Below are 55591 nucleotides of genomic sequence, written 5' to 3' on the forward strand. Positions count from 1 at the left end.
AAGGCAATTCGATGCCCGAGACCACGATGACCCGCACCCCCCGAGCGCCGGACGACGCCGTACGCCTGCGCCTGGACCCGGTACCGTCCCGAACCACCGTCCTCGACGGCGCCTGGTGGCCGCGGTCGACCGACGTCGTCGCCGAACTTCCAGCGCTGGTGGAAGCACTCGCCGATCTGCGCGGCGAGATCACCCACGTGCTGTTGAACGCCGGTGAATGGGATCTTCCGCACCCGCGCCGGGCCGCCTCCGGCCACCGGACGATACGGCTCGGCTGGTACACCTCCCAGCCAGCCGGATTGATCACCGTCATGAGCGACTTCGGACGGGACCGTTTCGATCTGCTGGTCGTGCCGCCGGACGCCAGCCCGGCATCGGCAGACGGCGCACTGACCGCCGCGGCCGACCCGATCGACCGCCGCCGCACGCCGGAACTTCTCTCCGGAATCGATCACGTCAGCTGAGCGACGCCCGTACCCCCACCCCGATTTCCTTTGATGTCGAAACGGAGGCTGGGCGGTGAGCGTCGAGGCGTACGTGGTCTTTGTCCTCGCCGCCGTCGCCGTGGTCGTTTCGGTGCGGTGGGTCGCCAACCGGACCGGTCTGCCCGCCGCCGCGCTGTTGCCGCTCCTCGGGATCGGCTACGCACTACTGCCCGGCCCCAACATCTCGCTCGACCCGGACGTCGTCCTGACGCTCGTGCTGCCGCCGTTGCTGTACAGCGCCGCCCTGAATTCGTCACTGCTCGCGATCCGGCGCAACCTGCGCACGATCATCAGCCTGTCGGTGACTCTCGTTCTAATCACCGCGCTGACGATCGGCGTGGGCTTCTCGTTGTTCGTCACCGGCGCGACCTTGGCCGCCGGTATCGCGGTCGGCGCGGCCGTCGCACCGCCCGACCCGGTGGCTGCGCTGGCGGTCGGGCGCAAGATCGGGTTACCTCCGCGCATCCTCACGCTGATTCAGGGTGAGGGGCTGCTCAACGACGCCACCGCCCTCACGATCCTGGGCGTCGCCGTAGCCGCGGCTACCGGGGACGGTTTCTCGGCGCCGTCCGCACTTGGCCGATTCCTGGCCGTCGCGGCCGGTGGCGCCGCCGCCGGATGGCTGGTCAGCTACGCCGTCCGCCTTCTCTCCCGGCCGTTGGCCGGCGATCCGCTGATGGCGAACGCCGTTTCGCTCGCCACGCCGTTCGCCGCCTATCTGCTCGCGGAACGGTTGCATGTCTCCGGCGTGCTGGCGGTGGTCGTCGCCGGGCTGATCGTCGGCCATCACACCCCTCGCTCGGCCTCGGGGGCGGGTCGGCTGCAAACGAGCGCGGTCTGGCGGCTGGTCGACTTCCTGCTCGAAGGCTTCGTGTTCCTGCTGATCGGTCAGCAACTTCCCGCAGTCGTCCGCGGCCTCGCCCAGTACGACACCGCCACCATAGTCATCGCCGTCGCGATCACCGTTGGTGCCGTGTTGCTGCTGCGGCCCCTGTGGCTGGTGCTGACCCAGTCACTGCCCCGCTCGCTGCACACCTGGCTAGGCAGAGACGACCGGGGAGTCGAACGGCTGACCGGCCGAGAGGTCGCCGCGCTGAGCTGGTCGGGCACCCGAGGCGTGATCAGCCTCGCCGCGATCTTCACTCTCCCGCTGGTCACCGGCAGCGGCGCGCCGTTCCCGGGCCGCGATCTGCTGCTGTTCTGCACGTTCGTCGTCGTGCTCGTCACTCTGGTCGGGCAGGGCCTCACCTTCGCACCGATGGTCCGGATGCTCGGCCTGCACGCTGACGAGAACGACCGCGCCCGCCTGCGCAACGAGGCGCGCTCGGCGTCGGTCGAGGCGGCCCTCGCCGCGATCGAGGAACTGCACGCCGAGGAGCACCACGACATTCCCCGCCCGGTCATCGAAACTATGAGCGGGCAACTACGCGCCCGGCTGGCGCGTTATCAGGGACGGCTCGAGATGCTCCGGGAAAGCGATTCGCTGGACCCGCCGGTCTCTCCGCGATACGAGGCCGCCCTGCACGTGCGCCGGGTGGCGATCGGTGCTCAACGGGAGGAACTACTGCGCTGGCGGGACGCCGGCCGGCTGCCCGACGATGGTCTTCGCGTACTGGAACGCGAGCTCGATCACGAGGAGCGTTTGCTCCCCGATCGACCGGCACGCCGAAGCCCAAATGCCTGAACGCTGCCGGACGATCTCGACGAACTACGTCGCACCATCACCGACGCCCTGACCGCCCAGGGTTGGCCGGAACCGATGTGGCTCGGGACCACCGTCGACGACCCCGGCTCCGGCCAGGCCAATCAGGCCGTCCGCGACGGCGCCGAACTCGTCTTCGCGTGCAGTGGCGACGGCACCGTGATGGCCTGCGTGACCGCCCTCGCCGGCACCGACGTCGCCCTGGCCGTGCTGCCCGCCAGCACCGGCAACCTGCTGGCCGCCAACCTCGGGCTCTCCGACGACCTCGCATGGCCGGCATGGGCTTCGACGCCCACATGCTCGACGCCACCAACGAAACCGCCAAGAAGCACGTCGGCTGGTTGGCCTACGCCGCCGGCGCCGCTCAGCACTTGCGCGACCGCCCCATGCAATTGCGGATCACCCTAGACGACAAGCCTGCCGAGCATGGAAACCTGCCGGGCCGCCGGGCGCGCCCACCGCAACGTGGGGTCTGGCTAGAACGAGCTGAAGCTGTCCACTTCGATCAGGCTGAGCACCTCGGTGCGCACGGCCGGGCATTCCGCCTCGGTTGCGGCGTCCAGTGCGGCGCCGTTCTCCGGCTTGCCGTGTGACTCGAAGAAGGTGGCCAGCTTGCCGGCCAGGTTGGCGTGCCGCCCGACCGGGCTGCCGATCTCTTTCAGCGCTGGGATCTCGCCCTTCAGGTAGGTGCAGACGTCCGTCGCTGAATATGAGCCGCCCGCCGCCGCAGGTGGCTTGCCGCTCGCCCGGGTGGCTCCGTCACCGCCCGAAGTGGGTGCCTCGGTGGACGGCGGCTCGGTATCGGCCGATGTGCAGCCGGACAGCACGGCGATGCTGACGATCAGAGTGAGGAAGGCTGCGGGGCGCCGGTGAGAGGTCATGGTGTGCTGGTCCCGTCCGAGCGAGCGGTGATCAACCAAAGTCCGGTCGGCAGCCGGTAACCGGCGCCGGCGGTGCGGAACCGTTCGAGCAGGCGGGCCACCCCGGCCCGGGCCTGCCCCTGCGTGGTGGGTTCGGCGTCCCGGTAGGCCGCGCCGGCGGGGCCGATCTCGATGAGCCATTCGGTGACCACTTCCGGGTCGTCCGGGGCGTCGAGAGTGACGTCGTACGGGTGGATGCCGACGTCGGTGAAGCCGGCGGCGGTGAGGAGGCGGGTCACGCGGGCCGGATCGGCGAAGGCGAAGGGGCCCGGCTCGTCGCCGATCGGCAGCGGCGGCATCGGTCCCAAGTGTGCCGCCGCACCGAGCAGCGCCGCCGGCAGCCACGGGTTCACGCGGCCGTCGCGGAACACCGTTGCGGCCAACCGGGCGCCGGCACGCATCGACCGCCGGACTGTAGTCAGGCCGGCGACCGGATCGGCGAGCAGCATCAACGTCATCCGGGAGTAGACGGCGTCGAACGGCGCCCCGGGCACGGCATCGAGCGTCTCGACGTCACCGGCGACGAACCGCAGTCCCGCGCCGTCCGGCGCGGTGAACCGGTTCCGGGCCGTCGCCACCATCGCCTCCGCGAGGTCGAGACCGACTGCGCTGCCCAGCGGAGCGACGACCCGCGCGATCTCGGCGGTCGTGCCGCCACACCCGCAGCCGACGTCCAGCACCCGTTCACCGGCCTGGGGTCGCAGCCAGTCGAGCGCCACGGCGCCCAACGGCCGACCGATCTCGTCGTGCCGGTCGGTCTGATGGACCCACCCCGGCGCCGTCCGGGCCCAGAAGTCGAAGTTGCGGGCCCGCAGCGTGGCGGTGTCGTCCATCAGAACGGCATCTCGGCGCCGTCGACACTCGCCGACCGGAAGGCGGCGGCCTTCGCCGGATCGAAGCCCTCCTCCTGGGCGGCCAGCCCGGCGGCACGGACCAGGCGTTCCGACTGGAACCTGCGAAACGCCGCCTCGTCGGCCCAGATGTTGATGATCCGCCAGCCCTCCTCGGACGGGCCGGCCACGTGGGCCAGCAGGCCCGGCGGCCGGTCCGGACCGAGGTGCTTCTCCACATGCCGGTACTCCTGCTCGCTGACTCCGGGCATGTCTTGCACAACGCCGTACGGCATAGCTGTCCCCTGATGTCGATAGAGTGAAGCTCTATCGAATAGTGGACTACGGTGCAGGCGTGACTGTCAACCGGCGTTACGTCTCGCCCCGACGCCAGGAACAAGCCCGGCAGACCCGGCGAGCGATCCTCGACGCGGCCGCCAAACTGTTCGTGGACCCGGGCTACGCCGCGACGCCGCTGACTGCCGTCGCCGCCGAGGCCGGCGTCGCCGTGCAGACCTTGTACGCGGTGTTCGGCAACAAGCGCCAACTGCTCTCCGACCTTGTCGATGTCACCCTGGTCGGCGACGACGAGCGGATCACGATGGCGGAACGGTCGTTCGTCGCCGACATCCGAGCGCTGACCGGCCTGCGGGCGAAGCTCACCCGGTACGCCCGGCATCTCACCGAGACCCACGCCCGGCAAGTGCACGTGATGTTGGCACTGGCCGGTGCGGCGACCGCCGACGCCGACGCCGCGGCGATCTGGCGCAAGAACCTCGAGGACCGCCGCCGTGGCATGGCGATGTTCGCCGTCGATCTGGCGGCCACCGGCGAGGTTCGGGTGAGTCAGGAGCGAGCCGCCGATGTGCTGTGGCTCGCCCAGGACATCCGCAACTACGACTGGCTGGTACGCGAGCGCGGGTGGCCGGTCGAACGGTTCGAGCGATGGTTCGTCGACAGCGTCGCCGCCGTGCTCAGCGCGCCCGACTGATATCTCCGCGTCCCGACCCGGATTGCGCAGAACCACGCCCAGCAGCGCTGCCATGTCCGAGCGTGGCGCCCACGCCGACAGTTCGCTTGGCGGAGGGCCGGCAGAAAAGTCCGGCTTTCGATTGCGGATCGGATCAATAGAGAACGCCGATGGGTAGGCAAACACGACTCGGCCTGTCGACCATCCGCATCAGCCGCTGATCGAGCGGTTCTCTGAGTTCGGCCTCCCGCCGTCGACCGGCACGGCCTCGACCTCGGATGTGTCGTCCGGGCCGGCGAATGGCTACAGCGCCCACCCCGGGTTGTAGCCACGCCGGCCGGCATAGGCCGAGGCCAGCGCGCGCAGCGTGTCGCACGGCGTCTCTACCGGGGCCCGGTCGTGGTCGTCGAGGGTCATCGCGCCGCAGGAGGTGCACCAGCCGAGCCCGTCGTCGCGGTGCATCTCCAGGATCGCGCGGTGCGCGGCTGCAACGGTGCCAGGTTCCTGGTCGCCGTCGAGCTGGGCGCGTAGCCAGGTGACCAGGTCGGTCATGATGCCTCCTGCATGGTCGGGCCGCGACAGACGTTACGTGCGGCGCGCTGCGCGTCGGTGAGCGGGTACCAACGCGTGCCGATGGCGAGCCGGATGCCGGGGCAGATCGCAGAAGTCGCGCTTCCCCCTCGGCCCGCCATCCTCATCTGGCCGCGAACCGGTCGCTACATAGGGTATGGAGTCCCCGAGGTCGGCATCATGCCTGCGCGATCCAGGGATGGATGCGCCAGGACGGCGCGATGTGAGGCGGCGGCTCGTCGTGGGCGAGGACCATTCGCCGCCGAGCGAGCCGCTGCCGTGGTGCCCCACCGTCTCGGCAGACCACTGTTCCCCGAAATCCGGAAGGGCAGCACCTGTCACACCACCGCAGACCTTGTCGGCTCGGCACGGGTTGCGGGTTGATCGCAACGGTGGACCCCACGCCGAGCGGATGCCTCGTACGGATTGGAGAGAGGAGCGCTCCGCGCCGGCCCCGGTTTCGGATGGCTCAGCAAGGACGGTGTCCAGCCGTAAGGACAGGTGGGAAGGTGTGTCGAGAGACAGTCGAGGTCGCGGTGCGTCGGAGTTCGAGCAGACTCCTGCCGGTGGGTGCCGGCGGGCGGCGCCGCGGCGTGTTCGCGGAGCTTGCGGGAGCCATGGCGCTTCTGGGAGTCACGATCGGCACCCTGTTTCCCTTCTTCGCCGTCTTTCTGGGAGTACCTGCCGTACATACGCTCAGGCCGGTCTTCTTCCTCGCCTGCTTGGCCGCCGGTCTGCTGTTGGCTGCCGGTAACTGGTGGGTGGCGCAGCGCGTTGTCGGGTATCGGCTTCGTCGGCTCTGCGAAGGTTTGAACACCGTCGCCGCGGACATCCGGCATGCCTCGCTCAGCGGTCAATGGTCCGCTCGATCGACGGAACGATTCACCTCGGAGGCCGATGGCAGCGACGATCTGGCGCGGACGGCGTCCGCGTTCAACGACCTGCTCGACACGCTGGAGGAAGAGCACCGCTTCCGGTCCGTGATGCAGGCCGGTGCCGACATGACCTGTCTGGTCGATCCGGCGGGCCTGGTCACCTTCATCTCTTCGTCGGTCACCGATGTGCTCGGATGGTCACCGGAAGCGGCACTGGGCCGGCCTCTGCGGGGTCTGATCCATCCCGACGACATCGACCTGTTCGAGTCCGGCGCCACCGGGCCGCTGGTCGTGCGGGTCATCGCCGCCGACGGGGGCTGGCGCCACCTCGAGGTTACCCTCAGCAACCACACCGGTGATTCTCAGCTCAGGACTCTCGCTGTCACCGCTCGTGACGTTTCCGAACGCCATGCCCTGCAGGAACGCCTGGCACATCAGGCCCTGCACGACCAGCTCACCGGGCTGCCCAACCGCTCAGCGCTGATGGCCGCGGGCGCGGGGCGGCTCGACGGCTCCGACGATCTGCCATCCGCTGTGCTGATGCTGGACCTCGACCGGTTCAAAGAGATCAACGACACTCTCGGCCACTCCTACGGCGACCGGTTGCTGGAACAGGTCGGCCCGCGGCTACGCGCCCACCTGCGCGACGAAGACGTCCTCGCCCGGCTCGGCGGGGACGAGTTCGCCGCCATCCTGCCGGGTCTTCGCCAAACCGCCGCCGTGGCAGCCGCGGCACGGCTGCTCGAGGCACTGCGCGAGCCGTTCATCGTCGACGGGCTCGAACTCGACGTCGACGCCAGCATCGGCGTCGCGCTCGGCGACCGTCACTCGAACGGGATGGAAGACCTGCTCCGCCAAGCGGACATCGCCATGTACACGGCGAAGCAGATGCAGTCCGGCGTGGAGGTCTACACCGAGCTCGCCGACCATCACGACCGCAGCCGCCTGCTCCTGCTGACCCAGGTTCGCCGCGCTATCGCGGACCGGCAGTTCGTCCTGCACTATCAACCGAAGGTGTCGCTCACCGACGGCGTCGTCCGCGAGGTCGAAGCGCTCGTGCGGTGGCAGCATCCCACCCGCGGGCTGCTCGGCCCCGCAGAGTTCATTCCGGTCGTCGAGCGCACCGGGCTCATTCACCAGCTCACCCTCGCCATCCTCGACCTCGCCCTGACCCAGGCCCAGGCCTGGCTTTCCGACGGCATCGCCGTGCAGATCGCGGTCAACCTGTCGGCGCGCAGCCTTCACCACCTCACGCTGCCGGGTGAGGTGGCCGATGCCCTCGCCCGGCACGGCGTACCGGCCCAGTACCTGCGCCTCGAGGTGACCGAGAGCGCGCTCATGGCCGACCCCGACAAAGCCAGGAACATTCTCACCCGCCTGAACGAGCTCGGCGTGAGCCTGTCACTTGACGACTTCGGCACCGGCTACTCGTCGATGAGCTACCTCAAGCATCTGCCGGTCGACGAACTCAAGGTCGACCGCAGCTTCATCAACGAACTACTGCGCAACGCCGAGGACACCGCGATAGTCCGCGCGGCGATCGAGCTCGGACACAATCTCGGCATGACCGTCGTAGCCGAAGGCGTCGAGGCGCCGGAGGCTCAGCACGCCCTGCTCGCCATGGGCTGCGACACCGCCCAGGGCTACCTTTTCGCCCCACCCCTGCCGCCGCACGACATCGTGCCGTACCTGACGGTGCACGCCGGCCAGCCGCGGACGGACCTCTGCCCGCGACGCCCTTCCCACCAGACGTGAGGACGAGCAGAGACCACGCCCCGGCCGGACCGCGCTCGACGGCACGGGCCGGATCGGGGTCCATCTGCCGTGCTGCCGGGGCGGCGGCGGATCCGAGGCTGGCTAGATTTCAATGATGAAGGACTGGGGACCTGACGGGTGGTCCCGCTGCGGTTGGCTACGGACGGAAGGACGGCCAGGTGAAATTGCGGCATGCTGCGGCCGGCGTCGTCCTTTTCTTCGCGGTCATGGCCATGGGCCCGGCCGAAGCCGACAGTTTCGGCAGCTGCGGCGCCGAGCAAGACCCGCGGCGGCAACACCTACCCGAGATTCGCTTCGGTGGCCCATCCGTTTCGTGGGAGGAAGCTACCCGAGGCGGTGACCGGCAGCTCACTGAGGCGGAGTGGGAGGCAGCAGTCGCAGACACCAAACGGAATTCCTCGATGCCTCAAGGTGTGTGTGTGTGAGAGAGAGAGAGAGCAAGGTTGAGCGGTTGGCTCTTGTCCTGCAGTACGTCACCGATACCGCCGAGATAGTTGGTCGCGCGTCTCCAGCGGGACGGCCCGAAGGCGCCCGAACAATCACCTCAAGGCCAATGTCATCCCTCACCACGGTCGAGTTGACCAGCTGTGATGCGGCCGCAGCCGCCTCCAGTAACGCTCGAACTCGGTCACGTTGTTTGTGGCTGGCCAACAACAACGACAGCGCCTCGTTCTTGATCGGCGGCGCCCCTGCCACCTCAAACGCAATCTCGGCCGGATCCCTCATGCTCGTCGGCTCAGTCGGAGTAGATCTCTGGAGCCGCCGGCGTCACCAACTTCGCCGCCGCCAACCGGCATCACGCCCGCGACAGCACCTGCCCGCTCGCACTACTCGGCATCATCTGACGACTTTGCCGGGGGCCTGAGGAACCAGCACCTTGCACTCCTGAAATCGCCCCAGTGGCTTGCTTGAGCCGTGTGCCGCAACGAGTTGCACGCACGGTTCTGAGGGGGCCCCGGCGCAGCAATGCGTCGGGGATACCCGACCAAGCCCGTGACGTCCAAGCATAAAGGCATCGCGGTACGAGATCGCGACGGTGAGGATGTCTCGAGACTTTGGTGGCGGTTGCCGAAGAGGCCATGATCAACAATAGTCGCATGCAGGTGATCACGGCCGTCCCGTTGGCTGCGCTGCGCTCCAAGAATACGAAGTCGTTTGACGCTAAGCCCTCCACTTAGTAGGTTGCGCATGCACCCAGCGGGAGACCTCTATTGGAGCACTTGTGAAACCAGAAAGTGGCAAACTGCCGTGGGACAATCACCCCAGTAAGCCATGGGAAGATCTTCCCGGACGTGTGAGCCAAGCGAAGCTCGAGGACGCCATTGAGCGGTCGGGCTACCCGTTCCAGGCCCTAGTATCCGACCAAATCAGGCAGATTCTCGGATCTAGCGCCAGAATACAGGAAGAGTGGCCGTTCGTTGATCGCGAGTCCGGACAGGTTCGGTCCACAGACATATTTGCGCAGATCCCCCTTGCCGCAGAGCAGTTGCGCAATAGTGCCCTGATGGACAAAAAGGTTAGGCCGGTTCTGAACCTGCTGGTGGAATGCAAAAAGAGTGAGTTGCCGTACGTCTTCTTCATGCGAAAGACGGCGCCCAGCAGCGCATACACTTTTCCCGAAGTTGCGGGTCTGCCGAGTACTGACATCATCTTTGATTCCGTCGACGAATCGGGGAAGCCAATACGGGATGACGTCGATTGTGCCATTAGCCTTCATGACTCATTAGGGTTTTATCAATTCCCGTTCTTCGGCATGCCGCATGGATTCGTTTCCGTCTCCCTGGCGAAGGCCACAGAGAAGGGCGGAAAAGTCGAACTGAGCGGCGAAGACGTATACCGCTCCCTGGCACTTCCGCTCTTCAAAGCTGCGGACTTTGTTAAGGAGAGTGTGACGCCGACGCGTGACCAGGCGGTCTTCGACTGTCACTTCGTCGTCTGCCTTGCTGTCGTTCGCGCCCCAATGTTCGGCGCCCTGGCGCATGATGGTGACTTCGGGGTCACTTCGGCGCCTTGGTTTCGGGCCTGTCGGATCGAACCGAAAATTGATCTAGGAGGCGTCGAGGAAGGTCACGTTCGCTACTTCGATGTCGTGCATGACAGTTTCCTTGAGCAATACTTGTCGGAACTGCGGCACAGCTTCGAGAGCGCAGCCAGCAGGGTCCTACGGCATAACGAAATTATCGCATCGGGCAAAGGGATTTGGCGCCACAGCGAGGATCCAGCTACTGCGAAAGACCTTCACGAATGCATCTTCCCCTATACGGAAGGACCCGAACGCAGCGAGGATCGAAAGGAACCACAATACCGCGTTCGTATATCGCATTCAATGCCGCGATACACCTACACGACGTCTAAGTTGGAAACTCAAGATCCGTAACCATTGTCCATTCTTGATTTGCCACTGGACTCGCTATTCTGCCGCGAGTCGCGCGCTACGCAGCGTCACGGTGAGCTCCGTAGCGGACGCGCGGTCATAGCCGATGAGCGTGTATTGGGTGCTGGTTCCAGGCCCCGGCCGGCCCGGGATGGGTGGCGCTATTCTCCGGCGTGCTCGCCGCCGCGGGTCATGTCGTCTCGTGGGTTGTCCGGTAGAGGTCGCGTAGCGTGCCGATCTCGCCGCCGTGGTGCATGACTTCGCGGTGATGTGCAGGATCAGGGCGATCATTGGTTCGTTGGCGAAGAAGGCGCCTTTCGGGCCGAGCGGGCGTTCGAGGTCGGTCTGATCGAGGGCTGTGATGGCGGTGTGCCAGTCGTGGTAGGAGTCGGCGAGGAGTCGTCGCGCGCCGTCGGCCGTGCCTGGTAGTTCGGCGGGCTGGTGGTCCGGGTGGAACATGTGCTTGTCGGTTTCGGGCCCGAAGAACGTGCTGGTCCGCGTTGACATCACGGTGGCGACGTGGATGATGCGCCAGGCGAGCGTGGTGAGCGGCGGTGGTTTGGGTTCCGGCTGGACCATGTCGAGGACGAACTTGCCGTTCTCGTCGCTGCGCAGAGTCCAGCAGCCGTCCGCCGGTTCCCAGAAATACTCGTCATCGGTGAGCCCGGTCAAGCGCGGCCAGAGGTTGGTGTCCCAGTAGAACTCGAGCTGCGAAACAATGAGGCGCGCATAGTCGATCATGAACCATCTCCTCGATCGCCACATCTTTCCGGCGGGGTCGCCGCGTTTGCAACCCGCGGCCGGCATTGCCGGGGTGCTCGTCCACGGCCGGCTCGACCTCGGCAGCCGCGTCGACATCCCTGCCGGCTGTCGAAACACTGGCCTGACGCACGGCTGGCGCTGATCGACGACGCCGGCCACGGTGCCGGGTGCGGCATCGGCGACGCCGTCATCGACGCCCTGGACCGCTTCGGCGCCTCTACCACGGCTTGGGAGATCGATGAAGTGGTGCTCGCGGCGGAGCAAGCGAGCATCCATCCGCTCATAGCCGTACCAGCCGACCGGCCCTGCCGCGATATCGGACCCGGCCCAGGCGCAGCGCTCCACCGGAATCCAACGTTTGGCCAGCTCAAAGCATGTATCGCGAAGGCGGTTCGGGTACCGCCCAAACGAATTCACGTTTCCCCAGGTCACATGCTGTTGGTGGGCCGGACGTTGCACCATGCGAACCGCTTAACCGCCGTCCCTGGAAACGTGATGCGCGTACGTTTCGCCAGTTCACGCAGCAGGTTGGAGAGCGCCGAAGGTTGTTGATCGGGCGTCTGCGCTAGCATTGCTATCAACCCCGAACGCGGAGGAGAAGGCGATGGCGGCCCTGAGCATCCGAGATCTGGACGACTCCGTCAAAGAGAAGCTACGTCTGCGGGCCGCCCGGCACGGCCGTTCCATGGAGGCCGAGATCCGCCTCATCCTCACTGCCGCCGCCACTGAGGAAGAGCGCCTACCCAACGACTTGTTCACCGCGCTGACCGAGCGGTTCACGCAGCTCGGCGGCGTTGACCTCGACGTACCGGCCCGGACCACCGCACCCCGAGCGGCGGACTTCGGCGAGTGATGATCGTCCTGGACACCAACGTCGTTGCCGAACTCATGCGCGCCGCTCCCGCCCCGGCCGTACTCGCCTGGCTCCAGCAGACGTCCAGCACCGGCCTGTTCACCACGTCGGTCACTGTCGCCGAGATCCGGTACGGCATCGCCCGTCTACCGGACGGCCGCCGCAGACAGGACCTGCACCAGGCGGCCAACGAGATCTTCGCGGCCTTCCCGCGACAGGTCCTGCCGTTTGACCTCGCCGCTGCCACCGCCTACGCGGACGTGGTCGCCGGCCGCGAACGAGACGGCAACCCGATCAGCGGATTCGACGGCCAGATCGCCGCCATCTGCCGTTCTCAAGCCGCAACCCTGGCCACCCGCAACACCAAGGACTTCATCAACACCGGAGTCACGCTGATCGACCCGTGGCAGGACACGACCGACGGCAAGCCGTGAGCAGGCCACTCAGCGCACTCACCGTAACGTGGGGTCTGGGGGTCGCCCCCAGGTAAGTACCGTGGACCGGATGTGGCACAACCGCCGGGTCGCCCCGGGCATTTCAGCCCGAGGCTCCCGCAGATCCGTACGTAAACCTCTCGGTTTATACGGCTCCTGTCACTCTGTTCAGCCGTGAGAAGTGCAGTTTCCCCGTCTCTCATCCGCTGCTACCCACCCTTGCCGGGGCGCCTTATTTTTCGGATAGCGCTAGCCTTTGACTGCCGAGCAAGGCGGCTCACCGGGTGCCAGCGGTGGGCGCCGTGTTCCTTCTCCCGCGCACTATCGCGTTGGTAGCTGTACAGCCTGTGGCACCGCTACCTGGCCGGTTGTCGGTGCCGTGGACGGAACTGCCGCAGCGGTGAGCGTTTCCAGAGACAGCGCCGGCTTCGTCAGGTGACGCGCAGGTCCGGCGGGTGCGCGGGCGAGAACTGTGTCTCCGCTGCTTGGTGCGCCGGAAACGTTGGGGGCGTACTGTCGTCGGTGCGGCCGGTCACCGGCTGCCGCCTCGGACCCCGGCGTACGTCGCTGCGCCTCAAAAGGGGTAGGCCATGACAACGTATTTGACGTCCGGCTGCGCCGTCGTGGTGGTGGCGCATCAGCGGCAGGTCGAGGTCCGTGTCGCTGGGGATCTTGATGCGGATGCGGAGCCGGCGCTGAGCGACGCCGTCGCCGGAATCGCGGCCAGGTCGCCTGAAGCTGTTTTCGTGGATCTCGCCGAGGTTGCCTTCGCGGGCGCTACGCTTGCCAACTTCCTCGCGCGGCTTATCGATGTCCTGCCGCAGGCGATGTCAGTGACGGTGTGCCGGCCTGGGCCGATGCACCGTTGGGTCCTGGAGGTGACCGGCGTGGCGCAGCACTTGATGATCAGCGCCGTGCCGGCCGCGCCGATGTCAGCTCGTGAGGACAGCCGTGCGCTCCGGTGATGTGCTGGGTGACACGAGCGCGGATCGTTCCCGGCGAGCAGAAGGCGGCGACCGCCCGCATACCGGGATGGATCGGCTGGGGAACCGGCTAGAATTGGGCCTGGACCACCTCAGCGCGGTGATCAAACCCCGGCTTCGGGGTTGGCTGCATGCTGTCGCCTTCCCGGTCGCCGTGGCGGTCGGGGCAATGTTGACCGTGCTGTCCCCGGATGCCGGTTCCCGGCTGGCGTTGACGCTGTTCACGCTGTCGGCGGCGCTGCTGTTCGGTATCAGCGCGCTGTATCACCGCGGTCACTGGACCCGGCGAACCCACGGCGTGCTGAAGCGGTTCGACCACGCCAATATCTTCCTGATCATCGCCGGCACCTATACGCCGTTCTGTGTGCTCGCGCTGCCGGCCGGGCAGGCCCGGACCCTGCTGTGGATCGTGTGGTGCGGCGCGCTGGCCGGTGTCGCCTTCCGGGTCCTGTGGGTTGGCGCGCCGCGCTGGCTGTACGTGCCGGTGTACATCGCCCTGGGGTGGGTCGCCGTGATCTACCTACCCGGATTTTGGCGGGCAGGCGGCGCACCCGTCGTCACGTTCCTCGTTCTCGGCGGCGCGCTCTACACCCTCGGCGCTGTCGTCTACGGCCTGAAACGGCCCGACCCCAGCCCGCGCTGGTTCGGCTTCCACGAAGTCTTCCACGCCCTGACCGTTACCGCCTTCACCGCCCACTGCGTCGGCATCTCCTTCGCCCTGCACACCTCCCCCGCTTGACGGGCGCTCCCACCGGGGCCGGCTGAGCGAGAACCCACGTAGTGCTGTGCGTGCCGGGCGACTACGCTTACCGGCAACGGCCAGCCTGGTCGTTGCCCACTGCCCCAGACCCGGCGGTTCTCATGCTCGGAGGGTGCAGTCATGCGCGTATATCGGGGTCGTGCCCGAGTACGACCACTCGCGCCGCCGTCAACACCGGACCGGCGGGGATAGACCGGCATGAACCCCGAGCGCGGCAACGACGGATCGGCGCTGCCATCAGTGTCGGGTGGCGCGGTGAGCCGACTGCGGACGCTGTGCGCGGACGCGACCCGGGCCCTGTCCGCCGCAGGCGTCGGCGTGAGTGTGATGGCCCGCGACGGCGCGTACGGCCTGGCCGCCGCATCGGATCCGGCTACCGAACGCATCGAAGAGCTGCAGCTCACCTTCGGCGAGGGCCCCTGCGTCGACGCGTTCACCACCGGCCGCCCGATCCTCATCGCCGACCTCGACGACGAAGCGGCACAGCGATGGCCGGTCTACACCCCAGCCGTGCACCAGGCCGGGATCCGGGCCGTGTTCGCATTCCCGCTGCAGGTCGGCGCGGCCCGTCTCGGCGTCCTCGACGTGTTCCGCACCCGGGCCGGGGCGTTGTCCCGAGATGAGCTCGGCCAGGCGTTCACGCTCAGCGACCTCGCGGTGACGACCCTGCTGGACGGTCAGGACGGGGCCCACCCCGAGCACGACGTGGACGAGGCGATCGAGCAGGGCGCGTCGCTGTGGCAGGCCCAGGGCATGGTGATGGTGATGCTGGGCGTCACCCTCGCCGAGGCGCTGGTCCGGCTACGCGCCCACGCCTACTCCACCGACCGCCGGCTGTCCGAGCTGGCAGCGGACGTCGTCGCCGGGCGGCTGCACTTCGATCGTGATCATTCGTGAACGCCCGTCACCAGGGCAGTCAGGCCGGGAGGCAGCCATGACCACCGTATCCGCTGAGCGCCTCGCGCAGGTCTTCGTCGAGGTCGCCGACACCCTCGTCGACGAGTTCGACCTGATCGAGTTCCTGCAGGTGCTCGCCGACCGCACCGCCGGGCTGACCGGCGACGCCACCGCGGGGATCCTGCTCGCCGACCCGAAAGGGCGCCTGCATTTCATGGCGGCCTCCGACGAGACCACCAAGTTCCTCGAGTTGTTCCAACTGCGTGAGCAGGACGGACCATGCATCGACGCGTTTCACAGCGGCGAACCGGTCATCAACACCGACCTCGCCGCTGGTGATGCCTCGGTGCGGTGGCCGCGGTTCGCGCCGCACGCTGCGGCGGCGGGGTTCCGGTCGGTACACGCGTTCCCCCTGCGGCTGCGTCAGGAGGTGATCGGCGTGATGGGCCTGTTCGGTGACACCGTCGGCGACCTCGACGACAGCGACGCCCAGGTCGTGCAGGCCTTGGCCGACGTCGCCGCGATCAGTCTGCTGCAAGAGCGCACCATCCGGCGCTCCGAGGTCCTCACCGAACAGCTACAGGGCGCGTTGAACAGCCGCATCATCATCGAACAGGCCAAAGGCGCCATCGCCCAAACCCACGGTGTCAGCGTCGATGCGGCGTTCGAGCTGATCCGCGGCTACTCCCGCAACACCAACCGCCGCCTCAGCGACATCGCTTACACCGTGGTCACCGACCTGGCCAGCCTGCCCGAACTCGCTCATCCCGGCTCCCGCTGACCGCTCGGGACGCGGCCGGTTCTCTACGACGAGCCGGTACGGTCTGGGCCTCAGCAGCTCTGCCCGGCTCGACCCACAACTCGAGCAGCGAATAGCGGCTCAAATTTCTTCAACGGCTCACAAGAAGTCTCTAATGGACTGGAATGGCGCGCCCGCCAAGCGACCCGAATATCAAAGCACCCTCGGGCGTCGCCGGGATGCCGAGCAGGTCGAGCGTTCTCGCTCCACCGGCTGGCCCGCACGTCGAGCAGCTGGGTGGGGTAACGGGCGTTGCCGACTTTGATCTGGTGGCTGCCGGTCAGGGCGAACAGCAGTCAGGAGTCGGACGACGGCGTCGGGCGTGCGGTCGAGCAGCCACCCGGGTCTTGGCGGCGCTGAACATCGGGTCGAGCGGGAGGCCGCTGATGGCCCGTCCCTGGTCGGCGGTCTCCGCAGGCCTTCGCAGGCGCTCACGTTCGTTGTCCTGCCGGCCAGCACCAGGTCGGGCCGGCAGGCCGTGGGGGTCCCGGCCGGTCGCCGACTCGCGCTGGGTGTTGGTTCCGGTCACCCCTTACCGCGCTGCGCGGCACGCCGTTGAGGCAGCGCGTGGCGGTGGTCAGGACGCTGTCGAGGATCTCGCCGGCGTCCTGCTCGGCGCAGCCGGGCGGCGGATAGCGGATCGGCACCGGCTCGTTCTCCTCCCGCACAACCATGCCGGCCGGGTCGACCAGCAGGCACTTGGTGGAGCTGGTGCACTGATCGATTGCGAGGACGAGGTCGTCAGACATGGGCGAGTTCCACGGCGGCGGCCCGGATGTCGGCGGCGGTGAGACCGAAGTGCTCGAGAAGGAAGGCGGTGCTGCCGGTCGGCGCGAACTCGCGGTCGATGCCGAGCATCCGCATCGGCACTGGTTGGTGTGACGTCACGACCAGGGAGGCGACCGCGGCGCCCAGCCCGCCGGTCGTGGTGGCCTCCTCGGCGGTCACGATGGCGCGGGTCTCGCGCATCGCCGTCCGGATCGTCTCCTCGTCGAGGGGCGCGATCGTCGACATGTTGAGCACCCGGAGGGAGACGCCCTGCTCGGCGGCCTGCTCGGCGGCTTGCAGCGCGCGCGAGACCATCGTGCCGGTGGCCACCACGGTGACGTCGCTGCCATCATGCAGGGTGGTCGCCGCGCCGAAGGTGAACGCAGTGTCGCCGGTCACCGGCGGCACCTTGAAGCGGCTCACCCGCAGGAATACCGGGGTGCCCGCGGCCGCCGCCCAGCGCACCGCGGAGCGGGTCTCGTTGGGGTCGGCGGGCACGACGATGCCGAGTCCGGCGATCGCGCGCAGCCAGGAGAGGTCCTCGATCGAGTGGTGGGTTGGGCCGAGTTCGCCGTAGGCCATGCCCGGGCTCATCCCGCACAAGACGACCGGGGACTGGCTGTACGCGACGTCGGCCTTGATCTGTTCGAGCGCGCGTCCGGTGAGGAACGGAGCGGCGGCGCAGACGAACGGGACGTACCCGCTGAGGGCGAGGCCGGCGGCGACGCCGACCATGTCCTGCTCGGCGATGCCGACGTTGATGAGCCGGTCGGGGAATTCCTTCGCGAAATCGACGAGGTTGCTGGAGCCGACCGAGTCGTTGCAGACCGCCACGATCCGCTCGTCCTCGCGGGCCAGTGTGATGAGCTCGTCGGCGAACGCGACCCGGCAGTCGAAGATCTCTTGGGCGGGTGCGCTCATCGGGCCAGCTCCGCAGCGGCCGCCTCGATCTGCAGGGCACTGGGAACCTTGTGGTGCCACTCGACGCGGTCTTCCATGAAGGAGACGCCTCTTCCTTTGATGGTGTTGGCGATGATGCAGGTCGGACGTTCGCCTCGTGGCGCCGTGAATGCGTCGAGCATCGCCAGGTGGTCGTGCCCGTCCAGCTCGAGGGCGTCCCAGCCGAAGGCGCGGAACTTGTCGTCGAGCGGGTCGAGCGCGCTGGTGTCCTCGGTGCGGGCGCCCTGCTGGAGGCGGTTGCGGTCGACGATCTCGGTGAGGTTGGCCAGGCGGCGGTGCCCGGCGGTCATCGCGGCCTCCCAGTTGCTGCCTTCCTGCAGTTCGCCGTCGCCGAGTACCACGTACACGTGGCGGGATGAGGCGGCGAGCCTGCCGGCGACTGCCATGCCGACGGCGATGGGCAGGCCGTGGCCGAGCGGGCCGGTGTTGGTCTCGACGCCGGGCACTTTGATCCGGTTGGGGTGGCCGTTGAGCGGCGAGAGCGGGCCGGCGAAGGTGTCCAGTTCGGCTTTCGGGAAGAAGCCGATTGCGGCCAGGGTGGTGTAAAGGGCGCCGGCGGTGCGTTTCTTCGACGAGACCGGCGGACACATCGAATCCGCCTTCGACGACCGCGTGCTGGGCATCAGCCCCACCACGCTACGGGCGATCCCACGCCGCGTCGCCGTCGCCGGCGGGATACGCAAGACCACCGCCATCAAGGCAGCCCTCAGCGGCGGATGGGTCCACGTCCTCATCACCGACCTCCAGGTAGCCCGCAGCCTCCTCGCACCCGCCGCACCGCGCCGCCGACCCGCCACGCGGCGCCGCCAGGCCGACGCTTAGGCGCCTCTGACCTGCTCTTCTGATCCCCTACCGAGCCACGACACGTGATTTTGCGCCGTACCCGAGGCCTCGTCGGCCGACTGGCCACGACACCATAGCCTTGCGACCCGCTTCTCCAGATTCCCGAAAAGCTGACCCGTTCCTCAACGGTAGCCACGGCGAAACTTCCGACGACGCCTGCCCCGAGCCCACCGGGCAGTGTGAACGCTCCAGACCTGCAGCAGCCGTAGACCTGGGCGGTCCCGGTCTGCCTCGTGCTCGCGCGGGCGGGGATCTGTGAAACTCGGACGAGAGGTGCCCGGGGTGACGAACCTCAGAGAACGCCTGGCACGGGCCGGCAAGGGGCGCGGAGCGGGTTTGCTGTCCCGGGCCGAGTCGTCGCTGCCGGTTCGCAGCCTGCTCCGCTTCCAGGCCCTCAACGGCCGGGACCGCGCTCTGGTACTGGGCGGCCAGGCCTTCACGACCGTCATTCCGCTGCTCATCGTGGTGGCCGCGGTGACACCTACGGACGGCCCGACCGCGCTGGCCGACCGGTTCCATGTCGGCGGCTCCGCGGCGCAGTCCATCCGCGTGCTGTTCGAGCGACCGCCCGGCGCCACCGGGGCGTTCACCATCGCGGGCGTGGTGGTCCTGCTGTTCGCCCTGCTGAGCTTGACCAGGTCACTTCAACGTATCTACGAGGACGCGTGGCAGCTGCCGGGGATAGGAGTGCGGGGCACCCTTAACGGAGCGGCCGCGATCGGCCTGTTGATCACCTCGCTCATCGTTTTGTCGCTGTTGGTCGGTCTCTTCCGGCACGTGCCGGCGGGCGGCGTGTTCGCCTCCGGCGGCTGCTCGCGGGCGCCTTCGTCGCCGGTGCGGGCAGCGCGGTGCTGAGCGTGTATTCGGCGCTGTGGATGCCGCGTCTGATCGAGATCAACGCTGGGCGCTACGGCGTCATCGGTATCACCTTCGCCATGTTGACCTGGTTGATCGTCGTCGGCTTCTGCGTCGTGGTGGTCGCCGTGATCAGCGCCGAACTGGGCGGCGCCGCCAGGCCGAAGCGGGGCCGCTGAGGCGGTGGCACCGTTCATCCGCACCGTGCGATGCAGCCGGCCGGACTGCCGTAGCAGAGTTCTCGGCACCGCTGGAAAGGATTGAGCGCATGCTCAAGAAGATCTACGACATGCCGGCCGGAACCATCGGCTTTTGAGGCGGTCGCCGTGGTCAGCGACGAGGATTGGCTCCGGCCGGCGGTCAAGGCGCTCTCGCTGCTTCTGCCCGGTGAGGCGAAGGCCTTCGCCGTACGTGACCTGACCGCCGCCAAGGCGTGGCTGGCCGAGGGCCTCGACCCGGACGGCGCAACCGTCCACGCCTGACTGTTCGTGCCGGCCGGCGCAGGCCTGCGCCCTGTGATGAAGCCGCTTCTCGCCGAGAGTCCGATGCGGGCAGAGGAGACGTATGTGGGATACATCGACGACTCGCTGTATCCGAGAAGATGGCGCCGTTGATCATCACGGCGGTGCCTTATGCGCCGCGCTGAACGTGCGCTTTCAGGCCCGGCCTACCGGAGCCGCACTTTCGGGCACGGTCCACGGCCTTGAGGTGGCCGTCATTCGCTGCGGGGGATCCCCGGGAAAGGATCCTGCGGCAACGTGAGGCTATGCAGTCGTTCGCCGGGAGAAGAACGGCAGGTTCGGCCGCTGCTGATCGGCTGGTCGAGCCTGGTATCCCCCGGCGGCATCCAGGCGACGGGCCGCCACCGGAGGAGGCCGGACAGCATGTCTCGCAGGGCCGGAGCTGTTGCGGCGGTGCTCCTTGCGAGCGGTTGTCTGTGGGTGCCGGCCCCGGCTGCAGCGTTCGGCACGATCGAGGGTGGGGGACAGCACCGGGAGCATGAGCGGATAACCCGTGCCGCTCTGGCCTGCGCGGCCGGTACCGAGTCGTCCGGCGACTGCTTCGAGCCGAAGTCGTCCGACCAACTCGCGGGCCACCGGAAGTCGTTCGGCGCCGTCGGCGCACCCGATCGCACCGAGGTGTCCGACCCGGCCGCGCACTGCGATGACGCCGACTTTCTCGACGGCACCTATCTACGGACACGTGCACAGGCCACCGAGAGTCTCCTTGACTGCGTCAACCATCTGCGCGGACGCTTCCGCGAAGCGGTCGGCAACGCCGCGGATCTGCTCGACAGCCAGGACGAGGTGGTCAGCGCCGAGGTGGATCTCGGTACCGATTGCGTACTGGACACCGGCTCCGAGCAGCGGGCCAAGTGCACGACCATCGAGGCCTTCGGCCGGGCTCTGCACGGGGTGCAGGACTTCTATTCGCACAGCAACTGGGCCGATGCCGCGGACCCGTCCCGGCCGATCGGCGCCACCAACCCGCCGGGCCTGAACCTGCCCGCCCCGAGTGCGGTACTGGACCTGCGTGGCACCAACGCGCCGACCGTTCCCGCCGCCCTGTCGACCGGTTGTTTCGTCCTACGAGACCGCGTTCCCGGCGTCGAAGCCTGCGAAAGGCGGATCACCCACGCCGGCCTCAACAAGGACAACGGGAAGGTCGATCCCCGCACCGGCAGCGCCACGCAGCCGACGACACCACGCGGCAAAGTGGGCGACAACTTCGCCAAGGCCGTCGCGGGGGCAATCGAGGAGACGCGGCATCAATGGCAAGAGCTCCGAGCGGCGCTGGAGGCCGGTTACGGCAGGCAGAAGGCGTCCCTCATGATCTGCGCGCTCACGCACGACGATCCGCTGAACGACTGCCGGCGACACAGTCGGTTAACCGTGGTCCTCGTTGTCTCTGCCGGCCTGATCGGTCTGATCGGCGCCGGCTTCCTGGTAGCCCGGATCCGCCGGCGGCGCGAACGACTCATGCGAAGCGGGTGACGTGCGGGCCGGCCCATCGGCGCAGTCTGAGGCGATGACCAGCCCGGAACAGACCACAAAGCTCACCCGTACCGCGCATCTGAGCCCGGCCGAACGGGCCCGGCTGGGCAAGGAAGCTCGCCGGACGGCGCCCTTGGAGTCGCACGCCGGGCTCACGCCCGCGGGGAAGCGGAATCCAGTCACCATCATGACGGCCGACGATGCGGCCCGGGTGCCGGAGCTGGTCCCGATCCGCTACGGGCGGATGCTGGTCTCGCCGTTCACATTCTATCGCGGCGCCGCGGGTGTGATGGCCGCCGATCTGGCGGCGACGCCGGTGTCCGGGTTCCGGGCACAGACCTGCGGGGATGCCCACCTGTCGAACTTCGGATTCTTCGCCTCGGCCGAGCGGGCGCTGGTGTTCGACATCAATGACTACGACGAGACGCTTCCGGGCCCGTGGGAGTGGGACGTCAAGCGGCTGGCCGCGAGCCTTGCGGTGGCGAGTCGCCAGAACGGGCACGACGCCAAGCAGAGCCGCCGCGCGGTACTCTCCGCCGTCGCCGCCTATCGCACGGCGATGCGCACCTTCGCGAAACGGACCAATCTGCAGGTCTGGTACGCGCAGCTCGACGTGGAGCCCATGCTCGACCGCCTGAGCTCGACGCTGACACCGGCGCAGGTGAAGAGCACGAGGGCGATGCTGGACAAGGCGCGGACCCGCGACAGCATGCAGGCCCTGGCCAAGCTCTCCGCCGTCGTCGGCGGCGAACGCCGCATCGTCGCCACGCCACCGATCGTGGTGCCGGTCGAGGACCTGCTGCCCGGTACGTCGGCGGATCAGCTCTTCGACGCCATGCAGGAGCTGATCGACGGCTACAGCCAGTCGTTGTCACCCGAGCGCCGGCATCTGCTGCGGCAGTACCGGCTCGTACACATGGCTCGCAAGGTCGTCGGGGTGGGCAGTGTCGGAACCCGGTCCTGGGTGCTGCTGATGATCGGCCGCGACGAAAACGACCCGCTGTTTCTGCAGGCCAAAGAGGCTGCGGCGTCGGTGTTGGAGGAATACGTCGGCGCCAGCGAGTTCGAGCACCACGGCGAGCGGGTGGTCGCTGGGCAGCGCACGATGCAGGCCAGCGGCGACATCTTCCTCGGCACCCACCGGACCCACGGCATCGACGGCAAGGACCGCGACTTCTACGTGCGGCAGCTGCGTGACTGGAAGGGGTCAGTGGAGATCGAGGGGATCCGGGCGAGCGGCCTTACCGCGTACGCGTCGATCTGCGGCTGGACGCTGGCCCGCGCGCACGCACGATCGGGGGACCGGATAGCGATCGCGTCCTACCTCGGTTCCAGCGACCGCTTCGACAATGCCATCGCCGACTTCGCCGAGGCCTACGCGGACCTCAACGAGAAAGACTTCCGCCTACTGAAGAGGGCCGTCCGGGACGGCCTGATCGAGGTGCGGGAAGGAATCTGAGCCTGTGGGGCTCGTAAATTGCGTTCTGGCTATGCTGCCTGGGCGTATTCGTTGATCAGGCCGCCGAGGATCGGTCGTCGTCGGATCTTGCCGGCGTCCTTGCGTGGCCCGGCTGGCGGTGGGTCTGGCGGTCGCTGGGCGAGGGCACGGTGGGGACGATGCCGGTTGTAGTGAGCGGTGTACTCGGCCAGCACGATGGTGAGATGTCGATCGTTGACGATGAGGATGCGGTCGCACTCGCGGCGCACGGTGCCTACCCAACCCCCGCACGGCGGTTCACTGTCAGGCGCTGATCGGCGGCCGTGCGCCAGGTTGGTCGTGGAGGTGTAGGCGAGTTCAAATCATGTTTGTCGTCGCGGTACGTTCGGTATAACTCGCGGGCCCGCGGAGGCGTTGAGTGTTTGGGACGGTGACACGCCGAACCGCGCACGGTAGGAGCCCGCGAAACGCCCGAGATGTCTGAATCCCCAGCGGTGTGCGACGTCTACCACCGTCGTCTGATTGGGGTCCGCCTGCCGCAGCTCCTCGTCGGCGCGGTCCAGGCGGACTTGACGCAGGTACGTGGTGGGCGAGATGCCGACGTATCGCCGGAAGCCTGCCTGCAGTGCCCGTTCACTGACGCGGGTGATGTCGGCGAGTTTGGCGATGGTGATCGGTTGCTCGGGCTGGCTGTGCAGGACGTCGATCGCCTGTCGTATCGCGCGGGGCGCTGGGTAGGGTCCGCCGGTCCTGGCCAGCCGGTCACGGTACGGGTGGTCGCTGGCCAGCAGTAGACCGCGCAGGAGCATCTCCTGAAAGGGCTCGGCGAGGAGTGGGTTTTGCGTCAGGCCGCGGTTCTCGCCGAGGGCGTCCGCGGCGAACACCCGGACCATGTTGGTCCAGGCGCGGCCGGGGCCGTGGGACTGGTCCAGCCGGTGGCTGAGCGGAATCGGGGAGCCGACGGGGGTGTCGAGCATGCGGGCCAGCTGTACTTCGAGGGCTTCGCTGTCGATTTTGATAGCCAGTAATCGGCAGTCGCCGGTCCACCGGTGGATAACTGTGTCGCCGGCCGGCTGGAACACCGCCCCGCTGGTGTCGGTGGCCACCCGGGGTTCGTCCTTGCCCTGCTGCCATTCGAGCTGGCCGGACAGGATCACGTCGACGTGGTACGCGCCGAGCTCGTACAGCCTTAGCTTGAGGTCCGTGCCGAAGCGCACATCACCGATGGTGACCGGGCCGAGCTTGGTAACCCGGAGCTGGGTGTCGAGGCTCCTGGACGGCTCCAGCATGTCAATGAAAGTGGAGTAGAAATGCTGGGCGAGCACGAACCGGGTCTCATCCAGGTCGGAGCTGTGCAGTGTGACCGCCTGGGCCCCGCTATCGGCCTCCTCGGGTCAGACGGGCCGCGCGCTGGACACCGCGGTCGAGCATCCGAGGAGATGAGCAGCACCGCCACCCAGATCGCCGCCTCCGCGGCCGAGGCCTCGCAGCAGGCCGACACCGTGTCGGCCGCCGTCGAGCTCGGCGAGTCGTCGGCCGAGATCGGCAACGTGATCAAGGTGATCACCGCGATCGCCGAGCAGACCACACCAACGGCGCGGTCTCCGCGATCGGCGAGATCGCCGAGGTCGTCAACCGGATCAGCGACTTCCAGACCACGATCGCCTCGGCGGTCGAGGAGCAGACCGCCACGTCGGCCGAGATGAACCGCAGCGTCGGCACGTTCAAGATCTGACGGCCTGCAGGCCGTACTTGCTCAGAAATTCCGTGGTCGACGCCAGGTTGGAGCGGGCACTCTCCAGGGCCCGCTCCTCCCAGGCGAACACGCACACCGTGGCGATCCCGTCGAACTCCACCTCGGCGAGCGTCCGGAAGAACAGATCCCAGTCCACCTCGCCCTGCCCGATGTCCAGGTGCTGATGCACCCGGACGGTCGAGCCCGGCGGGTTCACGATGTACCGCAGCCCGGACGAGCCCCGATGGTCGAACGAGTCGGCCAGGTGCAACTGGGTGAGCAGCGGCCCCGCGTGCTTCATCACCGCGGCCAGGTCGCCGCCCTGATGGAACGTGTGCGGCGCGCAGTACAGGAACGTCACCAGTTCCGAGTTGATGCCGCGGACCAGGTCGACCCCCGCGATGCCGTCCTCGACGAAGTCGTCGGGGTGCGGTTCGAGCACGAGCCGCACGCCCTCCCGTTCGAAGATCGGCAGCAACTCCTCGAGGGACCGCCAGAACTGCGCCTCGCTCTCCTCCGGCTGCGACGGGCGGCCGTTGAACTCGGAGTTCATCACCGTCACGCCGAGGTCGACGGTGATCTCGATGGCTCGCTTCCAGTACCGGACCGCGGCCTGCCGGGCATCCTCGTCCGGACCGGACCAGCGGAACAGCGGCAGCACCGAGGCAACCTCCACCTCGGCCGCCGCGAGCTCCCGGCGAAAAGCAGAGATTTCGGTACGCGACGCCCGCGGGTGCACGAAGAACGGGATGAAGTCGTCTCGCGGCGACAGCTCGATGTACCGATAGCCGAGGTCGGCCACCATCCTGGGCAGTTCGAGCAGCGGCACCCGGCGCAGCATGTACGGGTCCAGCGCGATCTTCATGCCGGCACCTCCGCGACGTACAACTTCGGCTGCTCGGCGAGGACCACGGGCACCCGGCCGCCGGAGCGCAGCGCCTCCACCCCGGCATCCGAGGCGACCGCCGCCGCGTACCCGTCCCAGGAACTCGGGCCGAGCGGCTGCCCGCCACCGGCCAGCGCGTGGATCCACTCCTGGAACTCCACGTCGTACGCCTGCAGGAATCTCTCCCGCCAGTCGGCCGGCACCGGCAGGCCGGCGCGCCCCTCCCGGCGTACCTCTATCGGATTTTGGACGCCCAGGGCGACCGTCCCGTCCTCACCGACGATCTCGCCGCGGATGTCGTAGCCGTAGCGGATGTTCACCGAGATCTCCACGTCGACCAGCACCCCGCCGGCCATCTCGAGGATAAGCAGCAGCGGGTCCTGGAGGTCGCCGCCGTGCCGGTTGCGGCGCGGGACCAGCACCCGGACCGCGGCGATCTCCTCGCCGAACATCCAGCGCACCATGTCGATCTCGTGCACCGCCGAGTCGGTGATCGACATCTCCTTCTGGAAGTGGCCGGGCACGCTCGCGTTGCGGTGCGCGCAGTGCATCAGCAGCGGCGCACCGATCTGCCCGCTGTCCAGCGCGTGCTTGAGCTGCCGGTAGGCGAAGTCGTAGCGCCGCATGTAGCCGACCTGCACCAGCCGGTTGCCGTGCGCCACCTCGGCCTCGACGATCCGCAGGCAGGCCTCCTGGGTGGTGGCCAGCGGCTTCTCGCAGAAGACCGGCTTTCCGGCGGTGATCGAGGCCAGCACGTACTCCTCGTGCGTCGGCCCCCACGAGCACACCACCACGGCGTCCACCTGCGGATCCGCGATCAGTTCGGCGCCGGTGGCATGCACCGCGGCGCCGATCCGGCCACCCACCTCGGCGGCCACCCGCGCGTCGACGTCGGTGACCGCGGTGACCCGCACGCCGGACAGCACCGTGGTCATCCGCCGGATGTGGTCCTGCCCGATCATCCCGGTGCCGATGACGCCCACCCGGATCATGAGGAGCCCCCAATGCCACAGGAGATCAAATAATCGCGGGTACGGGCGGCGATCGGCGCCGGGACCTCGAAGGCGACGGGATACATGTCCTGCTCCACGATCACGAACGTGTCCCGGCCGCGTTCCTCCAGCGCGCGCACCACGGACGGGATGCCCGGGATGCCGGCCGGCGGCTCGCAGCTGACGCCGAGCGCGACCGCCTGCCCGAACGCCATGTTCTCGCCCTTGGCCCGCTGCACCAGGACCGGGTTCATCTGCTTGATGTGGATATAGCCGACCCGGTCCGGGTGGTCCGCGATGAGGCTTGCCGCGTCGCCACCTCCGTACGCGAGATGCCCGGTGTCCAGGCACAGCGAGACGAACCGCGGGTCGGTCTCGGCGAGCAGCCGGTCGATCTGCGGCCGGGTCTCCACGTAGCTGTCCGCGTGGTGGTGGAACTGCAGCCGCAGCCCGTACTCCTCGGCGAGCACCCGCCCGAGCAGCGCCGTGCTCGCCACCAGCGTCTTCCAGCCGTCGTCGTCGAGCACCCCGGGTTCCAGGTACGCGCCGGTGACGTCGTCGCGATAGCCGGGCACCGGCACGAACACCAGGTCCTCGGCGCCCAGCGCGGCGGTCAGCGCGGCCACCGGCCGGGTGCGCTTGAGGATCTCGGCGAAGTCGCCGGCCCGGTGCAGTCCGCTGTAGCCGTGCATGGTGCCGCCGGAGACCCGCAGCGACCGGCGGGCCAGTTCGTCGGAGAGCCGGGCCGGGTCGGTCGGGAGGTAGCCGTACGGGCCCAGCTCGAGCCACTCGTAGCCGACGCCGGCGAGTTCGTCGAGGAACCGTTCCCAGGGCGTCTGCCGGGGATCGTCGGCGAACCACACTCCCCACGAGTCGGGGCAGCTGCCGAGGCGCAGCTTCACGGCGCCTCCCCGGTGGAGATCCGGTCGATGCCCAATTCGTGTACCTCTTCTCCGAGCAGCTTCGCGGCGTCCGCGGATCCGGCGCCGCCACGTTCGAGTTCGTGGCTGAGCTCCTCCAGCTCGGCGCCACCGGCCATGAGCGCCGTCAACTCCTCGCGGGTGATCTCGCTCTTGCGGTAATAGCCGAGGCTCTGGCCCCGCTTGAGCAGCAGGAACCGGTCGCCCACCGGATACGCGTGGTGCGGGTTGTGGGTGATGAAGATGACGCCGAGGCCGCGTTCGCGGGCCTGGATGATGTAGCGCAGCACCACCCCGGACTGCTTCACGCCGAGCGCCGCGGTGGGCTCGTCGAGGATCAGCACCTTGGCGCCGAAGTAGACGGCCCGGGAGATCGCCACGCACTGCCGCTCGCCACCGGACAGGGTGCCGATCGGCTGGTCCACGTCGCGCAGATCGATGCCCATGTCGAGCAGTTCCTTCTTGGCGGTGCGGCGCATGAACGCGATGTCCATCCGGGGGCCTTTGCGGACCTCGTTGCCGAGGAAGAAGTTGCGCCAGACCGGCATGAGGGAAACCACCGCTAAATCCTGATATACGGTGGCGATTCCCCGATCCAGGGCCTCCCGCGGCGAGGAGAAGCGGACCGGTGAACTCTCCACCTCGTAGGTGCCCGCAGAGTGCTGATGCAGCCCTGCGATGATCTTGATGAGGGTGGATTTGCCGGCGCCGTTGTCGCCGAGCACACAGGTCACCTCGCCGGCACTGACCTCGAGATCGACGCCGTGCAACGCGATGATGTTGCCGTAGTTCTTGCCGGCGTCGACAAGGCGAACGAGCGGAGCAGTGGTGGCGGTCATCGCATGGCCTCCGCTCGACGGCGGACGAAGGAATTCAGCAGGATCGCGCCGAGCAGCAACGCGCCGAGGAAGAAGTAGAACCAGTCCGGGTTCCAGCCCGCATACACGATGCCCTGGTTGGTCATGCCGAAGATGAAGGCGCCGATGGCCGCGCCGATCACCGAGCCGTAGCCGCCGGTGAGCAGGCAGCCGCCGACCACCGCGGCGACGATGTAGATGAACTCGTTGCCGAGGCCGACCCCGGACTGCACGGTGTTGAACGCGAACAGGATGTGCATGCCGGTGAACCAGGCCAGGAAGCCGACCGCCATGAACAGCCCGATCTTGACCTTGTCGACCGGCACGCCGACCGCGCGGGCACTGGGCGCCGAGCCGCCGACCGCGAAGATCCAGTTGCCGAGGTGGGTGCGTAGCAGGACCCAGGTGGCGACCAGGACGAACACGATCCACCAGAGCAGCGTGATCCGGATCGAGACCCCGCCGACCGAGAACGACGACGCGAACACCTTTTGCGCCGAGGCGAACCCGTCCATGTTCGACACGTCGTTGGTGGCGACGTTGCCGGTGATCGAGCGGGTCACCGCCAGGTTGAGGCCGCGCAGCATGAAGAACGTGCCGAGGGTGACCAGGAAGCTGGGTATCCCGGTCTTCACCACCAGGTAGCCGTTGATGAAGCCGACCACCAGGGCCACCACTAGCGAGGCGGCCACGCCGAGCCACAGGTTGGCGGTGAACTGGTAGGCGAACATCGAGGCGAACAGGGCCGAGGTGGTGACCGCGACGCCGGCCGACAGGTCGAACTCCCCGCCGATCATCAGCAGCGCGACGGCCACCGCCGGGATGCCGAACGTGGAGCTCACGTACAGCACCGAGGAGAGCGATTCGAGCTGCCGGAAAGGCGGCGCGACCGCGAAGAACACCAGGTAGATGACGATCGCGCCGAGCAGTGCGCCGACCTCGGGCCGGGTCAGCAGCCGCGAGGTGAGCGACCGGGTGGCGACGCGTTCGTCCGGCGGGGACGGGGCGGGAGCCTGCAACGTCGAGCTCATGGCCGCCCCTACCTGGTCCCGGCCGCGGCGAACTTGGCGACGAAGTCGACGTTGCTCTTGTCGACCAGGTACGGGCCGGTCAGCGTGGCCTTGCCACCGCCGAGCACGTTGCCGTTGACCTTGTAGAGCCAGATCGCGTCGATCGCCTCGTATCCCTGCAGGAACGGCTGCTGGTCGATGGCCCACTGGAGCGCGCCGGACTGGATCTGCGGCGGGATCTGCGGGTTGAAGTCGAAGGTGGCGACCTTGGCCTTGCTGCCGGCGCTGGACACCGACTGGATCGCGGCCAGCGCGTACGGCGCGCCCAGGGTGACCACCAGGTCGATGGTGGTGTCCTGCTGGAGCTTGGCCGAGATGGTGGACTGCACCGACGGCAGGTCCCGGCCGTTGACGTAGATCTTGTCGTACTGGCCGCCGAAGCCCTGCTGCACGCCTTCGCAGCGCGCCTCCAGCTGCACCTGACCCTGCTCCTGGACCACGCAGAGCACGTGTTTGGCACCGTCCGCCTTGGCCCGCTCGCCGGCGGTCTGGCCGGCCACGGTCTCGTCGGAGCCGAAGTAGTCGAGAATGCCGGAGCCCTCGAACGACGTGATGCCGGCGTTGAACGCGACCACCGGGATGCCGGCCGCGATCGCCTTCTTGACCACCGGCATCAGCGCCGGCGGGTCGGGCAGGGTGACCGCGAGACCGTCGACCTTGCTGTCGATCGCGCTCTGGATCAGGTTGGCCTGGTTGGCGGAGGTCGGGTCGGACGAGTACTTCAGCGTGACGTTGTCCTTGGCCGCCGCGGTCTCGGCGCCCTTGCGGATGATGTCCCAGAAGGTGTCGCCGGGTGCCGCGTGGGTGACCATGGCGACGGTGATGTTGGGGGTGTTCGCCTTGCCGGCGCTGACGCCGCCGGCGCCCTCCTCGGCGGCCTTGCCGCCGGAGCTGCTGCAGGCACTGACGGTCAGAAGAATGGCCAGCACGCCCGCCATTTTTCTTGAGATAAGGGACATATCTGATTCCTCCTCGACGACTAATGGGACGTGGGGAAGTGCAGCGACGCTTCGATGGGGGTGGAGACGTGCGGCCACCGTGAGGTGACGACCTTGCCGCGGGTGTAGAAGGCGATCCCCTCGGGACCGTGGATGTGGTGCTCGCCGAACAGGGAGTCCTTCCATCCGCCGAAGGAGTAGTAGGCCATCGGCACCGGGATGGGGACGTTGATGCCGATCATGCCGACCCGGACGCCGCGCTGGAACCGGCGCGCGGCCTCGCCGTCGTTCGTGAAGATCGCGGTGCCGTTCCCGTACGGGTTGCCGTTGATCACCTCGATGGCGGTGTCCACGTCGTCGGCGCGCACCACCGAGAGCACCGGCCCGAAGATCTCCTCGGTGTAGACGTCCATCCCGGTGCCGACCCGGTCGATGACCGTCGGCCCGACGAAGAACCCGTTCTCGTGCCCGGGCACCTTGATCCCGCGCCCGTCCACCAGCACCCGCGCGCCCTGCTGCTCGCCGGTGCCGATCAGGCTCTCGATCCGCTCCTTGGCGGCCGAGGTGATCACCGGTCCCATCTCGCTGCGCGGGTCGCGGCCGGCGCCGACCACGACGTCGGCGGCCTTGCGGGACAGCACCGACATCAGCGCGTCGCCGGCCTTGCCCACCGCCACCGCCGCCGAGATCGCCATGCACCGCTCCCCCGCCGAGCCGAACGCGGCCGCGGACAGCTGGGCGGCCGCGAAGTCGAGGTCGGCGTCCGGCAGCACGACGGCGTGGTTCTTGGCCCCGCCGAGCGCCTGCACCCGCTTGCCCCCCGCGGTGGCCTGCTGGTGGATGTAGCGGGCGATCGGCGTCGACCCGACGAACGAGACGGCCGCGACGTCCGGGTGCTGGAGCAGAGCGTCCACCGCGGTCTTGTCGCCGTGCACCACGTTGAACACGCCGTCCGGCAGCCCGGCCCGCCGCCACAGCCCGGCCACGTAGTTGGACGCACCCGGGTCGCGCTCGCTGGGCTTGAGCACGAACGTGTTGCCGCAGGCGATGGCGACCGGGTGCATCCACATCGGCACCATGGCCGGGAAGTTGAACGGGGTGATGCCCGCGCACACGCCGAGCGGCTCGCGGAAGCTGAACACGTCCACGCCGGTCGAGGCCTGGTCCGAGTACGAGCCCTTGAGCAGTTGCGGGATGCCGCAGGCGAACTCGATCACCTCGAGCCCGCGCTGCACCTCGCCGGCCGCGTCCGACAGCACCTTGCCGTGCTCGTCCGAGATGATCTCGGCGAGTTCCTTGACGTGCGCGTTCACCAGCTCGCGGAAGGCGAAGAGGATCTTGGTGCGCTTGCTGAGCGAGGCCTGGCTCCAGGACCCGAACGCGGCTTTGGCGGCCGCCACCGCGGCGTCCACGTCCTCGGGGGCGCCGAGAACCACTTCGTGCTGCTGCTCGCCGGTGGCCGGGTTGAAGACCGGGCCGCGGCGCTGCGACGTGCCGGCGGTGAACTCCCCGCCGATCCAGTGCTCGATGGTTGCCATGTCAATCCTTAGAGGTAATGCCGCTGGTCACGCTTGGCGGCCTGGTAGTGCGCGCGGGCCGCCTGCGTGGTCGCGAGGGAGGAGACCGCCGCCACCGGCACGTCCCACCACGACTCGGAGGACGGCACCGGCGAGTACGGATCGGTTTCGATGTGCACGACGGTGAGCCGGTCCGCCTCGCGGGCCCGCTTGAGCCCGTCCGCCAGATCGGCGATGGTGCGGCAGCGGATCACCGCGGCGCCCAGGCTTTCCGCGTTCGCCGCGAGATCCACCGGCAGGTTGCCGCCGTCGTAGTCGTCGCCCGGGCCGCGGAACCGGTAGCTGGTGCCGAACCGCTGCGAGCCCAGCGACTCGGAGAGCGCCCCGATCGAGGCGAAGCCGTGATTCTGCACCAGCACCACGATCAGCTTGGTGCCGTCGGCCACCGCGGTGACGATCTCCTGCGCCATCATCAGGTACGAACCGTCGCCGACCAGGGCGAACACCTCGCGGCTCGGGTCGGCCATCCGGATGCCGAGCGCGCCGGCGATCTCGAAGCCCATGCAGGAGTAGCCGTACTCCACGTGGTACTGCTTGCGGTCCCGGGCCCGCCAGAGCAGTTGCAGGTCGCCGGGCATGCTGCCGGCCGCCTGCACCACCACGTCGCGTGCTCCGCACGCTTCGTTGACCACCCCGATCACCTCGGCCTGGCTGGGCAGGGGTCCATGTCCTTGGCGGTACGCGGAATCGACCGTCGCCTGCCAGCTCGCCACGTCCGGGCCGTACTCGCCGGCGTACCGGTAGCCGTCCAGCGCGGCGCGCAGCGCGTCGAGCCCGGCTCGGGCATCGGCGACGACCGGGAACGCCGCCTGCTTGGCCGCGTCGAACGACGCCACGTTGAGGTTGACGAACCGCACGTCCGGGTGGGCGAACGCGGTCCGCGACGCGGTGGTGAAGTCGCTGTACCGGGTGCCGACGCCGATGATCACGTCGGCCTCGCGGGCCAGCCGGTTGGCCACCGGGTTGCCGGTCGAGCCGACCCCGCCGACCGCGTTCGGGTGGTCCCAGGCCAGGGCGCCCTTGCCGGCCTGGGTGTCGGCCACCGGGATGCCGGTGGCCCGGGCGAACCGGTCCAGTTCGGCCGACGCGTCGGAGTAGATCGCGCCGCCGCCGGCGATCAGCAGCGGCCGCCGGCTGTCCCGGATCACCGCGGCGGCGCGCTCCACGAAGGCCGGCTCGGGCACCGGGCGGGCCACGTGCCACACCCGCTTCGCGAACAGTTCCTCCGCGAAGTCGTACGCCTCGGCCTGCACGTCCTGCGGCAGGCAGATGGTCACGGCGCCGGTCTCCGCCGGGTCGGTCAGCACCCGCATGGCACCGAGCAGCGCGGCCGGCAGCTGCTCGGGCCGCCACACCCGGTCGAAGAACCGGGACAGCGGCCGGAACGCGTCGTTCACCGACACGTCGTACGAGCGCGGATCCTCCAGTTCCTGGAGCACCGGCGCGGCCACCCGGGTGGCGAAGACGTCGGACGGCAGCAACAGCACCGGCAGCCGGTTCACGGTGGCCAGCGCGGCGCCGGTCAGCATGTTGGTCGAGCCCGGCCCGATCGACGCGGTGCACGCCATGGTGGACAGCCGGTCGCGCATCCGGGCGAAACCGGTCGCCGCGTGCACCATCGCCTGCTCGTTCCGGGCCAGGTGATAGGGCAGATCCGCTTCGCCGGTGCGCTGCGCCTGCAACAGCGCCTGCCCGATCCCGGCGACGTTGCCGTGGCCGAAGATGCCGAAGCAGCCGGCGATCGTGCGCTGCTCCACCCCGTCCCGTTCGGTCCACTGGTTGGCCAGGAACCGCACCACGGCCTGACCCACGGTGAGTCTCACGAACGCGTCCTTTCCTTGACGGTGGTCAGCGGCAGCCGGGAGTCGACCGGAACGCCGGTCCAGGAGGCGCGCACCCAGCCGTGCGCCGGGTCGTCGCGGACCAGCCACTCGCGGGCGCCCGGGCCGGCCATGACGTTGAGGTAGTAGAGGTCGTAGCCGGGCGCGGCCATCGAGGGCCCGTGCCAGCCGTACGGGATCAGCACCACGTCGCCGGTGCGCACCTCGGCGCACACGTCGATCGGGCGGTCCTCGTGCCCGTACACCCGCTGGAAACCGCACCCGGCACTGCCCGACGGCGACGGCGCCACCTCGAAGTAGTAGATCTCCTCGAGGCAGGACTCGCCGGCCGCGTGCTCGTCGTGCTTGTGCGGCGGGTACGACGACCAGTTGCCGCCCGGGGTGAGCACCTCGCAGGCGATCAGCCGGTCCGCCTCGAACGACTCCGGCGTGCAGAAGTTGTTGACCTGGCGGCTCGCCTGACCGGCGCCGCGCATCTCGACCGGCACGTCGTCGGCCGGCCCGTAGCGGAACGGCAGCCGGTGGCCGGCCCGGGCCGAGGGCAGCGCGAACCGCCCGCCGTTGGGCGCCCGCACGGTCACCGCCGAGTCCCGCGGCAGGTATGCGAAATCGGTCACCCGGGAGAACACCGAGCGCCGCCCGGTCAGCGTGACCCGCTCGTCGTCGCAGGTCACGTCGCAGCTACCGGACAGCGGCAGCACCAGCATCTCGTCGTCGCCGGTGACGAACCGGGCCCGGGCGCCGACCGGCAGTTCGAGGATCCGCAGCCCGCTGAACCCCCAGCCGGCGTTCTCCGGGGTGACCACGGCGTCGAACGGCCGCTGCGCGGTGCTGCCCCGGCGCATCAACGGGTTGACCCGGGCGTACGTCATAGGAGTTCCACCGCCCGGTCCACCGCGTCGGCCACCGTGCCGGACGGCGGATAGAGCAGCGACCGCCCGATCACCAGCCCCTGCACGGTGGGCAGTTGCAGGGCTCGGCCCCACCGGGTGTAGGCGGCGTCCGCGTCGTCGGCCACCTCGCCGCCCAGGATCAGCGCCGGCAGCGTGGTCGCCGCCATGACCCGGTCCATGTCCCGCACCACCGGCACCTTCAGCCAGGTGTACGCCGAGGTGGCGCCGAGCCCGGCGGCCACCGTCGTGGCCCGGATCATCGCCTCGGCGGTCAGGTCGTTGCGGACCCGGCCGTCCACCCGGTGCGAGATGAACGGCTCCACCATGGCCATCCGGCGCCGGGCGGCCAGCGCCGAGACCGCGGTGCCGCAGGATTCCAGGGTGGACACCGTGCCCGGGTCGTCCGGGTCGATCCGCAGCAGCATCTTGCCGCCCTCGTAGCCGGCCGCCGCGATGCTGTCCGCGTCGTACGCGGTGAACCGGTCGTCCATCTCGAACGCGGTGCCGGCCAGCCCGCCGCGGTTCATCGAGCCGATCACCACCTTGTCGTCCATCGCGCCGAGCAGCAGCAGGTCCTCGAGGATGTCCGGGGTGCCGAGCACGCCGTTGACCCCGGGCCGGGCCAGCGCGGTGCGGATCCGGTCGAGCAGTTCCGCCCGGTTCGCCATGGCCAGCGCGTCGGCGCCGGCCCGCAGCGCACCCCGGGCCGGGTGGTCGGCCGCGATGATCATCATTCGGCCGTGCGGGCCGAACAGCGACTTGGGCCGGCGCCGGCCGGCCGCCGCGGCCGCGATCGCGTCCGGCCGGCGGGTGCGGGCGTCGAGCAGGTCGGCCAGGTCACGCATGGGTCGCCTCCGCCAGCAGTTCGCGTACCTCGGACTCGGTGGGCATCGCGTCCGCACAGGACAGTCGCGAGGCGACGATGGCTCCGGCGGCGTTGGCGAAGCCCATCGTCGCCCCGAGTTCCCAGCCGGACAGCAGGCCGTGGCACAGGGCTCCGCCGAACGCGTCGCCGGCGCCCAGCCCGTTCACCACCTCGACCGGGACCGGCGGCACCTCCACCCGCTCCGTGCGGGTGGCGGCCAGCACGCCCTTGGGCCCCTGCTTGATCACGGCCAGCTCGATGCCGGCGTCGTGCAGGGCGGCGGCGGCCTGCTCCGGGTCGCGCCGGCCCACCGCGGTGTCCGCCTCGTCGAGGTTGCCGACCGCCACAGTCGCGTACGGGAGCGCCTCGGCGTACCAGCGCCGGGCCTCCTCGCGGCCCGGCCAGAACATCGGCCGGTAGTCGAGGTCGAAGACCGTGGTCGCGGCCCGGTCGCGTACCCGCAAAGCGGCAAGAGTCGCGGAGCGCGACGGTTCCTGCGACAGGCCGGTCCCGGTCACCCAGAAGATCTCGGCGGCCCGGATCGCGTCCAGGTCCAGGTCAGACTCGTGAATCTCGAGGTCGGGGGCCTTGGGGAAGCGGTAGAAGTAGAGCGGGAAGTCGTCGGGCGGGAAGATCTCGCAGAACGTGACCGGCGTCGGCAGCGCCGGCACCGGGGTGACCAGGCGGTCGTCCACGCCGAACCCGCGGAGCGCGTCGTGCAGGAACGCGCCGAAGGGGTCGTCGCCGGTCCGGCTCAGCAGGGCGGACCGGCGGCCGTAGCGGGCGGCCGCCACCGCCACGTTGGCCGCGCTGCCACCGAGGAACTTGGCGAAGGTCTGCACCTCGCGCAACGACACGCCGACCTGTTGTGGATACAGGTCGACGCCCAGGCGTCCCATCGTCAATACCTCGTCCGCAGGCATGCTGATGCCTCTCCTGGTGCTCGAAGGCGAGCGCGGGTCACGGCGCGGTGAAAAGAAGCTGTAGCCACCGGTAATCGTCCGGCGACGCTATGTTGGCTGCCCTCGATGTAATAACGTGAGGGCTCTTACGTCAATACTTTGTCCTGACAAACTCAAATACTCGGGGGGACCCGTCGTGACGTCGGATGTGTCCGCACAGCGCAACCCGGTAGGCCCGGTCGAAGTCGACCGGACCAGCCCGGTGCCGCTGTATTACCAGGTGGCAACGCGTCTGCAGGAGCTGATCGAGAAGGGCGAGATCGGGGTCGGCGCCCGCATCGAGAACGAGGTCGATCTTGCCGAGCGCCTCGGTGTGTCCCGCCCCACCACCCGCCGGGCGATCCAGTATCTGGTCGAACGCGGCATGCTGGTGCGCAAACGCGGGGTGGGCACGCAGGTGGTGCATCCCAAGGTCCGTCGTCCGGTCGAGCTTTCCAGCCTGTACGACGACCTGGTCGCCGGCGACAAGGAGCCGCGCACCGAGGTGCTGGAGTTGACGGTGGTGCCGGCGTCCGCGGAGATCGCGGCGGCGCTCGAACTGCCGCCCGGCACCGAGGTCACCTGGATCGAGCGGCTGCGCTACGCCGGCGGCGAACCGCTGGCCCTGATGCACAACGCGATCCCGCTGGACGTGCTGCGGCTCCGCCGGGAGGATCTCGCCGAGCGCGGCCTGTACGAGTTGCTGCGCCGGGCCGGCCACATCCCGCGGATCGCGACCCAGCTGATCGGCGCCCGGTCGGCAAACGCAGCGGAGGCCCGCACGCTGGGCGAGAAGCGCGGGGCCTCACTGCTCACGATGACCCGGACGGCGTGGGACGCGGGCGGCCGGGCCCTGGAATACGGCAGTCACCTGTACCGGGCCAGCCGGTACAGCTTCGAGCTCAACCTGTCGGCCGGGTGATCCCCACGGCCTGATACTCGGTGTCCGGGGTGACCTCGGTGCCGAACCGGGCGTTCGGCAGGTAGAGCAGGTCACCGCTCGCGGCCACGGTGGTCGGCACGTCGAAGCGCGCGTCGGTCACCCGGTCGACGACCTCGGCCTGGCTGCCGGTCTCGTCGATGGTCAGCACCGCGACGGTGTTGAGCCGGTTCTGCACGGCGAACAGCGTGTTCCCCTCGACCAGCAGCCCGTCGCCGTTGGTGAGCAGGGTGTCCCCGTCCGCCGACTCGACCGCGGTCTGCGCGGTCACCCCGGTCGCCGCGTCCACGGTGAACAGCAGCCCGGTGCCGGTCTGCACGATCAGCAGCGTCTCGCCGTCCGGTGCCAGCGCGATCCCGTTCGCGTTGATCCCCTCGCCGTACACGATGTCGCCGGTCAGCGCGATCTGTTCGGCTGCCGCCGGCAGCGCGCCGTCGGCCCCGATCGGCAGGTGGTACAGCACCGGGTTGGTGGAGTCGGTGAAGAACGCCCCGGCCGGCGTCAGCACCACGTCGTTGACGAAGCTCGCCGCCTCGGTGGCCAGCGTGTACTCCTCGAGGACCGCCCCGGTCGCGGTGTCGATCACCCGGGCGTCACCGGCCCGCCCACCGGCCACGAACAGCCGGCCCTGGTCGTCCAGCTTCATCCCCACCGACGGCGTCCCGGGTGCCTCGCCGATCACCTCGCCCTCGCCGGTGACCAGGTCGGCCTTGAAGATCGCCCCGTCCGCCAGCGATCCGAAGAACGCCACCGGCTCGGCCCCGATCGCAATGCCCTCCGGCTGGAACCCGTTGGGCAGCGCAATGTCGGCGAGCAACGCCGGCGCGGGCGTCTCTGGCACCTCGGTTCCGGTGCCGGCGGCCGAGATTCCGGCAAACGCGAGCGCGGCGGCCACCGCGGCCCCGCCACCCACCACACCAAGGATCTTCCGGGTACGTCGTCGCGCCAGATTCGCCATGCCGCCTGGTACGGACCCGGCAACCGGGACAGTTCAATCGACCCGGATAAATCGCCTACGGTTCCTCGACAGAGCCGATGCGGTACTTGCGGACGTCGGCGGACGTGAGCGGGGGCAGGTCGAGGTCCGGGCCGCCCGACTCCCGGAAACGCAGCAGGTCCTCGTCGGACTCCCAGCGCTCGTACACGTTGATCCGGGCCGGGTCGAGCGGGTCGGGTGCCTGGACGAAGTCGAGACAGCCCGGCGCCTGGCGGGCCGTGCGGCTCACGTCGCGGACCGCGTCCAGGTAGCGGTCACGGTCGGCCGGGTCGACGTGCAGTGCACCGGCGATGATGAGCAAAGCGGCCCCCTTCGGTGAAGCCGCATTCTCGCACGGGCCTGGATGATGCATTTCACAACTCGGGCGATACCACCGTGAACGAGTCAGACCCCCTCACGGTGACGGGCCGATGCCGTGACTCGCTGTGCATGAAAACTCCGACCGGCCGTGGTTGCGGCCGTTCCGATCGATCAGCACGATCGTCGGCGCCAGACCGCAACGAGGAAGGACCGGCGTCGCGTGCAGTCACTCCCCTCCCTGACCGGCAGTGGACATCTCTCCATCCCGTCCCAGGCCGGCCCTTCCCAGACTGGCCCTTCCCAGACCGGCCCTTCCCAGACCGGCCATTCCCAGCTTGGCAGCGGGCCGCGCGAGGCCGCGACCGCCGACCTCAGCGGGCGGTGCGTGGGCAACTCGTACGTGCTGGTCTGCCCGGTCGGGCACGGCGCCACCGGCACGGTCTGGCGCGGGATCGACCGGTCGTCGGGTGCCTACGTCGCGGTGAAACTGCTGCACGAGGGGCTGTTGCGACAGCCCAAGCTGGTGATCCGGTTCGTGCAGGAGCGCACCATCCTGATGATGATGCGCCACGAGAACATCGTGGGGGTGCACGACCTGTTCAGCGTGGGTGGCTCGCTCGCGCTGGTGATGGATTATGTGGCCGGCGGCAGCCTGCGCACCCACCTCCAGTCCGCCGCGACCCTGCCGGCGGCCGAGGCGGCCCGGCTGCTCGCCCAGGTGGCCGCCGCCCTGGCGCAGGCGCACGAGTTGGGCGTGGTGCACCGCGACGTCAAGCCGGACAACATCCTGCTGCAGGAGGTGGACGGCCGGCACGAGGTCCGGCTCACCGACTTCGGCATCGCCCGGGTGCTGGACGCGGCCGGCCTCACCACCCCGAACGCCGTCGTCGGCACCCCGCACTACATGGCGCCGGAGGCGATCCACGGCGAGGCGGAGCCGGTCTCCGACGTCTACTCCGTGGGCATCGTGCTCTACGAGCTGGTCACCGGGCATCCGCCGTACGCGGGTGAGCCGCTGGCCGTACTGCGCAGCCACGTCGAGGGGGTGGTGGACCGCCCGGGCGGCATGCCGCAGCCGGTCTGGGAGGTGATCGCGTGGTGCCTCGACAAGGACCCGGCCCGGCGCCCGTCCGCGGCCGAGCTCGGCACCGCGATGCGCGACCTGTGCCGCCGGATGACCGGTGTGCCGGCGATGACCGCGATGACCGACACCGGCGAGGGCGGCTTCGGGCAGACCGCGCAGTTCGGCGGCCTGCCGCACCCGTCGTCGGGGCCGCGCCGGGCGGCACCGCGCCGGCCGCGCAACGGCGCCCGCTCCTGGCTGTGGCGCCGCCCCGGGATGATGGTCGCCCTGATCGCGGCCCTGGCCACCCTGTCCGGCGTGGGCGGATTCAACGCGTGGCAGCTGATCGGGGACGGCCCGGCCGGCACCGGCGCACCGGCCGGCCCGGCGGGGCAGACCCCGGTCACCGGGGTGGGCACCCGGCCGGCGTCCTCCGCCCCGGTCGCGGAAGCGCCGGCCGGCGCCGCGCCGTCGATGGCCGTCGCCGGGATCGGCGCGGAACTACCGGCGGCGCCGAGCGGTGTCACGGCCGCGCCGGAGGCACCCGGCCGGGCAGCCACTCCGTCGGCCGGGCCGGAGCGCAACGGCGCCTCGGTGACGTTCGGTCCGTGGCGGTGCGGCGACGCGTACAGCTGGGATCTGGGTCATCCGGTTCTGGCCCGGCCCTGTCATGCGCTGGGTCCGCAGATCCGGGTGCTGGGCCAGATGGAGGCGGCGCCGGGGATCCAGGTCGACATCACGTTGTCCCTGCGCGACGTCGGTAGCAACGAGGTGGCGGCCGGTCCGTACGTCTGCAAGGGCGTGATGTTCACCGACTTCGCGCTCAAGCACAACTGCGGACCGGTCGACCTGGAGGCGCCGCGCGGCAGGCGCTATGCGGTGACCCAGAGCTGGCGGTACACCCAGCGGCCGCTGCTGCCCGGCGGCAGCGCCCGAGGCCCGGAATTCGACTGGTAGCCGGAATCGACTGGTAGAACGGGCCTGGTGAAAGGGTGAAGGGAGGCGTCGCCGGACGGTGGCCACGCCTCCCTTCAGGTGATCAGACTGCTCGCCACATCCGGAAGAACGGTGTCCCGTCGGGAAGCAGCATCTCGAAGGGAATCATGTCCTCATAGCCGTGCCGGCGGTAGAGGCGAACGTTGTTCTCGTTGGTCGCTTCGAGATAAACGGGCACCTTCGTCGGGTCCAGCTGCTCGTGCGTACGGTCCATCAGCAGGCTGCCGAGGCCGTGCGACTGCTGGTCCGGGTGCACCGCCAGGAACGCGAGGTGCCAGTGCGGCTCGTGCGGGTGGTGCTTGTCGAACAGTTCGTCCAGCGCCTGGAACCGGTCGATGAACTCCCCCGCCAGGTCGCGCAGCCGCTCATCGTAACGTTCGGGAGCGGGCGCTTCGCCGGTGTTGTCGAACCAGACCGCGGCCGCGATCAGGCCGTCGCCGGCTGGCGAGTCGATCACGTCGATCCGGCCGTACTTGAACGCGTGCTCGGTGTACAGCGTGAAGAAGTCGGCCATCACCGGCAGGCGGTCGTCCAGCGGCGGCACCAGGTAGGTGTTCGCGGCCAGGTGGAAGAAGGACAGGCTGATCAGGTGGCCGACCGCGGCGATCTCATCCTCGCGGGCGGGCCGGATTACGGGGTTGGTCACCGATGTCCCTCCGAGTCGCCGGCAAGCGCGGCTGCGAATCCACCACGGGTGGTGGTGGCACTACGGGCACCGAGGCCGATGCCGGCGTACACGTCGGGACGGGTCGCCTGGAGGAACCAGGCCCACAGGATGCCCGCCACCACGGTGGCTCCGAAGGTCAGCGGCACCACCCAGGTCGGCCCGGTGCCGGGCTCGACGCCGAACAGGGTGGCGATGTTGGTGAGCGCCAGGTAGCTCATCACCAGCAACAGGATGGTGCCCAGCACGGGGGCGCCGATCCGGTGCCAGAAGTCCTCGCCCTCGGGGTGCCGGGCGAAGTAGCCGATCACCGCGATCGAGGTCACCGTGATCAGCAGCAGGACGCCGATGCCGCCGGCCGAGCCGCCCCAGAAGAACAGCTGCACCAGCGGGTCCCAGCCGGCCACCGCGTACAGCACGATCACGCCGAGGCCGAGGATCGACTGGGCGATCGAGCCGTTCTTGGGCGCGCCGCTGCTGGGCACCGTGCGGCCGAAGACGCGGGGCATCACGCCCTCGCGGCCGAGCGAGAACGCGTACCGCGAGATGATGTTGTGGAACGAGATCATCGCCGCGATCAGCGAGGTCAGGAACAGCGCGTAGCCGAGGTGCACGGCGGTGCTGCCGAGCTGGTCGGAGGCCACGTTGAAGAACAGGTCGGGGCCCTCGTTGCCGGCCCGGCCGACCACGTCGTCACCGGCCGCGGAGATCATCGCCCAGGCCGCGAAGCCGTACAGGCCGGCGATCAGCGCGATCGCGATGAAGGTGGCCCGGGGCACGGTACGCCGCGGGTCGCGGGACTCCTCGCTGAAGACCACCGACTGCTCGAAGCCGACGAAGCCGGTGATCGCCATGGCCAGCAGCGCGCCGGAGCCGGCACCGACCAGGGTGCCCGGGTCGAGCGGGGCGGCCGCCGGCGAGAACGCGGGCGAGAACATGTCGGCGAAGCTGAACACGACGACCAGCACGATCTCGGCGACCAGCAGGGTGGCCAGCACCTTGCCGTTGACCGCCACGTCACGCACGCCGAGCACCGCGGTCAGCGCCCACACCACCAGCGCCAGGCCCCACCACGGGATGTCGATCCCGAACCAGTCGGCGAACAGCGGCGACCCGATGGCGCCGAAACCGCCGTAGGCGGCGATCTGGAAGCAGTTGTACGCGACCAGCGCCAGCCACGAGGCGCCCACCCCGAACGGCCGGCCGATGCCCTGGGAGATGTACGCGTAGAACGCGCCCGCGTTCGCGATGTGCCGGGCCATCGCCACGTAGCCGACCGAGAAGATCGCGAGCACCGCGGCCATCGCGAGGAACGCGATCGAGATGCCGGTCAGCCCGGTGACCGCGAGGCCGGTGGGCACCACGCCGGCGACCACGGTCAGTGGTGCGGCCGCCGACATGACGAAGAAGACCACCGCGGCGACGCCTAACCGGTCGCGTGCCAGGGCTGTCGACAACTGACTTTGCGGGGGTGAAGCCGTGGTGGCCACGCGCGTCTCCAAGATGGGGGTTGAGGGGTTTGTGAGAAGGGTGTTTCAGGCGCGCCGGGCCATGACGGCGTCGCCCACCGCGGCCTCGGCGTGCGCGACGAGTTCCTGCAGCATGGCCGGGAGCCGGCGCCGGAACTGGTCGAACAGCTGCCCGCGGCCGCGGGCGTCCAGGGTGAGGAAGACGTGCTGGTCGAGACCGGTGGCGAGGATGAGCCCGGCGAGCACCAGGTCGGGGATGTCGAGCAGCTCGTCGCGGTTGATGAACGTGCGGATCCGGGTGGCCGGCCAGCCGGCCACCATCGAGTCGGTCGGCACGAAGGAGACCTTGGAGCTCAGCAGCCCCCGCTTCTCCTGCCGTTGCACCAGGCCGGCGCGGGAGAGCCGGCGCTCGACCAGGTCGGTGGCGATACCGGTGGCGAGGAACGCGATCCAGTCGCGGACCGCCCGGTGATGGCCCTCGCGCAGCAGCTGGTCGAGAACGGCGGTGGTGGCTGGGTCGCCGGTCGGGCGATCGTCGATCAACGCGAGCTTGCCGTCGACCAGATCCAGCCGCCGCCAGAAAACGAGCTCGCCGATCAGTGCCGCTGAGAGCCCGAGACCGAGAGTGGCCGGCGTCAGCAGAGACTTGCCCTTGACCGTGTCGTGCGCGGTCAAGAACAGATCATCGGCGAGGGGGAGCTGCGGCGAAGACGCCACGGCGGGCCCTCCTTTGGTGCGGATGACAGCAGGTGACAACTACCCACGGTGATTCCCGTGAGTCATCGTCCTTAGTTACGGTGAGCGCCCCCCTGCGCAACATCGCGTAGCATGCCAGTGCCATCGATCGAGCGCAACGTCCTAACGGGAGAGAGTTTTCGTCCCCAGTGGAGAAAGGGCCGATGCATCCTGCATAAGGCGATTGAGCTGCGACGGGACTACGTCGATCACAAGGACTTAATCCGAAGTTAATCAACGCATGGGCTAACTGGATGGTTCCGAGGCATCGACAACCTCGGTCACTATCCCAGATTTACGCATCGTATCGATCTCCATTGAATTATACGGAGCGTAATGTCGCCTGACGATTTAGTTGACGGTGCAACTAAACCGGCGTACCATTGCGGCAGTTGGTTGAAGCTTCAACGGAGGCACCCCATGAGCCGCATGCCCGCCCTGTTCCTCAGCCACGGCGCCCCGCCGCTGGTCGACGACGCCCGCTGGGTGGCCCAGCTGACCGAGCTCGCCGCCGCCCTCCCCCGGCCCCGGGCAGTGCTCATGGCCTCGGCACATTGGGAGTCCGCGCCGCTCATGCTCGGCGCCACCGAGACCGTCCCGCTGGTCTACGACTTCGGCGGCTTCGAACGCCGGTTCTACGAGGCGACGTACCCGGCCCCCGGCGCACCCGGCCTGGCGGTGCGCATCGAGAAGCTGATGCCGGACCACGAGCGGGTGGCCCGCACCAACCGTGGCCTCGATCACGGAGCGTACGTGCCACTCAGCGTGATGTATCCGGAAGCGGACATCCCGGTGCTCCAGATGTCGCTGCCGACGCTGGAACCGGACCGGCTGCTCGAACTCGGCCGGCGGCTGGCACCGCTGCGCGACGAGGGCGTGCTGATCGTCGGTTCCGGCTTCACCACCCACGGTCTGCCGTTCCTGCGCGACTACCGGCCCGAGGCGCCGGCGCCCGGCTGGTCCCGCGAGTTCGACGCGTGGGCGGCCGAGACCCTGGCCCGCGGCGCGGTGGACGAACTGGCCGACTTCCGCAGCCGGGCGCCGGGGATGCCGTGGGCACACCCGACCATCGAGCACTTCGCGCCGATGTTCGTCACGCTGGGCGCGGCGCAGGACCCGGAGCGGGCTCCCGAGCAGCCTATCGACGGCTTCTGGATGGGCCTGGCGAAACGCTCCTTCCAGGTGCTCTGACCCGGATTCCTCAGCGACCTCCCAGGGTAAGCAAGGACGATTGCCGAGCTAACCCTGCTATCCCGGAGGTCCCCGAGACATGCTTGAGGTCACCGCGCTCGGCTGGACGCTGACCATCGGGGTCATCGTCGCGCTGCTCGCCCTCGACCTGGCCCTGGGTGTGTTCCGCCCGCATGCCGTCGGCTTCCGCGAGGCCGCCGGCTGGTCGATCTTCTATATCGCGGTGGCGGTCGTCTTCGGCGTGGTCTTCGGCACCATCGCCGGCTGGGACTTCGGCGCCCAGTACTTCGCCGGCTACATCGTCGAGAAGAGCCTGTCGGTCGACAACCTCTTCGTCTTCGTGATCATCATGACCACGTTCGCGGTGCCCGAGAAGTACCAGCAGGGGGTCCTCACCTTCGGCATCATCATCGCGCTCGTGCTCCGGGTGATCTTCATCGCGCTCGGCGCCACCCTGCTCAACCTGTTCACGTTCATGTTCCTGCTCTTCGGCCTGTTGCTGATCTTCACGGCGGTCCAGCTGTTCCGGCACCGCGACGAGGACCCGGACATCGAGAGCAACGTGATGGTCAAGGCCAGCAAGCGCTTCCTGCCGCTGACCGACGAGTACGTCGACGGCAAAATGGTCACCCGGGTTGACGGCAAGCGGATGTTCACGCCGCTGTTCCTGGTGCTGATCGCGATCGGCAGCTCGGACCTGCTGTTCGCGCTCGACTCGATCCCCGCGGTGTTCGGCGTGACCGACGAGGCGTTCATCGTCTTCGTGGCCAACGCGTTCGCGCTGCTCGGCCTGCGCGCGCTCTACTTCCTGGTGAAGGGCCTGCTGGACCGCCTGGTCTACCTGTCCACCGGCCTGTCGCTGATCCTGGCCTTCATCGGCGTCAAGCTGGTGCTGCACTGGGCGCACAAGGACATCGACGAGTCGGTTCCCGAGATCAGCATCGGGGTCTCGCTCACCGTCATCATCTCGATCCTGGTGATCACCACGGTGGCCAGCCTGATCAAGGTACGCAAAGACCCGAGCGCCAAGGCCCATGCGGGCAGCGTCCGGGCCACTCGGAAGGCGACCGACGAGCGTCAGCCGCGGTAACCGCCGGCCAGATCCGGGCCTCCGGCTGGTCAGACCGGGGTGGTGACTTCCGGCACGTCCAGGCCGGAGAGGCGGGACGAGAGCTGGGTACGGGACCGCACGCCGAGCTTGCGGTAGACCCGGGTGAGCGTGGCCTCGACCGTCTTGACGCTGAGGTAGAGCTGGGTCGCGATCTCGCGGTTGCTGGCGCCGTCCCGCACCAGGCCGGCGATCCGCAACTCGGTCACGGTGAGGCCCAGGTCGGGCGGCGGGGCGCCGGGGGCCGAGTTGCCCTCGGTGCGGGCCAGCGCGCGTTCCGTCTGCTCGGCCCACGGCTTGGCGTCCGCGGCCAGGAAGATGGCCAGCGCCGCGCCGATCGCCACCCGGGCGGCCGCGTACCGGCGCCGGCGGCGTTCCGCACCGCCCTGCACCAGCAGCGAATGCGCCTGCTCGATCGGCTGGTGCAGCTGCTCGAAGTGCTGCGCGGCGGCGGCCGACAGCACCACGGCCGAGTCGGCCTGGCCGCTCTCGGAGAGCACCACGGCGGTGGCCCGGTCCAGGTAACCGGTGATCGCCGGGGTGGCGCCGAGCAGGTGCGCGGCGGCCCGGGCCTGCGCCAGCGTGGCCGCGGCCTCGGCGTGCTCGCCCAGCGCGGCCAGCCCACCGGCCAGGTCGCCGTGCCAGCGCACGATCATCGGGTCGGCGCCGCCGGACTCGGCCTCCAGGTCGCGCAGCCGGCGCAGCGCCGCCACCCCGTTGCGGGTCTCCCCCGCCCGCAGCTCGGCCTGGCCCAGCGCGTGCAGGTTGCGCCGCAGGTAGAGGCTGTCGCCCTCCTGCTCCGACGCGCGCACCCCGCGCCGGGCGAACCCGGCCGCCGCCGTCAGGCTGCCGCCGGCCAGTTCGGCCACCGCCGCGGTGTACCAGGTGGGCCCGGGGCTCAGCCCGGCGTGCTGGGCGGCGGCCACCGCCCGGTGTGCGTACTGCAGCGCGTCCCGGCAGCGCCCGGCCCGGGTGGCCACCTCGGACAGGCTGCGCAGCACCTCGACCCGGGCCTCGCCGATCCGGTCGTGCTCGGCCACCACGAGTAGCCGCAGCAGTTCGGCGCGGGCCTCGTCGAGCCGGTCGTCCATCATCGCGAACCGGGCCGCCATGTACCGCGGCCCGAGATGCAGCCAGTCCGGCGCCGGGGCCGCGGGCAGGCGCAGCGCCTGGGTCAGGGTCGCGAACCAGGCCGGCTCGCCGCGCAGCCGCTGCACCTGGGCGACGAGGCTGAGCGCCATCGCCTCGGTGGTCCGGTCGCCGGCCCGGCGGGCGGCGTCGACCGTGCGGGCGGCCTCGGCGGCGGCCCGGTCCGGGTCGCCGGTGAGGAACGCGGCCCAGGTCAGCCGCAGCCGCACCGGGGCGACCAGCGCCGGGTCGTCGCCGGCCTCGGCGAGCGCGGCCGCGAACGTCTCGCCCATGTCGGCCAGCGCCTGCCCGGCCAGGTCGAGCAGCACCAGGCGGGCCCGCACCCGGTGCCCGGCCGGCGCGTGGGCCGCGATCACCGCCTCGGCGGCCCGCCCGGCCAGCGCGGCGGCGCCGCCGGTGAGCGCGGTGCGGGCGGCCGCCACCAGCCAGTCGAGCCGCAGATCGGCGAGTGCGTGCGGGCAGCGGTCGGCGGCCAGCAGGTAGAGCTCGGCGGCGGTCCGTCCGGCGCCGTGCCCGGCACACCGGTCGGCCGCGTCGGCCAGCGAACGGGCCACTGCGGTGTCCGGGCGGCCGCTGCGCAGCGCCCGGTGCCGCAGCGCCTCGGTGGGATCGACCGCGGCGCCGGCGAGTGCCTCGTGCGCGGCCGAGCGCTCGGCCGCGGTGGCGTCCTCGGCGATCACCTGGGCCAGCAGCGGCGGGGTGAACCGGATCGCCTCGCCGTCCAGTTCCACCACCCCGGCGGCGGTGGCCAGCCACAGGTCGCGCACGGCGTCCTCGCGGCCGGCCCGGTGCAGCACGGTGACGGTGGGGTCGGTGGCGAGGGCCGCCGCCAGCAGGGTGGCGCCGACGTCGGCGGGCAGCGCGAGCAGGCGGTCGCGCAGCAGCTCGCGGGCGGCCGCCGGGATCGGCGCAGGCCGCCAGGCCGGCCCGGGCGCGACCGCGGCGCCGAGGGTCAGTGCCAGGAACGGGTTGCCGGCGCTCGCCTCGTGCATCCGGCTCGCGGTCCGGCACGGCAGCCCGCGCGCCTCCAGCAGCGCGGTGAGGTCGTCGGCCCCGAGCGGCGGCACGGCCAGCTCGAGCACGGGCGCCGGACAGAGCCGCACGGCCCGCCGCAGCCCCGCCGGCTCGAGCCGGCCCGGCCCGGCGGCGCGGACCCGGAAGCCGCCCGGCTCGGCGCCACCGGCCCGGAGGACGCCTGGCCTGGCGCCGCTGCGGACGCCCGGCCCGCGCGCGGTGACGGCGTCCGGTCGGCGCTGGGCGGCGATCACCCGCACCCGCGGGCCCGGGCGGCGGCGCATCGCGAAGCCGATCAGTTCGGCCGACTCGGCGTCCAGCCACTGCACGTCGTCGAGGACCAGCAGCACCGGGCCGCGCCGGGCGCAGTGGGCCAGCAGCAGCGGCAGCACCAGCCGGCGGGCCAGTGCGGGTGAGCCGCCACCGGGTGGCAGGCCCTGGCGCAGCGCGGCCAGAGCGCGGCGCTGTGCGGGTGGCAGTGCCTCGGCGGCCTCGGCGGGCAGTTGGGCGACCAGGTCGGCGAGGCCGGCGTAGGGCAGCGCGCGCTCCGTGCGTACCGGACGAAGGCGAAGCACCCACTCACCGCGCGCCGCGGCACCCACCGCGACCGCATCGAGCACCGCAGTCTTGCCGATGCCCGCGGCGCCGTGCAGCGCGACGCCGCCGCCCGCCGCCAACCGGCTTTCAATCGCGGCGAGGAGTTCCCGGCGTCCGCGGAGGACGGTCGCGTCGGACTGCAACGCGAGTCACCTCCTAGGTCCGAGCCGACCCCAGCCTAGGAACAGGAACGCCGGTCATCAATGCATGCGCATGTGAAGACCCTATTTCCGCGCTGTCACGGAGGTCGCGGTGACGATGCCGTCGGTGCCGGTGGCGCCCAGCACGGTGATCGACTGGCCGGCCTTGACGTCGGCGAGTTTGCCCTTGCTGGCGGTGGCGACCGTGGTCTTGCCGTCGGTCTTCACGGTCACCACCTCGCCGTTCTCGGTCTCGACGTAGATCGTGGTGCCGTTGACCAGCTTCACGGTGCCGGTGGTGCCGGTAGCGGCCGTCGTGGTCGTCGGCGCACCCGCAAAATACCGCCCCGGGCCACGGGTGGGGGTCTCGGCCGCGGCCTCGGTACTGCCCCACCGCTGCTGCACCTCGAGGCCGCCCACGAAACCCCCGACCAGCAGCACGATCGCGCTCAGCGCCACCGTCGTCCGGTTCCACCACCGCATCGGCGCCGCCGCGGCGAGTTCCTCGGCCAGAGCGGTGTCTTCCTCGATAACTGTCACAGCGGTGTCCTCACTCGTAGCGCAGCGCGTCGATGGGGCGCAGCCGGGCGGCCCGGCCGGCGGGCAGGCCGCCGAAGAACAGTCCGATCGCGATCGACACCCCCAGCGCCAGCCCGATCGAGCTGGGCACCACCACCGGTTTGACGCCGACAATCGTGAAGCTGCTGCCGATCAGCGCGGCCGCGACCCCGAGGGCACCGCCGATCACGCTGAGCAGGGTGGCCTCGATCAGGAACTGGGTCAGGATGACCCGCCGGGGTGCGCCCAGTGCCTTCCGGATGCCGATCTCGCGGGTCCGCTCGGTGACCGTGACCAGCATGATGTTGGTGATGCCGATGCCGCCGACCAGCAGGCTGATGGCGGCCACCGCGCCGAGCAGGGTGGTGAACGTGTCGGCGGTCTGGGTCTGCGTCGCCAGCAGCTGGGAGGCGTTCTGAATCCGGTACGGCGTCGTGGTGCTACCGGGTTCGGCCGGCATCCGCTGGTCGAGGATCGTGGACACCTCGGCCTGCACGGCGTCGACCCGGTCCGGCGACGCGGCCTCGACCAGGATGGAGTTGAGCGCGCCGTAGCCGGTCAGCACCTGACGGACCGCGCTGAGCGGCGCGATCGCGGTGTCGTTGGCGTCCTGGAAGCCGGTCGAGCTCTTCGCCGCCAGCACGCCCACCACCGTGAACAGTGCGCCGCCCACGGTCACCTGCTGGTCCAGCGGGTCCACGCCGGGAAACAGTTCGGTCGCCACCGTCGAGCCCAGCACCACCACCCGCCGGCCCTGCGACTCGTCGTCCGCGGTGAACGCCGCGCCCGCACCGACCGGCGTGTTGGACGCCGCGAACCAGCCCGGCGTGGTGCCGACGAACGAGTTCACCTGGTGGTCGGTGCCGCCGAAGGTGATCGTGGCGGACGCGCTCACCACCGGCGACACCGAGGCCACGTCGGGCGCCAGGACCGGGTCGCGCAGCGCGTCGGCCATCTCCTTGGTGAGCGCGGTGCCCGACGAGCCCCGGCCGGCGCTCATCACCGTGATCGTGTTGGTGCCCAGTGCCTCGATCCGGTCGCTGATCGCCTTGGCCGAGCCGTTGCCGACCGCGACCAGCAGGATCACCGCGGCCACCCCGATCAGGATGCCCAGCATGGTCAGCGACGAGCGCAGCTTGTTGGCCGACAGCCCGCGCAGCGCGAACCGGAGAACCTCGTAGAAGCTCATCGCACCACCAGTTCCGCTTGCCGCACGTCCTGCACGATCCGCCCGTCGATCAGCCGGATCAGCCGCTTGGCCCGGGCGCTGACCTCGGGCTCGTGTGTAATGAGCACGATGGTGCGGCCGGCCGCGCTGAGCTGGTCGAACACGTTCAGCACGTCCTCGGTGGAGTGGGTGTCCAGGTTGCCGGTGGGCTCGTCGGCCAGCAGCAGGGCCGGCTCGGTGACCAGTGCCCGGGCCACCGCGACCCGCTGCTGCTGCCCGCCGGAGAGCTGGTTGGGCTCGTGCCGGGCGCGGTCGGCGAGGCCGACCAGCCCGAGTGCGGCGAGGGCTCGGCGCCGTCGTTCGCGCGCTTTCATTCCGGCGTACGCGAGAGGAAGCTCGACGTTGGCCAGTGCGGTGGTACGCGGGATCAGGTTGAACGACTGGAAGATGAACCCGATCAACCGGTTCCGGGCCAGGGCCAGTTGCCGGTCGGCCAGCCCGCTGACGTCCACGCCGCCCAGCAGGTAGGAGCCGGAGCTGGGCACGTCCAGCGCGCCCAGGATGTTCATCAGGGTCGACTTGCCGGAACCGGATGAGCCCATGACGGCCACGTAGTCGCCGCGTGCCACGGTCAGCGACACCCCGCGCAGCGCGTGCACGGTGGCCTCGCCCATGCCGTAGACCTTGGTGACGTCGCGGACGTCGAGCACCGGCCGGCTCATCGGCCGCCACCGCCGCCACGGAAGCCGCCGGGCGGCCCGCCGCCACCGCCGTTCAAACCGCCGAACCCGCCGCCGGGTCCCTCCTCGCGTTCCCCGCCGCCCGAGGTGCCGGTGGTGGCCTTGACCACGACCTGCTCGCCGGCCTGCACCCCGGAGGTGATCTGGGTGGCCTGGTCGCCGACCAGCCCGACCTCGACCGCCCGGGTCTCCTGCACGCCGTTGGCAACGACCGTCACGGTGTGCCGATCGCCGACCGTGGTGATCGCGGCGGCGTTCACGTAGGTCGCGCCGGCCACGCTGCCGGTGACCACCGAGACCGACACGGTCTGGCCCACCTTGGCGCCGGCCGGCACATTGTCGAGGGTCAGCGTGACGCCGTAGGTGACCACGTTGTTGGCGGTGGTCGCGGACGGGTCGACCGCCACCACCTCGGCCGGCGCCGCGGTGCCGGCCAGCGCGTTCCAGGTGACCGTGGCGACCTGCTTCTCCTTGAGCTTGGTCGCGTCCGCCTCGGCGAATGAGGCGGTGACCTGCATCCGGCTCAGATCGGCGATATCGACGAAGCCGGCCGACGTCTCGGTGGATTCGGACCCGCCGCCCTGATTGCCACCCGCTCCCGAGCTGCTGCCGAGCGTCCCGTTCACCGCCACCACCGTGCCGGCCATCGGCGCCTTCAGCGTGGTGCCGGCCAGCGCCGCCTCGGCCTCATTCACCGCCAGCTGGGCCTTGGTCACCTCGTTCTCGGCGGTGCTGGTGTCCGAACCGGCCGCCTCGGCCCGGGTCAGCGAGTCGGCCGCGGCGTCCCGGTTGGCCTCGGCGGCGTCCAGGGCGCGCTGCGCGGCGGCCGGGTCGACCTTGGCGAGCACCTGGCCCTTCTTGACCGCCTGGCCGACCCGTACGTTGATCGCGGTGACCGTGCCCCCGGTGCCGAAGCTGGCGCTCGCGGTGCTGGCGCTGGCCACGCTCCCGGTGGCCGTCACGGTCTTGCGGACCTCGCCCTGCTGCACCAGCACCGCACGCACCGAGGAGTCGGCGGCCCGGGTGGTCTCCGGTCCGGAGAGAGTCTCGTACGCCCAGAAGACCCCGGCGACGAGCGCGGCGACGAGCGCGGCGTTGACCGCCACCGACGGTCGTCGCAGGTTGACACGCACTGGCATGCGGACACTGTGGCCGTGCGTGCTCGGAGGAGCGTCGGGGCAACCTCGGAGTCAGCTGTGCAAACTACGCTTCGTCACCGGTGGCCGGCAGCAGCACCCGGAACGTGGCGCCGCCGCCCTCCCGGGTGTCCAGCTCCACCCACCCACCGTGACCGTGCACGATCGCCGCCACGATGGCCAGTCCCAGTCCCGAGCCGCCGCCCCGGCCCCGGGTGCGGCTGGAATCGGCCCGGTACAGCCGCTCGAAGATCCGCGGGGCGTGCTCCGGCGGCACACCGGGCCCGTCGTCGGACACCTCGAGGACCGCGAGCGCGGTGCCCGGCCGCACCAGAGCCGGTCCGGACACCACGCTGTCCGGCCGGGGCGGGCGGGACGGCAGCCGGCCCACCCGGACCGTGACCCGGGCGCTCGGCGGGGTGTGGTGCAGCGCGTTGGACACCAGGTTGGTGGCGACCTGCCGCAGGCCGTGCTCGTCGCCGAGCACGGTGCCCGGCTCGAACGTCTCGGAGTCGTCGTCCAGGCCGGACAGCGCCACCGGGCGGTCCGGCACCCGGGCGTGCGCGTCCCGGATGGTGTCGGCGGCGATCTCCAGCAGGTCGACCGGCCGCAGCGTCGCCGGCCGCTGCCGGTCCAGCCGGGCCAGCATCAGCAGGTCCTCGACCAGCACGCCCATCCGGCCGGCCTCGCCCTCGATCCGGCTCATCGTCTCGTCCAGGGCCGGTCCGGGCGGCGCGCCGCCGCGCCGGTACAGCTCGGCGAAGCCGCGGATCGAGGTGAGCGGGGTGCGCAGCTCGTGCGAGGCGTCCGCGACGAACTGGCGCAGCCGCTGCTCGGACGCGGTGCGGGCGTCGACCTCGGCCTCGATCCGGGTGAGCATCGAGTTGAGCGCGAGGCCGAGCCGGCCGGGCTCGGTGTGCGGGTCGGCGTCGGCCACCCGGCCGGACAGGTTGCCGCCGGAGATGTCGGTGGCCAGCCGTTCCATGCCGGTGAGCGGGCGCAGCCCGAGCCGCACCACGTACCAGGCCCCGGCGCCGAGCAGGAGCAGCACCAGCCCGGACACCCCGGCGTCGATCAGCAGCAGCTGGTCGGTGATCCGCTGGACCTCGTCGAGGCCGAGCCCGACCACGGCCACCCCGCCGCCCTCCCGGTCCGGCACCGCGATCACCCGCCAGTCGGTGCTGCCGTCGGCCGCCGCGACGGTGTACGGCCGCTTGGTCGCGGCCCGCTCGGTGAGCTGGGCGAGCGACCCGACCGGCGGGCGGACGCCGGACGGCGCGGTGCTGCGGAACGCGTCCATCGAACCGTCCGGGCGGAACACGTACGTGATCTGGTCGGCACCGAGCCGCGGCCGCGGTCCCGGTCCCGGCATCGGGCCCGGGCGCGGGAAACCGCCGTTGCGGAAATCGGCCTCGAACGGGCGGCTCATCCCGCGCAGCTGGTCGTCGATCCGGCCGAGCAGGTAGTTGCGGATCAGCACCAGGCCGGAGACGTTGACGACGATCAGGGCGACCGCGGCGAGCGCGCCGACCACCAGGACGAGCCGGGAACGCAGAGTCCAGTGGCCCCACCGCCGCAGTCGCCAGGTCACTCCTCGCCGCCGCGTGGCAGCCGCAGCGCGTAACCGACGCCGCGGACGGTGTGGATCAGCGGCGGGTCGGTCTTGTCGATCTTGCGGCGCAGGTAGTACACGTACGACTCCACGATCCGGCCGTCGCCGCCGAAGTCGTACTTCCACACCCGGTCCAGGATCTGCGCCTTGCTGACCACCCGGCCCGCGTTGATCAGCAGGTAGCGCAGCAGGTTGAACTCGGTGGGCGACAGGTCGATCAGCCGGCCGGCCCGGCGCACCTCGTGGGCGTCCTCGTCGAGTTCCAGGTCGGCGTAGCGCAGCACCCGCGCGTCGGCGGCCGTGTCGGCCGGTGCCACCTCGGGCTGGCTGCGCCGCAGGATCGCCCGGATCCGCAGAACCACCTCCTCGAGGCTGAACGGCTTGGTCACGTAGTCGTCGGCGCCCACCGACAGCCCGGAGATGCGGTCCTCGACGGCGTCCCGCGCGGTCAGGAACAGCACCGGCACCTGCTGCCCGGTGGCCCGCAGCCGGCGGGCCAGCTCGAAGCCGTCCAGGTCGGGCAGCATCACGTCGAGCACCACCAGGTCGGGCTCGAACTCCTCGATCGCCACCAGCGCGCGGTGGCCCGAATCGGCCACCCGCACCTCGAACTCGACCAGCCGCAACGTGGCGCTGAGCAGGGCGGAGATGTTCGGCTCGTCATCCACCACGAGCACCCGGGCGGGCCGCACCGGAGGCTCACCGAGCGCAACAGAGGAGCGGGATTCGGTCTGCACCCGAAAGGGATATCAGCGCTACCTAGGAATTTGCTATGAACGTCATGAAATTTGCCGGTCACAGCCGAATCAGATCGGCGACCTCCGCCGGCAGGCCGGGTGCCGTCAGTACGTGTCCCATCCCGGGCACGACGTGCAGTTCCGCACCCGGAATGGCGGCCGCCAGCGCCTCGCCGTGACCGAGCGGATAGACCGGATCCTGGTCGCCGTGCACGATCGAGGCCGGCGCGGTGATCGACGACAGCGGCGCGAGCAGGCTGGGATCGTCCCGCCAGACGGCCCGGTGATGGTTGGCCGCGGCCGCCGGGTCGGCGGCCCGGGACAGCGCCAGCTCGAGCATCGCCCGGGCGGCCGCCTCGTCGAACGGCCGCACCGGCCCGTTGAAGACCCGGAACAGGGCCACGTCCGACTCCACACCCGGCGGCAGCCCGGAGTCCACGTGCGCGAGAAACTCCGGCGACGGCGGCGGCAGATCGGCCGGGTCGGCCGGCTCACCGGCCCGTGCCCGCGCCCACGCCGCACTCGGGTCATGCCCCATCGGCGAACTGGACATGACGGTCAGCGACCGGACCCGGTCCGGCGCGTGCACCGCCAGCCACTGCGCGAGCATGCCGCCCAGCGAGGCCCCCGCCACGTGAGCCGACTCCAGCCCATAACCGTCCAGCACCGCCAGGCAGTCCCGGGCCATGTCGCTGATCGCGTACGGCTGAGCCTCGAAGTCGACAACACTGGACCGCCCGGTGTCCCGATGATCGAACCGGATAACCTGAACGCCACGCTCGACGAGCCGCTCCACCAGCGCATCCGGGCAACTGACCCCTTGAGCGGCCGACCCCATCACCATCAGAACGGCCGGAAGCCCCGGATCCCCGACCCGCTCGGTCCAGATCCGCAGCCGCCCGGACGCCACAAAC

At 69.8% G+C, this 55591-nt stretch carries 56 protein-coding genes and 2 pseudogenes (1 of these 58 only partly in view); 23 read left to right on the forward strand and 35 right to left on the reverse strand.

The window, feature by feature from the left end; genetic code table 11:
- Window positions 1-11 precede the first annotated feature (11 nt).
- From Ari01nite_RS11760 to Ari01nite_RS11770, 3 genes and pseudogenes are all read left to right on the forward strand, one after another.
- Window positions 12-464 carry a DUF5994 family protein gene (locus Ari01nite_RS11760; protein ID WP_203781209.1) on the forward strand — a complete coding sequence of 151 codons (453 nt, stop codon included), beginning with the start codon at window positions 12-14 and terminating at the stop codon, window positions 462-464.
- Window positions 465-519: 55 nt separating this feature from the next.
- Complete coding sequence (locus Ari01nite_RS11765; RefSeq protein WP_203781210.1) at window positions 520-2169, forward strand: Na+/H+ antiporter; 1650 nt, start codon at window positions 520-522, stop codon at window positions 2167-2169.
- Between the two features lie 3 nt (window positions 2170-2172).
- Window positions 2173-2606 (forward strand): annotated as a pseudogene (locus Ari01nite_RS11770) (diacylglycerol/lipid kinase family protein); the annotation flags it as partial.
- A 57-nt stretch (window positions 2607-2663) separates the two neighbouring features.
- Here the strand turns inward: Ari01nite_RS11770 and Ari01nite_RS11775 are convergent.
- The 3 genes from Ari01nite_RS11775 to Ari01nite_RS11785 are packed head-to-tail and all read right to left on the reverse strand — an operon-like array spanning window position 2664 to window position 4209.
- On the reverse strand, window positions 2664-3068 hold the full coding sequence (locus Ari01nite_RS11775) for a hypothetical protein (protein ID WP_203781211.1): 405 nt from the start codon (window positions 3066-3068) through the stop codon (window positions 2664-2666).
- Window positions 3065-3940, reverse strand: coding sequence for a class I SAM-dependent methyltransferase (locus Ari01nite_RS11780; protein ID WP_203781212.1), 876 nt, complete (start codon window positions 3938-3940; stop codon window positions 3065-3067). The genes Ari01nite_RS11775 and Ari01nite_RS11780 overlap by 4 nt, the downstream gene beginning before the upstream one ends.
- The gene (locus Ari01nite_RS11785) at window positions 3940-4209 is read right to left on the reverse strand and encodes a hypothetical protein (RefSeq protein ID WP_203781213.1); all 270 of its coding nucleotides are present in this window, start codon (window positions 4207-4209) and stop codon (window positions 3940-3942) included. The genes Ari01nite_RS11780 and Ari01nite_RS11785 overlap by 1 nt, the downstream gene beginning before the upstream one ends.
- Before the next feature lie 83 nt (window positions 4210-4292).
- Here Ari01nite_RS11785 and Ari01nite_RS11790 point away from each other — a divergent pair, with 83 nt between their 5' ends.
- Window positions 4293-4928: a TetR/AcrR family transcriptional regulator gene (locus tag Ari01nite_RS11790; RefSeq protein ID WP_239162673.1), complete on the forward strand. Its 636-nt coding sequence runs from the start codon at window positions 4293-4295 to the stop codon at window positions 4926-4928.
- A gap of 282 nt (window positions 4929-5210) precedes the next feature.
- Here the strand turns inward: Ari01nite_RS11790 and Ari01nite_RS11795 are convergent, their stop codons facing one another.
- Window positions 5211-5459 (reverse strand): DUF6221 family protein, encoded by a 249-nt coding sequence (locus tag Ari01nite_RS11795; protein ID WP_203781214.1) that lies wholly within the window; start codon window positions 5457-5459, stop codon window positions 5211-5213.
- Window positions 5460-6043: 584 nt separating this feature from the next.
- Here Ari01nite_RS11795 and Ari01nite_RS11800 point away from each other — a divergent pair.
- Both Ari01nite_RS11800 and Ari01nite_RS11805 read left to right on the forward strand, forming a co-directional pair.
- The gene (locus tag Ari01nite_RS11800) at window positions 6044-8107 is read left to right on the forward strand and encodes a putative bifunctional diguanylate cyclase/phosphodiesterase (protein WP_203781215.1); all 2064 of its coding nucleotides are present in this window, start codon (window positions 6044-6046) and stop codon (window positions 8105-8107) included.
- Between the two features lie 1243 nt (window positions 8108-9350).
- On the forward strand, window positions 9351-10505 hold the full coding sequence (locus Ari01nite_RS11805) for a hypothetical protein (protein ID WP_203781216.1): 1155 nt from the start codon (window positions 9351-9353) through the stop codon (window positions 10503-10505).
- Window positions 10506-10538: 33 nt separating this feature from the next.
- On the opposite strand, the gene Ari01nite_RS11810 is transcribed toward Ari01nite_RS11805, so the two are convergent.
- Entirely contained in the window at window positions 10539-11360 is an 822-nt protein-coding gene (locus Ari01nite_RS11810) for a DinB family protein (protein ID WP_438872164.1), read from the reverse strand.
- Between Ari01nite_RS11810 and Ari01nite_RS49795 the strand changes: the two are divergent.
- From Ari01nite_RS49795 to Ari01nite_RS11840, 7 genes and pseudogenes are all read left to right on the forward strand, one after another.
- Window positions 11275-11483 (forward strand): annotated as a pseudogene (locus Ari01nite_RS49795) (hypothetical protein); the annotation flags it as partial. The gene Ari01nite_RS11810 and the pseudogene Ari01nite_RS49795 sit on opposite strands and share 86 nt — an antisense overlap.
- A 385-nt stretch (window positions 11484-11868) precedes the next feature.
- Window positions 11869-12117 carry a FitA-like ribbon-helix-helix domain-containing protein gene (locus Ari01nite_RS11815; protein ID WP_203781217.1) on the forward strand — a complete coding sequence of 83 codons (249 nt, stop codon included), beginning with the start codon at window positions 11869-11871 and terminating at the stop codon, window positions 12115-12117.
- Complete coding sequence (locus tag Ari01nite_RS11820) at window positions 12117-12551, forward strand: type II toxin-antitoxin system VapC family toxin (protein WP_203781218.1); 435 nt, start codon at window positions 12117-12119, stop codon at window positions 12549-12551. Before Ari01nite_RS11815 ends, Ari01nite_RS11820 begins: the two co-directional genes overlap by 1 nt.
- A 590-nt stretch (window positions 12552-13141) precedes the next feature.
- Complete coding sequence (locus Ari01nite_RS11825; protein ID WP_203781219.1) at window positions 13142-13516, forward strand: STAS domain-containing protein; 375 nt, start codon at window positions 13142-13144, stop codon at window positions 13514-13516.
- Between the two features lie 67 nt (window positions 13517-13583).
- Window positions 13584-14273 (forward strand): PAQR family membrane homeostasis protein TrhA, encoded by a 690-nt coding sequence (gene trhA / locus Ari01nite_RS11830; protein ID WP_203781220.1) that lies wholly within the window; start codon window positions 13584-13586, stop codon window positions 14271-14273.
- 276 nt (window positions 14274-14549) lie between these two features.
- Window positions 14550-15191 (forward strand): GAF and ANTAR domain-containing protein, encoded by a 642-nt coding sequence (locus Ari01nite_RS11835; RefSeq protein WP_239162674.1) that lies wholly within the window; start codon window positions 14550-14552, stop codon window positions 15189-15191.
- Window positions 15192-15228: 37 nt separating this feature from the next.
- Window positions 15229-15972, forward strand: a complete 744-nt coding sequence (locus Ari01nite_RS11840; protein WP_203781222.1) for a GAF and ANTAR domain-containing protein — start codon at window positions 15229-15231, stop codon at window positions 15970-15972.
- Between the two features lie 449 nt (window positions 15973-16421).
- Here Ari01nite_RS11840 and Ari01nite_RS11845 read toward each other — a convergent pair whose 3' ends face one another.
- Genes Ari01nite_RS11845 through Ari01nite_RS11855 form a run of 3 tightly spaced genes read right to left on the reverse strand, consistent with a single transcriptional unit; the run spans window position 16422 to window position 18308 of the window.
- Complete coding sequence (locus Ari01nite_RS11845; protein WP_203781223.1) at window positions 16422-16739, reverse strand: FGGY family carbohydrate kinase; 318 nt, start codon at window positions 16737-16739, stop codon at window positions 16422-16424.
- Entirely contained in the window at window positions 16732-17679 is a 948-nt protein-coding gene (locus tag Ari01nite_RS11850) for a transketolase family protein (protein WP_203781224.1), read from the reverse strand. Before Ari01nite_RS11850 ends, Ari01nite_RS11845 begins: the two co-directional genes overlap by 8 nt.
- The gene (locus Ari01nite_RS11855) at window positions 17676-18308 is read right to left on the reverse strand and encodes a transketolase (RefSeq protein WP_239162675.1); all 633 of its coding nucleotides are present in this window, start codon (window positions 18306-18308) and stop codon (window positions 17676-17678) included. Before Ari01nite_RS11855 ends, Ari01nite_RS11850 begins: the two co-directional genes overlap by 4 nt.
- Between Ari01nite_RS11855 and Ari01nite_RS11860 the strand changes: the two genes are divergently transcribed.
- From Ari01nite_RS11860 to Ari01nite_RS11885, 6 genes are all read left to right on the forward strand, one after another.
- On the forward strand, window positions 18277-18540 hold the full coding sequence (locus tag Ari01nite_RS11860) for a sugar-binding domain-containing protein (RefSeq protein WP_203781225.1): 264 nt from the start codon (window positions 18277-18279) through the stop codon (window positions 18538-18540). The two genes, Ari01nite_RS11855 and Ari01nite_RS11860, sit on opposite strands and share 32 nt — an antisense overlap.
- A gap of 303 nt (window positions 18541-18843) precedes the next feature.
- Window positions 18844-19416, forward strand: a complete 573-nt coding sequence (locus Ari01nite_RS11865) for a hypothetical protein (RefSeq protein ID WP_203781226.1) — start codon at window positions 18844-18846, stop codon at window positions 19414-19416.
- 2 nt (window positions 19417-19418) lie between these two features.
- Entirely contained in the window at window positions 19419-19595 is a 177-nt protein-coding gene (locus Ari01nite_RS11870) for a hypothetical protein (protein WP_203781227.1), read from the forward strand.
- An 81-nt stretch (window positions 19596-19676) separates the two neighbouring features.
- Window positions 19677-19898 carry a SpoIIAA family protein gene (locus Ari01nite_RS11875; protein ID WP_275410843.1) on the forward strand — a complete coding sequence of 74 codons (222 nt, stop codon included), beginning with the start codon at window positions 19677-19679 and terminating at the stop codon, window positions 19896-19898.
- A gap of 657 nt (window positions 19899-20555) precedes the next feature.
- Window positions 20556-21410, forward strand: a complete 855-nt coding sequence (locus Ari01nite_RS11880) for a CinY protein (RefSeq protein WP_239162676.1) — start codon at window positions 20556-20558, stop codon at window positions 21408-21410.
- 34 nt (window positions 21411-21444) lie between these two features.
- Window positions 21445-22869: a DUF2252 domain-containing protein gene (locus tag Ari01nite_RS11885; protein WP_203781230.1), complete on the forward strand. Its 1425-nt coding sequence runs from the start codon at window positions 21445-21447 to the stop codon at window positions 22867-22869.
- Window positions 22870-22898: 29 nt separating this feature from the next.
- Here Ari01nite_RS11885 and Ari01nite_RS11890 read toward each other — a convergent pair whose 3' ends face one another.
- From Ari01nite_RS11890 to iolC, 14 genes are all read right to left on the reverse strand, one after another.
- Window positions 22899-23180 carry an integrase core domain-containing protein gene (locus Ari01nite_RS11890; RefSeq protein ID WP_275410844.1) on the reverse strand — a complete coding sequence of 94 codons (282 nt, stop codon included), beginning with the start codon at window positions 23178-23180 and terminating at the stop codon, window positions 22899-22901.
- Window positions 23181-23210: 30 nt separating this feature from the next.
- Window positions 23211-24173 carry an AraC family transcriptional regulator gene (locus Ari01nite_RS11895; RefSeq protein ID WP_203781232.1) on the reverse strand — a complete coding sequence of 321 codons (963 nt, stop codon included), beginning with the start codon at window positions 24171-24173 and terminating at the stop codon, window positions 23211-23213.
- Between the two features lie 238 nt (window positions 24174-24411).
- On the reverse strand, window positions 24412-24570 hold the full coding sequence (locus Ari01nite_RS51675; RefSeq protein ID WP_203781233.1) for a hypothetical protein: 159 nt from the start codon (window positions 24568-24570) through the stop codon (window positions 24412-24414).
- A 2-nt stretch (window positions 24571-24572) separates the two neighbouring features.
- Complete coding sequence (locus tag Ari01nite_RS11905; RefSeq protein ID WP_203781234.1) at window positions 24573-25448, reverse strand: sugar phosphate isomerase/epimerase family protein; 876 nt, start codon at window positions 25446-25448, stop codon at window positions 24573-24575.
- Entirely contained in the window at window positions 25445-26461 is a 1017-nt protein-coding gene (locus Ari01nite_RS11910) for a Gfo/Idh/MocA family protein (RefSeq protein WP_203781235.1), read from the reverse strand. The genes Ari01nite_RS11905 and Ari01nite_RS11910 overlap by 4 nt, the downstream gene beginning before the upstream one ends.
- On the reverse strand, window positions 26458-27363 hold the full coding sequence (locus Ari01nite_RS11915; RefSeq protein ID WP_239162677.1) for a TIM barrel protein: 906 nt from the start codon (window positions 27361-27363) through the stop codon (window positions 26458-26460). Before Ari01nite_RS11915 ends, Ari01nite_RS11910 begins: the two co-directional genes overlap by 4 nt.
- Complete coding sequence (locus tag Ari01nite_RS11920) at window positions 27360-28220, reverse strand: ATP-binding cassette domain-containing protein (RefSeq protein ID WP_203781236.1); 861 nt, start codon at window positions 28218-28220, stop codon at window positions 27360-27362. Before Ari01nite_RS11920 ends, Ari01nite_RS11915 begins: the two co-directional genes overlap by 4 nt.
- On the reverse strand, window positions 28217-29269 hold the full coding sequence (locus tag Ari01nite_RS11925; protein ID WP_203781237.1) for an ABC transporter permease: 1053 nt from the start codon (window positions 29267-29269) through the stop codon (window positions 28217-28219). Before Ari01nite_RS11925 ends, Ari01nite_RS11920 begins: the two co-directional genes overlap by 4 nt.
- A gap of 8 nt (window positions 29270-29277) precedes the next feature.
- Window positions 29278-30246 (reverse strand): substrate-binding domain-containing protein, encoded by a 969-nt coding sequence (locus tag Ari01nite_RS11930; protein WP_239162678.1) that lies wholly within the window; start codon window positions 30244-30246, stop codon window positions 29278-29280.
- A gap of 41 nt (window positions 30247-30287) precedes the next feature.
- On the reverse strand, window positions 30288-31784 hold the full coding sequence (locus Ari01nite_RS11935; RefSeq protein ID WP_203781239.1) for a CoA-acylating methylmalonate-semialdehyde dehydrogenase: 1497 nt from the start codon (window positions 31782-31784) through the stop codon (window positions 30288-30290).
- Between the two features lie 8 nt (window positions 31785-31792).
- Window positions 31793-33646: a 3D-(3,5/4)-trihydroxycyclohexane-1,2-dione acylhydrolase (decyclizing) gene (gene iolD / locus Ari01nite_RS11940; protein WP_203781240.1), complete on the reverse strand. Its 1854-nt coding sequence runs from the start codon at window positions 33644-33646 to the stop codon at window positions 31793-31795.
- Window positions 33643-34536, reverse strand: a complete 894-nt coding sequence (iolB, locus tag Ari01nite_RS11945; protein WP_203781241.1) for a 5-deoxy-glucuronate isomerase — start codon at window positions 34534-34536, stop codon at window positions 33643-33645. Before iolB ends, iolD begins: the two co-directional genes overlap by 4 nt.
- Complete coding sequence (locus Ari01nite_RS11950) at window positions 34533-35402, reverse strand: Cgl0159 family (beta/alpha)8-fold protein (protein ID WP_203781242.1); 870 nt, start codon at window positions 35400-35402, stop codon at window positions 34533-34535. Before Ari01nite_RS11950 ends, iolB begins: the two co-directional genes overlap by 4 nt.
- Window positions 35395-36345 (reverse strand): 5-dehydro-2-deoxygluconokinase, encoded by a 951-nt coding sequence (gene iolC / locus Ari01nite_RS11955; RefSeq protein WP_203781243.1) that lies wholly within the window; start codon window positions 36343-36345, stop codon window positions 35395-35397. The genes Ari01nite_RS11950 and iolC overlap by 8 nt, the downstream gene beginning before the upstream one ends.
- A gap of 175 nt (window positions 36346-36520) precedes the next feature.
- On the opposite strand from iolC, the gene Ari01nite_RS11960 reads away from it, so the two are divergent.
- Window positions 36521-37285, forward strand: coding sequence for a GntR family transcriptional regulator (locus Ari01nite_RS11960; protein WP_203781244.1), 765 nt, complete (start codon window positions 36521-36523; stop codon window positions 37283-37285).
- Here the strand turns inward: Ari01nite_RS11960 and Ari01nite_RS11965 are convergent.
- Window positions 37266-38261 carry an SMP-30/gluconolactonase/LRE family protein gene (locus Ari01nite_RS11965; protein ID WP_203781245.1) on the reverse strand — a complete coding sequence of 332 codons (996 nt, stop codon included), beginning with the start codon at window positions 38259-38261 and terminating at the stop codon, window positions 37266-37268. The genes Ari01nite_RS11960 and Ari01nite_RS11965 overlap by 20 nt on opposite strands.
- 55 nt (window positions 38262-38316) lie before the next feature.
- Window positions 38317-38601, reverse strand: coding sequence for a putative quinol monooxygenase (locus Ari01nite_RS11970; protein ID WP_203781246.1), 285 nt, complete (start codon window positions 38599-38601; stop codon window positions 38317-38319).
- Window positions 38602-38820: 219 nt separating this feature from the next.
- Here Ari01nite_RS11970 and Ari01nite_RS11975 point away from each other — a divergent pair, with 219 nt between their 5' ends.
- Window positions 38821-40620: a serine/threonine-protein kinase gene (locus tag Ari01nite_RS11975; RefSeq protein ID WP_203781247.1), complete on the forward strand. Its 1800-nt coding sequence runs from the start codon at window positions 38821-38823 to the stop codon at window positions 40618-40620.
- An 82-nt stretch (window positions 40621-40702) separates the two neighbouring features.
- On the opposite strand, the gene Ari01nite_RS11980 is transcribed toward Ari01nite_RS11975, so the two are convergent.
- Genes Ari01nite_RS11980 through Ari01nite_RS11990 form a run of 3 tightly spaced genes read right to left on the reverse strand, consistent with a single transcriptional unit; the run spans window position 40703 to window position 43509 of the window.
- On the reverse strand, window positions 40703-41305 hold the full coding sequence (locus Ari01nite_RS11980) for a GNAT family N-acetyltransferase (RefSeq protein WP_203781248.1): 603 nt from the start codon (window positions 41303-41305) through the stop codon (window positions 40703-40705).
- Window positions 41302-42813: an APC family permease gene (locus tag Ari01nite_RS11985; RefSeq protein ID WP_239162679.1), complete on the reverse strand. Its 1512-nt coding sequence runs from the start codon at window positions 42811-42813 to the stop codon at window positions 41302-41304. Before Ari01nite_RS11985 ends, Ari01nite_RS11980 begins: the two co-directional genes overlap by 4 nt.
- 45 nt (window positions 42814-42858) lie before the next feature.
- Window positions 42859-43509 (reverse strand): GOLPH3/VPS74 family protein, encoded by a 651-nt coding sequence (locus tag Ari01nite_RS11990; RefSeq protein ID WP_203781249.1) that lies wholly within the window; start codon window positions 43507-43509, stop codon window positions 42859-42861.
- Window positions 43510-43947: 438 nt separating this feature from the next.
- On the opposite strand from Ari01nite_RS11990, the gene Ari01nite_RS11995 reads away from it, so the two are divergent.
- The gene (locus Ari01nite_RS11995) at window positions 43948-44718 is read left to right on the forward strand and encodes a dioxygenase family protein (protein WP_239162680.1); all 771 of its coding nucleotides are present in this window, start codon (window positions 43948-43950) and stop codon (window positions 44716-44718) included.
- A gap of 79 nt (window positions 44719-44797) precedes the next feature.
- Window positions 44798-45808, forward strand: coding sequence for a TerC/Alx family metal homeostasis membrane protein (locus tag Ari01nite_RS12000; RefSeq protein ID WP_203781250.1), 1011 nt, complete (start codon window positions 44798-44800; stop codon window positions 45806-45808).
- Between the two features lie 29 nt (window positions 45809-45837).
- Here the strand turns inward: Ari01nite_RS12000 and Ari01nite_RS12005 are convergent, their stop codons facing one another.
- From Ari01nite_RS12005 to Ari01nite_RS12040, 8 genes are all read right to left on the reverse strand, one after another.
- Window positions 45838-48729 carry a helix-turn-helix transcriptional regulator gene (locus tag Ari01nite_RS12005; RefSeq protein ID WP_203781251.1) on the reverse strand — a complete coding sequence of 964 codons (2892 nt, stop codon included), beginning with the start codon at window positions 48727-48729 and terminating at the stop codon, window positions 45838-45840.
- 81 nt (window positions 48730-48810) lie between these two features.
- Window positions 48811-49266, reverse strand: coding sequence for a hypothetical protein (locus Ari01nite_RS12010; RefSeq protein WP_203781252.1), 456 nt, complete (start codon window positions 49264-49266; stop codon window positions 48811-48813).
- 10 nt (window positions 49267-49276) lie between these two features.
- The gene (locus Ari01nite_RS12015; protein WP_203781253.1) at window positions 49277-50473 is read right to left on the reverse strand and encodes an ABC transporter permease; all 1197 of its coding nucleotides are present in this window, start codon (window positions 50471-50473) and stop codon (window positions 49277-49279) included.
- On the reverse strand, window positions 50470-51174 hold the full coding sequence (locus tag Ari01nite_RS12020; RefSeq protein WP_203781254.1) for an ABC transporter ATP-binding protein: 705 nt from the start codon (window positions 51172-51174) through the stop codon (window positions 50470-50472). The genes Ari01nite_RS12015 and Ari01nite_RS12020 overlap by 4 nt, the downstream gene beginning before the upstream one ends.
- Complete coding sequence (locus tag Ari01nite_RS12025; protein WP_203781255.1) at window positions 51171-52331, reverse strand: efflux RND transporter periplasmic adaptor subunit; 1161 nt, start codon at window positions 52329-52331, stop codon at window positions 51171-51173. Before Ari01nite_RS12025 ends, Ari01nite_RS12020 begins: the two co-directional genes overlap by 4 nt.
- Before the next feature lie 64 nt (window positions 52332-52395).
- Window positions 52396-53919, reverse strand: a complete 1524-nt coding sequence (locus Ari01nite_RS12030) for a sensor histidine kinase (RefSeq protein WP_239162681.1) — start codon at window positions 53917-53919, stop codon at window positions 52396-52398.
- Window positions 53916-54677: a response regulator transcription factor gene (locus Ari01nite_RS12035; protein WP_203781256.1), complete on the reverse strand. Its 762-nt coding sequence runs from the start codon at window positions 54675-54677 to the stop codon at window positions 53916-53918. The genes Ari01nite_RS12030 and Ari01nite_RS12035 overlap by 4 nt, the downstream gene beginning before the upstream one ends.
- Before the next feature lie 58 nt (window positions 54678-54735).
- Window positions 54736-55591 carry the 3' portion of an alpha/beta fold hydrolase gene (locus Ari01nite_RS12040; protein ID WP_203781257.1) on the reverse strand. Its footprint extends 20 nt past the window's final position, so only the last 856 of its 876 coding nucleotides appear in the window; its start codon lies off the right edge, out of view — the gene reads right to left on this strand; it ends in the stop codon at window positions 54736-54738.

The organism is Paractinoplanes rishiriensis (assembly GCF_016862375.1).
Taxonomy (GTDB): Bacteria; Actinomycetota; Actinomycetes; order Mycobacteriales; family Micromonosporaceae; genus Actinoplanes; species Actinoplanes rishiriensis.

Bases quoted from the DNA above. Each gene is read 5' to 3' on its own strand.
- Ari01nite_RS11760 (WP_203781209.1), top strand. From the start codon at position 12: ATGCCCGAGACCACGATGACCCGCACCCCCCGAGCGCCGGACGACGCC.
- Ari01nite_RS11795 (WP_203781214.1), bottom strand. From the start codon at position 5,459: ATGACCGACCTGGTCACCTGGCTACGCGCCCAGCTCGACGGCGACCAG.
- Ari01nite_RS11810 (WP_438872164.1), bottom strand. From the start codon at position 11,360: ATGTCGACGCGGCTGCCGAGGTCGAGCCGGCCGTGGACGAGCACCCCG.
- Ari01nite_RS11950 (WP_203781242.1), bottom strand. From the start codon at position 35,402: ATGCGTGACCTGGCCGACCTGCTCGACGCCCGCACCCGCCGGCCGGAC.
- Ari01nite_RS11815 (WP_203781217.1), top strand. From the start codon at position 11,869: ATGGCGGCCCTGAGCATCCGAGATCTGGACGACTCCGTCAAAGAGAAG.
- Ari01nite_RS11935 (WP_203781239.1), bottom strand. From the start codon at position 31,784: ATGGCAACCATCGAGCACTGGATCGGCGGGGAGTTCACCGCCGGCACG.
- Ari01nite_RS11905 (WP_203781234.1), bottom strand. From the start codon at position 25,448: ATGAAGATCGCGCTGGACCCGTACATGCTGCGCCGGGTGCCGCTGCTC.
- Ari01nite_RS11840 (WP_203781222.1), top strand. From the start codon at position 15,229: ATGACCACCGTATCCGCTGAGCGCCTCGCGCAGGTCTTCGTCGAGGTC.
- Ari01nite_RS11885 (WP_203781230.1), top strand. From the start codon at position 21,445: ATGACCAGCCCGGAACAGACCACAAAGCTCACCCGTACCGCGCATCTG.
- Ari01nite_RS11845 (WP_203781223.1), bottom strand. From the start codon at position 16,739: ATGTCTGACGACCTCGTCCTCGCAATCGATCAGTGCACCAGCTCCACC.
- Ari01nite_RS11910 (WP_203781235.1), bottom strand. From the start codon at position 26,461: ATGATCCGGGTGGGCGTCATCGGCACCGGGATGATCGGGCAGGACCAC.
- Ari01nite_RS11920 (WP_203781236.1), bottom strand. From the start codon at position 28,220: ATGACCGCCACCACTGCTCCGCTCGTTCGCCTTGTCGACGCCGGCAAG.
- Ari01nite_RS11775 (WP_203781211.1), bottom strand. From the start codon at position 3,068: ATGACCTCTCACCGGCGCCCCGCAGCCTTCCTCACTCTGATCGTCAGC.
- Ari01nite_RS11930 (WP_239162678.1), bottom strand. From the start codon at position 30,246: ATGGCGGGCGTGCTGGCCATTCTTCTGACCGTCAGTGCCTGCAGCAGC.
- Ari01nite_RS12000 (WP_203781250.1), top strand. From the start codon at position 44,798: ATGCTTGAGGTCACCGCGCTCGGCTGGACGCTGACCATCGGGGTCATC.
- iolC (WP_203781243.1), bottom strand. From the start codon at position 36,345: ATGCCTGCGGACGAGGTATTGACGATGGGACGCCTGGGCGTCGACCTG.
- iolB (WP_203781241.1), bottom strand. From the start codon at position 34,536: ATGACGTACGCCCGGGTCAACCCGTTGATGCGCCGGGGCAGCACCGCG.
- Ari01nite_RS11820 (WP_203781218.1), top strand. From the start codon at position 12,117: ATGATCGTCCTGGACACCAACGTCGTTGCCGAACTCATGCGCGCCGCT.
- Ari01nite_RS11785 (WP_203781213.1), bottom strand. From the start codon at position 4,209: ATGCCCGGAGTCAGCGAGCAGGAGTACCGGCATGTGGAGAAGCACCTC.
- Ari01nite_RS12020 (WP_203781254.1), bottom strand. From the start codon at position 51,174: ATGAGCCGGCCGGTGCTCGACGTCCGCGACGTCACCAAGGTCTACGGC.
- Ari01nite_RS11850 (WP_203781224.1), bottom strand. From the start codon at position 17,679: ATGAGCGCACCCGCCCAAGAGATCTTCGACTGCCGGGTCGCGTTCGCC.
- Ari01nite_RS12015 (WP_203781253.1), bottom strand. From the start codon at position 50,473: ATGAGCTTCTACGAGGTTCTCCGGTTCGCGCTGCGCGGGCTGTCGGCC.
- Ari01nite_RS11995 (WP_239162680.1), top strand. From the start codon at position 43,948: ATGAGCCGCATGCCCGCCCTGTTCCTCAGCCACGGCGCCCCGCCGCTG.
- Ari01nite_RS12025 (WP_203781255.1), bottom strand. From the start codon at position 52,331: ATGCCAGTGCGTGTCAACCTGCGACGACCGTCGGTGGCGGTCAACGCC.
- trhA (WP_203781220.1), top strand. From the start codon at position 13,584: ATGGATCGGCTGGGGAACCGGCTAGAATTGGGCCTGGACCACCTCAGC.
- Ari01nite_RS11855 (WP_239162675.1), bottom strand. From the start codon at position 18,308: ATGTGTCCGCCGGTCTCGTCGAAGAAACGCACCGCCGGCGCCCTTTAC.
- Ari01nite_RS11780 (WP_203781212.1), bottom strand. From the start codon at position 3,940: ATGGACGACACCGCCACGCTGCGGGCCCGCAACTTCGACTTCTGGGCC.
- Ari01nite_RS11965 (WP_203781245.1), bottom strand. From the start codon at position 38,261: ATGGCGAATCTGGCGCGACGACGTACCCGGAAGATCCTTGGTGTGGTG.
- Ari01nite_RS11925 (WP_203781237.1), bottom strand. From the start codon at position 29,269: ATGAGCTCGACGTTGCAGGCTCCCGCCCCGTCCCCGCCGGACGAACGC.
- Ari01nite_RS11825 (WP_203781219.1), top strand. From the start codon at position 13,142: ATGACAACGTATTTGACGTCCGGCTGCGCCGTCGTGGTGGTGGCGCAT.